This is a genomic window from Cupriavidus sp. UME77 (genome assembly GCF_014170355.1).
GTDB classification, from domain to species: Bacteria; Pseudomonadota; Gammaproteobacteria; order Burkholderiales; family Burkholderiaceae; genus Cupriavidus; species Cupriavidus basilensis.
In genome coordinates this window covers 1-54,634 of the sequence record NZ_LZZU01000047.1, presented here as the reverse complement: position 1 = coordinate 54,634, position 54,634 = coordinate 1, and the positions used below count along the sequence as shown (strand labels likewise).

The window sequence follows — 54,634 nt, the reverse complement described above, 5'->3', positions numbered from 1 at the left end:
GGCGTCAGGGGCCAGCCCGTTGACGCGGGCGACGATGCGCTCCAGGTAGGCGCGCTTGATGGTGGGGCCAACGTGGATGTCGCTGATCTGCACGATGGTGAAGTCGTGCAGCGAGTCAGGCAGGCCGGCGATGGGGACTTCCACCTCGACCACCTGCGCCAGCCGCCGCGCATTGAAGAATCCCATCAGGGTGACCAGCAGCGCCAGCACCGGCACCGCGGCGGCGGTGCCGGGCAGCATCCATGCCGGGTGCCAGCCGGCCATCGCGCTCACCAGCAGCACGACGTCGCGCGCCAGCGTCAGTATCAGCAAGGAAGAGAAGAAACCCATGGCTAGCATGCCCACCCAGGTCAGCGCATCGGACCACGGCTGGTCCAGGCGCCGCGCCAGCAGGCCTGCGGGGATCAGCGGCCACGACAGCGCCAGCCACGCTACGGCTAGCGCCTTGATGGCGAAGGAGACCGGCATGTCGGGTAACAGGCGCAACCCGATATAGCCGTGCAGCAGGCCAACCACGAGGGCGGCGACGAAAACGGTGGTGCGAGGGGGCATGCCACCTCCAGGGTGTGGGAGTCGGGGCCGGATGCTTCCAGCATTGATATTGTTTTAGCGCATTCCTGCGACGCCGCGATGCTGTGAGAGTGCGGCGGGCACCCTGAAATTGTCGTCTCTGCGCCGCTTTTTTGCTTTGGGCATCGATGCCGTACGTGAGGTCCCCGGCCGCTGGATTCAAGGGGCGCAAGCTGTGCCCGAAAGCACTTAAATCGCTTGCAAGAAAAATTGAATTGTTTGCATCACCTCCCTGGGTTTTACTTGCGTGACCAGTTGCGCACGCTTGCGGCAGCCGCCGCGGGTGCAGATGACTGCGGGAGGGCGGCAAACGAGGGCAGCTACTCCAGCTACCTCGAAGTCACCACCGCGCAGGAGAAGCTGTTCGATGCGCAGCTCGCCGCGATCCAGGGGCAGGTCGATGTGTTGAACGGCACGGCAGCCTTGTACAAGTCGCTGGGCGGTGGATGGCCGGCGGTGCCGGCCGAGGTCAGGGATGCCGGGCTGGGCGGCAACGCGCGCCCCGTGATGCGCTGAGCGGGCCGCTTGCGCCGCCCGCTCAGGCTCAGCGTGCCGACCAGTTAGCGCCGCGCACACCGAACGCCGTCACCACGCCGTAAGCGGTGATGCCCAGCGCCACGCCCAGGAAGTGCCCGTCCAGGCCCATGCCCGCGACGTTCGCCAGCAGCCAGCCGCCGCCGGCGGCCAGCGCGATGCGCGAGATGCCGGCCGCGATTGGCCAGCCCATGCGGCCCGCGCCCATCGACGCAAAATACAGCGCCATGCCCAGCCCGAAACCGCCGAAGGCCGGCGCGACCCAGGACAGCGCGCGCGCGGCGATGCTTGCCACTTCGGCATCCTTGGTGAAGAACCCGGCAAAGGCATCCGGCGCCAGTCCCACCACCGCACCCACCGCGCCGGCCACCGCCAGCGCCATCAGCGCGCCGGCCCAGGCCGTGCGGCGTGCGGTGGCCCAGTCGCCGGCGCCGACTGCTCGCCCCACCAGCGCGGTTAGCGCGGAGCCCACGCCGAACGCCAGCGGGATCATCAGGAACTCCAGCCGCGCCGAGATGCCGTACGCGGCCACCGCGGCGGTGCCATAGTGGCGCAACTGGGTGGTCACGAGGATCGTGGACAGGTTGGCCACCGAGGCCAGCGCGCAGGCCACCAGCCCCACCGACAGGATGCGTGTGAACAGCGCGCGCGACGGACGGATGCGCAGCATCGGCACGAACCCCGCGCCGCCCCGCAGCACCACCCAGGCCATGGCCAGCGCCGCCGCCCACGACACCGCCGCCAGCGACGCGCCAATGCCGGCCAGGCCCATGCCCACCGGCTCGGCCAGCGTCCAGGCCAGCACCGGGAAGACGATCCACATCAGCGAGAGGACCCGCGCTGCCAGCGCATGGCGGCCACCGCCGCGCAGCACCGATGCCAGCGTGTTGGCCAGCCAGGCCGGCACCGCGCCGGCGCCGAACAGCCAGATGGCATAGGTGGCGGCCGCGTCTGCCGCGGTCTGCCCCGCCACCGCACCCAGGACGGCGCGCGGGAAGCCGGCCATCGCCACGGCAAACGCCAGCCCCGCGGTGACCGCGATGATGAGCGCGTGAAGCACCAGCGATGAGGCCTCCTCGCGCTTGTTCGCGCCCAGCGCGCGGGCGATGGCCGCCACCACGCCACCGCCCATGGCGCCGGTGGACATCTGCTGCAGCAGCAAGGCAAACGGCAGCACTACCGCCCAGCCCGCCAGCGCCGCCGTGCCCTGGCGCGCCGCCAGCCAGGTCTCGATCAGTTGCGCGCCCGCCTGCAGGAAGGCGATCAGGCTGGTGGGCGCGGCCAGCACCAGGATGCGGCGCATCAGTTCGCGCATCAGCGGGTGCGCGGGAGTGGCAATGGGTGCGGCTGCTGCGGCGGCCGACGCCATCGCGGCTCCGGCCATGGGATTGGCTTGCGGCTCATTCATGGCTGGACTCCGTTTTGCCTGTCAGCGCTTCGTCTGCGGCCTGCAGGCCGGCAACGGCGCCAAAGCGCCGCCGCAGATAGCTGCCCGCGCCAGGGCCCGGCGCCACGCGCAGGTCGTCCAGCGTCAGCGGGCTGCCGTCCGGGCGGGCCAGCGCCGGCGTGGCGATCTCCGCGCCGGTGTGCTTGTCCTGCAGCAAGGTGAGCGGGCCGCGCTCGTCGGTCATCCAGCGGTCGGCCCAGGCCTTCAGCGCCACGAAAGCGGGGAAGAAGTCGCGGCCTTTCTCGGTGAGGTGGTAGGCATGCCGCGCACTGTCGGGCGCCGGCACGCGCTCCAGCATGCCGTGTTCCACCAGCGTCTTCAGACGTGCGCTGAGGATGTTGGGCGCGATGCCCAGGTGGCGCTGGAATTCGTCAAAGCGGGTGCTGCCGTAGAACGCCTCGCGCAGCAAAAGAATGGCCCAGCGCTCGCCCAGCACCGCCATCGAGCGGGCAATCGGGCAAGGCATGCTGGCAAAGTCGGTATGTCCCATGGTCTCCTCTCTCGCGGCTTGCAGGGCTGGCTCGGATTTTTACTTTCGTTTTGCAAGCCAGGGGTTTCGGCGCATCTTAACTTGCAATTTGAAAGCTTGCTGGCGCGCTGCAAGCGGCATGCGGGCACTACGGTGCGCACAAGGCGGTACCGCCCGGGGCGCTGAAGACATCCAGCGCCGGAATCCGCTCGCGCAGGAAGTCGATCAAGGTGCGCGTGGCCATCGACGGATGCAGGTTGGGCGTGGTGATGATGTAGAGCCGGCTGCCCAATCCCTCCGGTTTCCATTCGGTTAGCACCGGCACCAGGCGGCCTTCGCGCACATCGTCCCAGCCGGCATAGACGGGCAGCAGGCCCACGCCGTGGCCGTCGCGTACCGCGCGCATCAGGAAGGGGAAATGCTCGGACTGCAGGTGCGGGCTCAGTTCCACCTCCTCGCGCTGCTCGCCGCGGTCGAGCGTGAGCACGAAGCGCCGGGCGGGATAGGGCGGGCACAGGAACTGGCAGCGCGCCAGGTCGGCCGGGGTTTGCAGCGGGCCATGGCGGGCCAGGTAGCCGGGCGAGGCGCAGAGCTGCCAGTCGATGGCGCAGATGTCTCGCGCTACGAGGTCCAGCGGCGGCTGCGAAGTCACCTTGAGCGCCACGTCGATCTCCGCGGCGATCAGGTCCACCACGCGGTTGGCAAAGAACACCCGCAGCGAGATGCCGGGATGCCGCCCGGTGAATTCCAGCAGCAGCGGCGCGAGGAAGGTGTCGCCCAGCCCGGTCGGCACGCTCACGCGCACGTGGCCGCGCAGGGTGGTGCCCAGGCTGTCGATCTCCGCCTGGGCGGACGCCACTTCCTGCAGGATGCGCAGCCCGTGCTGGTAAAGCGCGCGGCCCGCTTCGGTCAGCTCCAGCCGGCGCGTGGTACGGCGCAGCAACTGCGCGCCAGCCTGGTGCTCCAGTTCGCGCAGCTGGCGGCTGACCTGCGAGCGCGTGACGCCGCGCCGCCGCCCCGCCTCGGACAAATTGCCGGCTTCGACGATGTCGACGAAGGCCTGGATCAGGTTGAGGTCCATCCGGGATTCCATAGAGAATTGTCGCGTATGGCGCAACATTGTGAGTCGCTGCGAGGGAATTGTCGATTTGGGGAGCCGAGGCTACAGTGACCATGCCCTGCCGGATCGCCAAGGTGGGGCCAGGCGGGCGCGACGCCGCCCTGAAACAAGCAGGAGACACCATGTTCAAGAACGATCTTTTCGCCGGTCAGCGCGTGCTGATCACCGGTGGCGGCACCGGGCTGGGCCTGATCATGGCCGAGCGCCTGGCGGGGCTGGGGGCGGAGCTGCACCTGTGCGGGCGCCGGCTGGCGGTGCTGGACGAGGCCGCCGAGATGCTGCGCCACCAGCATGGCACCAAGGTCGTGACGCACGCGGTGGACATCCGCGACGCGGCTGCCGTCGACGCCATGATCGAGACCATCTGGACCCGGCACGGCCCGCTTGATTGCCTGGTCAACAACGCCGCAGGCAACTTCATCAGCCGCACCGAGGATCTGTCGCCTAACGGCTTTCACGCCATCTCGGACATTGTCTTCCGCGGTACCTTCTACACCACGCAGGCCGTGGGCAAGCGCTGGATCCGCGACGGCCATCCCGGCTCGGTCCTGTCCATCGTCGTGACCTGGGTCTGGACCGGCTCGCCGTTCGTGGTGCCGTCCGCCATGTCCAAGGCGGGCGTGGACGCCATGACCAAGTCGCTGGCCGTGGAGTGGGGTCGCCACGGCATCCGCTGCAACGCCATCGCGCCGGGCGTGATCCCCACCGAAGGCGCGGGCTCGCGCCTGCGTCCGCAGGATGCGCAGCAAGACGCGATGAGCGGCCAGAACCCCACGGGCCGCATTGGCCAGCCGCAGGATATCGGCAACCTGGCCGCCTTCCTGCTGGCCCGCGACAACGCGTGGATCAACGGACAGACCATTGCGCTGGATGGTGGCGATTACCTTGCCAACGGCGCTTATTTCAAGCAGTACCTGGATTGGGGTGATGCCGAATGGCAAGCCGCGCGCGAGCGCATCGCGGCCACGAACGCCGCCGATCGTGCCGGGCGCACTGTCAACGCACCGACCCCGACCCGCTCTACCACCAAGCCTAGCCAGGCTGGAGACAACTGATGGCCGCTGACCTCTTGTTTGAAGACATCCACCGTACCGGCGCCGAACTGAGCGAGCGCGGCGCGCGCCTGGCCGGCGGCCTGCGCGCGCTTGGCCTGGGCGAAGGCGACGTGGTCGCGGTGCTGCTGCGCAATGACCCGGTCTTTGCCGATATCGTGCATGCCTGCCGCACGGCCGGCACTTACTACTGCCCGATCAACTGGCACTTCACCGCCGAAGAAATCCGCTTCCTGCTGACCGACAGCGGCGCCCGGGCCTTGATCGTCAGCGCCGACCTGCTGGACGGCGTGCGCGCCGTGGTGCCCGAAGGCGTACAGGTGCTGGCGGTGGCGGCGCCCGGCAAGGACAGCCCCGCGGGCGCGACCGGCTATGAAAGCTGGCTCGCCGCGCAGCAGCCCTACGACGGCCCGCGGGTCGCGCCGCGTGGCCACATGGCCTACACCTCCGGCACCACCGGCCGCCCCAAGGGCGTGCTGCGCGCCGCACCGCCGCTGGCCATGCTGGACGAGCAGCTCGCGCGCATGCGCTCGGTGGTGGCGCAGACCATGGGCATCGTGCAGGGCACGCGCGCGTTGATGGCCGCGCCGCTGTACCACAGCGCGCCGGGCGTGTTCATCCAGAATGCGCTGCAGCTTGGCGAGTGCCTGGTGCTGTGCGCGCGCTTCGATCCGGAGCAGGTGCTGGCGCTGGTGGAGAAGCACCGCATCGACGTGCTCTACCTGGTGCCGATCATGTATGTGCGCATGCTCAAGGTGCCGCCCGAAGTGCGCGCCCGTTATGACTTGTCCTCGCTGCGCTTTGTCGCCTCGACCGGAGCGCCGTGCGCGCCCGAGGTCAAGCGCGCCATGCTGAACTGGTTCGGCCCGGTGATCCATGAAACCTATGCTTCAAGCGAGGCCGGCATGATTACCGTGGCCACGCCGGCCGACGCCGTGGCCAAGCCCGGCACGGCGGGGCGCCCGGTTGACCAGGGCGAAGTGCGCATCCTGGATGAGCAGGGCGTTGCCTGCGCCCCCGGCGAGATCGGCCTGGTCTATGTGCGTCAGCCTGCCTACCCCGACTTCACCTATCGCAACAACGAGGCAGCCCGCCGCGCCATCGACCGCGACGGCCTGGTCAGCCTGGGCGACATGGGCTACCTGGACGCCGACGGCTATCTCTTCATCTGCGACCGCGCCTCCGACATGGTGATCTCCGGCGGTGTGAACATCTACCCGGCCGAGATCGAGCACGAGCTGGTGCGCTATCCCGGCGTGGCCGACTGCGTGGTGTTCGGCGTACCCGACGACGAATACGGCGAACGGCTGCTGGCCATGGTGCAACCGGTGGCGGGCGCCACCCTGGAAGAGGGCGCCATCATCGAATGGCTGCGCCAGCGCCTGTCCGGCTTCAAGGTGCCGCGCACCATCGTGGTGGAGGCGCTGCTGCCGCGCGACGATACCGGCAAGCTGGCCAAGCGCCGCCTGCGCGACAAGTACTGGGAAGGGCGCACGCGGCGGGTTTGAGCCGCACCGGACACCGAGTACCGAACACCAGACGTCAAAAAAACGCAAAGGAGACTACGCAATGCATAGCTGGAAAACCGGATGGCGCGCCTGGGCCGGCGCCGCCGTCTTCGCCTGTTCGCAACTGGCAGCTGCCGCCTATCCCGATCGCCCCATCAAGCTGGTGGTGCCCTACACGCCGGGCGGCTCCACCGACCAGTTCGGGCGCGGGCTGGCCGATGGCATGAGCCGCGTGCTCAAGCAGACGGTGGTGGTGGAGAACCGCCCTGGCGCTGCCACCATGATCGGCACGCAAAGCGTGGCGCGCGCACCCGCCGATGGCTACACCATGGTGCTGGCCACCAACGGCAGCATGGTGCTCAATCCGATGCTCTACAAGAAGATCGCCTACGATCCGCCGCGCGATTTCCGGATCTTCACCGTTGGCGCCGAGGTGCCGCTGGTGGTGGTGACCAACAGCCAGGTGCCGGCCACCAATATCCGCGAGTTCGCTGCCTACGCCAAGGCCAGCGGCGGCAAGCTCAACTACGCCTCGGTCGGCCTGGGCAACGCGCTGCAGCTCGCGACCGAAATGCTCAAGACCGAACTCGGGATCTCGGTCACCCATGTGCCGTACAACGGCAGCGCGCCGGCGCTCTCGGCGCTGCTCGCCAACGATGTGCAACTGATGGTGGATGTGGTCAGCACCTCGCTGCCCCACATCAAGGGTGGCAAGCTGCGCGCGCTGGCGGTGACCGGCCGCACCCGGCTGGAAGTGCTGCCCAACGTGCCGACCGTGGCCGAAAGCGGCTATCCCAACTTCCAGGCCGCAACCTGGTTCGGGCTCGCCGTGCCGGCGCAGACACCGCCGGACGTGGTGGAAAAGCTGCAGGCCGCGGCCGCGCAGGTCCTCAAGGATCCGCATTTCCGGGCGACCTTCAGCGCACTGGGACTGGTGATCCAGACGCCGCGCACCCAGGCCGAGATCGACCGTTACGTAGAGGCGGATCGCGAGCATTGGGGCAAGGTCATTCGCGCCAACAACATCAGCCTGGACTGAGCCAGGGGCCTCTGCCGCGCACTTTGTGCGCGGCACGCCTGGCGGCGATCGGCGTATAGTTCCATCACGCCGTGATGAATCCGGTCCTCGGGCTTGTCACGGCGTTTCTTCGCCCACGCCAGCCGCTCCATGAACGACGTCACACCAAATCGCAGCCAAGACCCCGAGCCGTCCGATCCTGACGACGTTTCCGGGCGGGCCTCCGACGATAACCGGCTGCGCGCGCTGCGCCGCCGCGCCCGCATGGCAGCGGGCCGCAAGTCGCGCCAGATGTGGCGTATCTCCCGCACCACGCTACGCTACGCCGTCTTCATGTGCGGCGCTGGCTGCGTGGCGCTGTTCTCCCTGATCTTCGCCTGGATTGCCGAGGTGGCCCTGCGCTGGAACGCGCACCTGACAGCGGCCACGCCCTGGCTGGCCTTTGTGCTGCTGCCGTTTGGGCTGGCCGCGCTGCGCTGGCTCACCATCCGCCTGGCGCCGCAGGCGCGCGGCAGCGGCATCCCGCAGGTGATCGCCGCATTCGGCCTGCCCCCGGCGGGGCCGGCGCAGACACTGCTGGTGTCGTTCCGCCAGTCCATGTGGAAAGTGCTGCTGACCACCGGCGGGCTGCTGGCGGGCGCCTCCATCGGCCGCGAAGGGCCATCGGTGCAGGTTGGCGCCGCGGCCATGCTCGCCTGGGGGCGCTGGTGCCACGAGAAGCTGCGCTTTCGCATCGGCTTTCATCCCAACGCGCTGATCGCCGCCGGCGCTGCCGGGGGCCTGGCCGCCGCCTTCAATACGCCACTGGCGGGCGTGGTGTTCGCCATTGAGGAACTCGGTCGCGGCACTGCCGTGCGCTGGGACCGGCTGGTGCTGTCAGGCGTGCTGACCGCAGGCTTTCTCTCGCTGGCGATGCTTGGCAACAATCCCTATTTCAGCGTCAAGACGCCGATCCTCGCGCTGCACGATGCCTGGGGGCCGGTACTGCTGTGCGCCCTGGTCAATGGCGCGCTGGGCGGCCTGTTTGCCAAGTTGCTGATCGGCGGCGTGCCCGCGCTGATGCCGGCCCGGCTACGCACCTGGCCATCGCAGCATCCCGTGCAGGTGGCGTTCGTGTGCGGCCTGGTGGCCGCGGCGATCGGCTGGTCCACCGGGGGCGCCACCTTCGGCACCGGCTACGAGCAGGCCGCCGGCCTGATCAACGGCGAGCCGCACGCCACGCTGTGGTTCGGCCTGGCCAAGCTGGCGGCGACCGTGGTTTCGTATTTCGCCGGCATTCCCGGTGGCATCTTTACGCCTTCGCTGGCCATCGGTGCCGGCATCGGCGCCAATGTGGCGGATTGGGTCGGCCACCTCTTCGGCGGCATGGCCGAGCCCCGCGTGCTGGCGCTGGTGTCGATGGCCGCCTTCCTGGCCGCCGCCACCCAGGCGCCCATTACCGCCAGCGTGATCGTGATGGAGATGACGCGCTCGCAGGACCTCACCTTGTTCCTGCTGGCCTCGTCGCTGTTGGCTTCGTTCCTGGCACGCCAGTTTTGCCCGCACCCGTTCTATCACCACGTGGGCCACGCCTTCCGGCGCGAGGCGATTGCCGCCACGCGGAAAGTGGCTCCCACCACATAAGCACAGGCTGTGGCCATGGTGCCCGGTGCTGCTTTGTCTTACCATGAGCGGCGCCCGGGCCATGCACCCGGCGCTGTGTACCGGCGGCACATGAGGATCCGCGCCGGCACGACGAACCGGGGAGCACAGATGGCCACAAAACGACCGCCGGGCAGTAACGGCGCACCACGTCCGCAGCCGCAGCCGCAGAACCCACGCAAGCCGCAGGGCAAGGAAAGCACCGCGTTGCGCGACCTCGGGCCGGACACCGTCTGGCACACGCGTGGCCTGCATGGCCATGCCCGCCAGCGCGCGCCGCTACCGTCGTCGGCGCGCTCGCCGCAGCGGCAGTTGCCGCCCAGCCGGGTGCCGCGCCTGCTGCTGTGGGGCTTGCTGCTGATGGTGCTGGCGGTGCTGGCCAGCGCGGTGATGAATATGACGCATTAACCCCCGGCAGTGTGCCTGCATGCCATCTTGTGGCGGGTGGCAGGAACCACGCGCGCAGGGGGCGCTCCAACCCGGAGCTTATCTCAGGAGTCTGGATGAAATACCCCCTCGCCGGGCTGGCCGTTGCCAGCCTGCTGCTGGTTTCACCTTGGGCCGGCGCCGCCCCCAAGGATGGCGTCGCCGACAAACTGGCGCCGATGCTGGGTAGCCTGGAGATCGGCAGCCCGCTGCCCACGCTGCCCGATTGCGCCGACAAGCGCACCCCCGACGGACGCGACGTGACCGCCTTGTGCGTCGAAGTGCGTGGCGATGGCGTGATGCGCCAGGTTGGTGTGCCGCGCGACAAGCGGCCTGCCTTCATGGACGGCCCGCACGTGGTGGCCTTTGTCGACGGCAATGCGCTGGTTGGCGTGATCGTGCCGACCGATGGCGTGCGCTCCGAGAAAGATGCGGTGGACAGCCTCACCGCGCGCTACGGCAAGCCCTTTCGTTCCGAGCAGGTGAAGATGAAGGACAAGGCCGGCCAGCCCGTCACCAGTGTGCATGCCGGCTGGATGAAGAAGCCGCTGACCGTGGAGCTCTACGCCATTCCGGAGGATCCCAATACCGGCACCATCGAACTGCTGCTGCCCCAGGCCCGCGTGCTGATGGCCAACCAGGACAACGCGATGGCACAACAGCTCAACCCCAAGGCGGCGTCCGCCCCGCAAGCGGCGCCCGGCGGCAAGGCCGCGGAGAAGAAGGGCAAGGAAGGCAACTGGTAGCGTTTGTGGCTTTGCGGCGCAGCGCGCCGCAAAGGCTCTCAAAGCCCTTCCATCACCTTGTCCAGCCCGCGTACCAGCCCGGTCAAGGCCTGCACCTTGCGGATCGCCAGCAGGGCGCCCGAGACATAGGGCTTGGAGCCGTCGCCGGACTCATGCTTCAGGTGCAGGCGCTGCCCGTCGGCGCCGAAGATCACCTCCACGCCCAACTGATAGCCCGGCAGGCGCACGGCGTGCACCTGGCTGCCGGACATCGTTGCGCCACGCGTCTCCTTCGGGCCCTTGACCTGGTCGATGGGCACCGCCTGCCTGGCCTCGCGGACCTGTCCCAGCCGATACGCCAGCTCGCGCACGGTGCCGGAGGGCACGTCGATCTTGCCGGCCTTGGCGTAGTCGATGATTTCCCAGTGCTCCAGGTGGCGCGCGGCCATCTCGGCGAACTTCTGCAGCAGCACCACGGTGATGGCAAAGTTGCCGCAGGCCAGCACGCCGCGCCCGGCCCGGCGCGCGGCGGCATCGATCTCGGCATAGTCCTCGTCGGATAGCCCGGAGGTGCCCACCACCACGTGCGCGCCCTTGGCCAGCGCTTGCAGGATGTTGCGCTTGGCAATGTCCGGCTTGGTGTATTCCACATAAACGTCGAAGGTGCCTTGCGCCAGCTCGTCGATGCTGGTCACCGCCACACCCGGCGTGCCTTTGTGCGCGGTCAGCGCCGCCAGGGCCTGGCCGGCCGCGCCGCGCGACAGCCCGGCCACCAGCGTCATGTCGTCCGCGTGCGCCACGCCCCGCGCCAGTTCGCCGCCGGCCCAGCCGGTCACGCCACCTACGGCGACTCGAATGCGATTGCTCATCGTCTTGCTCTCCTGATCTGGACTGGATGGTTTTCCGGGGTGCCCAACCGCGCCGGGCTGGCTGCCAGGTTGTGCAGCATAAGCCTTTTGCGCGCTTGCCGCTGGCTCAGCCCGCGGCGCGGCGCCGGTCGATCTTGCGCGCCAGCACGATCGAGGTGGTGGTGTGGTTGACGCCATCCAGCGCGCCGATTTCGTCCAGCAGCTTGTCCAGGCGGGCATGGGTGTCGCAGCGGATCACCGCCATGTAGTCCACCGGGCCGCTGACCGAGTTCAGCTCCTCGATTTCGGGAAAGCGCTGCAGCGCCCGCACCACCGCGGGCGCGCTCTTGGGCATCACCGACATGCCGCAGAACGCCAGGATGGCGTTGTCTTCCATTTCCTTGCCCAGCCGCACGCCGTAGCCGGCGATCACGCCATCGCGCTCCAGCCGCGCAAGGCGTGCCACCACGGTGGTGCGGGCAATGCCGAGCTTGCGCGCGAGATTGGCGGCATTCTCGCGCGCGTTGGCCTGCAGCAGGGAGAGCAAGTGGCGGTCGGTCTGGTCAAGTTCGGTCATGGGCGGGCTAGGACTGTGGGCGGGTCAAATGCAGGTGTTTCGTCGATTCGATCGTTGGCCTCGTCTAATCGTTCGATTGTGAGGCTTTTTCGTCAATCTTGTTCCTTCATTCTGCCTGTGCCCGCAACCATACTTCAGCTATGGGCTTGCTCCGCTGAATCACTTCCATGAGGGACATCATGACCTGCATTACGCCAACCGGCCATCTGGACCAAACTGGACAGAACACCCAAGCCAGTCCGCCCGCCACCCCGGTTCGTCAAGCCAGGCAGACGCCGATGCGCGTGGTCGTACTGGGCGCGGGCAAGATCGGCCGCACCATCGCCGTCATGCTGCATGACAGCGGCGACTACCGCGTGACCCTGGTCGACCGCGAGCCCACCCATCTCGAGGGCGTGCCGCAGGGCATCGCCGTGCGCGTCGGCGACCCGGACCAGGCCGAGGATTGCGCACGGCTGCTCGGCGGCGCGCAGGCCGTGCTCAATGCACTGCCATTCCATGCCGCGGTCGGCGTGGCCACGGTAGCGGCCAGCCTTGGCGTGCATTACTTCGACCTGACCGAAGACGTTGCCGCCACGCATGCCATCCGCCGCCTGGCCGAGGGCGCGCGCTCCGTGCTGATGCCGCAATGCGGGCTGGCGCCCGGCTTTATCGGCGTGGTCGGCAATGACCTCGCCCAGCGCTTCGTGCGCGGCGGCGGCGAACTGCTTGACCTGAAGATGCGCGTTGGCGCGCTGCCGCGCTACCCGAGCAATGCGCTCAAGTACAACCTGACCTGGAGCACCGAAGGCCTGATCAACGAATACTGCAACCCGTGCGAGGCCATCGTCGACGGCCGCCGCGTGGAAGTGCCGGCGCTGGAGGGGTTGGAGAGCTTTGCGCTGGACGGCATCGAGTACGAAGCCTTTAATACTTCAGGAGGGCTTGGCACCTTGCCCGAGACGCTGGCGGGCCGGGCGCGCGACGTGGACTACAAATCGATCCGCTATCCGGGGCACTGCGCGGTGATGAAGCTGCTGCTCAACGACCTGCGCCTGCGCGAGCGCCGCGACTGGATGCGCGAGATCTTCGAGAGCGCGATCCCCGCCACGCAGCAGGACGTGGTGATCGTGTTCGCCAACGCCACTGGCTATGCCGCCAGCGGTGGCAAAGGCGGGCGCGGGGCGCTGACACAGGCGTCGTTCTCGGCGCGCATCGGTGGCGCGGATACGGTTGCCGGCCATGTCAATGCGATCCAGCTCACCACGGCGGCCGGCATCTGCACCGCGCTGGACCTGGTTGCCAATGGCGAGTTGCCACAGGCCGGCTTCATTGCGCAAGAGGCGATGCCGCTGGACGTTTTCCTGGCCAACCGTTTTGGCCGACACTACACCCGTCATCCGCTTCAAGAGGCAACGGTATGAAAGCAAAGGAATTCGCGGCCTGCTGGCAGGCCATCGGGCTGACGCCGCCGTGGCGCGACGGCGAAGGCCCCACCGGCGCCTTGCCGGTGCGCTCGCCGATCGACGGCGAGGCATTCGGGCACCTGCCCGCCTGCAGCCTTGCCGAGGCCGATGCGCGTATCGAGCGCGCCCGTGTGACGCAAGCCAGCTGGGCGCTGGTGCCCGCGCCAGTGCGCGGCGAGGTGGTGCGGCGCTTTGGCGAAGTGCTGCGCGAACACAAGAAGCATCTCGGTGAACTGGTTTCGCTGGAGGCCGGCAAGATCCTGCAGGAAGGGCTAGGCGAGGTGCAGGAGATGATCGACATCTGCGACTTCGCCGTCGGCCTGTCGCGCCAGTTGCATGGCCTTACCATCGCCTCGGAGCGGCCCCAGCATGCGATGCGCGAGACCTGGCATCCCTATGGCCTGTGCGGCGTGATCTCGGCCTTCAACTTTCCCGTGGCGGTCTGGGCCTGGAATGCGGCGCTGGCGCTGGTGTGCGGCAATGGCGTGATCTGGAAACCGTCGGAGAAAACGCCCCTCACCGCGCTGGCCATGCAGAGCCTGCTTGACGGCGTGCTGGAGATTGCCGCGCCCCAGCACGTTGGCATCGCCACCGTGCTGTCGGGCGGCCCGGCGCTAGGCCAGCATCTGGTGGAACACGCCGCCGTGCGGCTGGTGAGCGCCACCGGCGCCACCCGCATGGGCCGCGCCGTGGGCATTGCTTGCGCCGAGCGGTTCAAGCGCGCCATCCTGGAACTCGGTGGCAACAACGCCGCGATCATCGCGCCCTCGGCCGATCTCGAACTCGCCGTGCGCGCCATGACTTTCTCGGCGGCGGGCACGGCCGGGCAGCGCTGCACGTCGCTGCGCCGCGCCTTCGTGCATGTCGACGTGCTGGAGGCCGTTACCACGCGCCTGATCCAGGTGTTCAGCCGCCTGCCGGTGGGCGATCCGCTGGCCGAGACAACGCTGGTCGGCCCGCTGATCGATGGCGCCGCGGGCGCCGCCATGGCCGCCGCGCTGCTGCGCTGCCGCGAGCATGGCAACACCGTGCACGGCGGCGAGCGCGTACTGGCCGAAAAGTATCCCAATGCCGAGTATGTGCGGCCCGCGCTGGTGCTGACCGATCGCCAGCACGAGATGATGCTGAGCGAAACCTTCGCGCCGATTCTCTACGTGATGCCGTACACCACGCTGGATGAAGCCATCGCGCTGAACAATGCGTCGGAGCATGGCTTGTCGTCCTGCATCTTCACCGAGTCGCTGCGCGAGGCGGAACGCTTCATGTCGGCAAGCGGCAGCGATTGCGGCATTGCCAATGTGAATATCGGCACCAGCGGGGCGGAGATTGGCGGTGCGTTCGGTGGTGAGAAGGCGACTGGCGGCGGGCGTGAATCGGGCTCGGACGCCTGGAAGGGGTATATGCGGCGCGCGACCAATACCGTGAACTATGGGGATACGCTGCCGTTGGCGCAGGGGGTGCGGTTTGAGGTTTGATGTCTGAGGCCTGCGGTCTTTACGTTCATCTAAACGTTGCGATTCGTAACAAGGGTTACAGCAGGTTGACCCTGTATTACTAAACCGCCCCGTATAACGTTCTTATGGCTAAACCAAGGCTAAACAAGCCACAAGGACGATGAGATGAGAACGTTGATGATGGGTCTCGCGATGGTTGGCGCCGCCATGCTTGGCGGTTGTGCGGTCTACCCGGCTTATCCCGGCTATGGCTATGGGGGCGGCGAGGTCGCAGTGGCGCCGGCGCCGGTCTACGCTGCGCCGCCGGTGGTGGTGGCCCCTGGGTTTTACGGTGGCTACTATGGCTATCGCGGCGGCTACTACGGCGGCCGCCGCTATCGCTACTGGCATTGAAGCGAGAGCGGTAGCACGGGATAGAACGCGGTAAACGCGTGTGCCAGCGCGTGTGTCAGGCCTGGCCGTTGAGCCCGGCCCAGCTCGGCGCCAGCGTCTGCGGCACGTCGATCAGGTCCAGCACGCGGCCAACCGTATGGTCGACCAGTTCCGCCACGCTCTGCGGCTTCTGGTAGAAGCCGGGTACCGGGGGAAAGATGATGCCGCCCATCTCGGTGACGGCGGTCATATTGCGCAGGTGCGCGAGGTTCAACGGCGTTTCGCGCACCATCAGCACCAGCTTGCGGCGCTCCTTGAGCGTGACATCCGCGGCGCGGGTGATGAGATTGTCGGACAGGCCATGCGCCACGGCCGCGAGCGTACGCATGGAGCAGGGCGCCACCACCATCGCATGGGCGGCAAACGAGCCGCTGGCAATGGTGGCGCCGATATCGCGCACGTTGTGGACCACCTGCGCAAAGGCTTCCACCTCGGCCTTGCTGATGTCGAGTTCGTGCTGCAGGTTCATCACGCCCGCCGCCGAGATCAGCAGATGGGCCTCAACCCCAGGCGCGGCGCCCAGTATCTGTACCAGGCGTACCCCGTAGACCGCGCCGGTGGCGCCGGTGATCGCGACGACGATGCGCCGCGGCTTGCCCTCACCCGCTGCACCCGCCGCTGCACCCGCTGCGGTCATGTCGCGCTCAGGCCTTGAGCAGCGATTGCAGTTCGCCGTTCTGGTACATCTCCATCATGATGTCCGAGCCGCCGATGAACTCGCCGTTCACGTAGAGCTGCGGAATGGTCGGCCAGTTGGCGTAGGTCTTGATGCCTTGGCGGATGCCGTCGTCTTCCAGCACATTGACCGTGGTCGGTGCGTCGACGCCGCAGGCCTTCAGGATCTGGATGGCACGGCCGGAGAAGCCGCACATCGGGAACTGGGCGGTGCCCTTCATGAACAGGACCACCGGGCTGCCCTTGACGATCTGGTCGATCTTTTGCTGCACGTCACTCATGATGTCTCTTTTCAGTTGCTCGCGGTGCAGGCACTGGCCGGCACCGCTATCGGGAAATCGGAAAGGGCGCGCGTGATGCGTGCGCCTTGATGCAATCAAGTATTTGATTTTACCGGAATCGGCTGCCGGCTTCAGGCGGCCGCCCCGGCCTGTGCTGGCAGGCGAGCCGCGCTGCAGCGTTCATGGCCGGCCAGGTCGCGCGCGGTAAAGATCTCGGCCATGCCGGCGGCGGCCAGCAGGTCGCGGGCAGCCTGGCCCTGGTCGTAGCCGTGCTCCATCAGCAGCCAGCCGCCCGCATGCAGGCGCGCGGCGGCCCCGGCCACGATTGCCCCCAGGTCCGACAATCCATCGCCATGATCGGTCAGCGCATCGATCGGCTCGAAGCGCAGGTCGCCCTGGCCCAGGTGCGGGTCTGCGGCGGCGATATAGGGCGGATTGCTCACGATCAGGTCGAAGCGCAGGCCAGCGGGCAGTGCGGCGTACCAGTCGGAGGCCAGAAAACGCACGTTGCCGGCGCCCAGGGCGCGCGCGTTGTCTTGCGCCACCTGTAGCGCGCCGGGCGAGATATCGGTCGCCCAGACCTCGGCGTCGGGCCGTTCGCAGGCTAGCGTGACGGCCAGCGCGCCGGAGCCGGTGCCCATGTCGAGCACCCGGGGCGCAGCCAGCGGCGCCAGCAGCTTCAAGGCCGCTTCCACGGCGATTTCGGTGTCCGGGCGCGGAATCAGCACATCCGGGGTCACGCGGAAGGCGCGCCCGAAGAATTCACGCTCACCCAGCAAGTAGGCCACCGGCTCGCCGCCCAGGCGGCGTCCGAGCAAGGCGGCCACGCCGTCGCGCTGGGCCGGGGCTAGCGTTTCGTCGTCGCGTGTGATCAGCTGGGTGCGGGTGAGCCCGGTGACATGGCTGATCAGCAGGCGCGCCTCCAGCGCGGGCAAGCCGGCTGCCGCAGCCGCGGCCAGGGCGTCGCGTACCGTGGCCGTCTCAGGCAATGAGACCGGCGTGCCGGCATTGGGGCTGGGGGAGGTGGCGGTGGACGTGGTGCTGGGCATGGAGAGGGCAAAAAAACAAAACCCCGTCGGGAGGTGCCCTGACGGGGTTTGCAGTGTAACGCGCTTGCCTGGGCGGCGGTGCCTGGGCGCGATGCGCCAGCCTCTTGCCGCCGTGGCGCGCGGATTACTTGTTGACGGCGTCCTTGGCCTTGTCAGCGCTGGCGTTGACAGCATCCTTGGCGGCGTCCTTAGCCTTTTCCATGGCGTTGCCGGCGTCGACCTTGGCCTTTTCGGCGGCAGCGGAAACGTCGGAAGCCGCGCTGCTGGCAGCGGCCTTGGCAGCATCGGCGGCATTGCTGGCGGCGGATGCGGCGTCGCTGGCGGCGGCCTTGGCGGATTCAGCGGCGCTTTGCATGGCGCTGTCGGCGCTCGGCGTGGCGGGGGCTTCTTCCTTCTTGCTGCAGGCAGCCATGGCGGCAGTGATCATCAACAGCGCGAGCAATTTCTTCATGATTTCGTCCTTTTGTCCGTTTTCGAGTGGCGACACGCCGACCTCTGTATGGCGGCTCAGTCGAAATCGATTATAGACAGCGAAAAATGGCACGCCAGTGCTGTTGCAAGCATTTACAACAGATACAAAGGTTTTCGTTCAGAAATCGCGATTTATGCAGTGCGATCAAAAAATCTGCCTAAATGACCGGTAATTCGTCGCAATAACCTGCTAATGCCCAGCGATTAATGCCCTTCGCCCAGCGCCGCCAGCTGGTCCGCCTGATGTTCCGCGGACAAGGCGGACAGGAGCTCGTCGAGATCGCCGTCCATGATCATGTCGATCTTGTAGAGCGTCAGGTTGATGCGGTGATCCGTCACGCGCCCCTGCGGGAAATTGTAGGTGCGGATACGATCACTTCTGTCGCCGGTGCCGATCAGGTTGCGCCGGGTGCTGGCTTCTTTCGCCTGGGCCGCGCGCAGCTTCGCGTCCATCAGCCGGGCCGCCAGGACCTTCATGGCCTTGTCCTTGTTGCGGTGCTGGCTGCGGTCGTCCTGGCACTCCACCACGATGCCGGTGGGCAGGTGGGTCAGGCGCACGGCCGAGTCGGTCTTGTTCACGTGCTGGCCACCGGCGCCGGAGGCGCGGAAGGTATCCACACGCAGGTCGGACGGATTGATTTCCACCTCGGTCACCTCATCGGCCTCGGGCATGACTGCCACCGTACAGGCCGAAGTGTGGATGCGTCCCTGGGCCTCGGTGGCTGGCACACGCTGCACGCGATGGCCGCCGGATTCGAACTTCAGCCGGGAAAAGGCCGCATCCCCGGCGATGCGGATGATCACTTCCTTGTAGCCGCCCAGGTCGGACGGCGATTCGCTCATCACCTCCACCTGCCACCGCTGGCGCTCGGCGTAGCGTGTGTACATCCGCAGCAAATTGGCGGCGAACAGCGCGCTTTCCTCGCCGCCGGCACCTGCGCGGATTTCCAGCAGCAGGTTGCGGTCGTCGTTGGGATCCTTGGGCAGCAGCAGTTTCTGCAGGCTGCCTTCCAGCGTTTCCAGCCGCTCGCGGGCCGCGGTGATCTCATCGGCCGCGAACTCCTTCATCTCGGGATCGTCCAGCAGCGCTTGCGCGGTGGACAGGTCTTCCTGTGCCTGGCAGTACTGCGCATATTGCTCGGCCACCGGCGTCAGTTCGGCGTGTTCGCGCGTGAGCTTGCGGTACTGGTCGATCTTGGCGGTGGCATCTTCGCGCGCAAGCAGGGCGTTGACTTCGTCGAGTCGCTCGGACAATTGGTCGAGCTTGGCAAGCATGCTGGCTTTCATGGGGGTCCGAAGGGGCGCGGTGAAACGGGTGGAGACGGATGTTGCTGCTGGATGCGTGCGGGCCTATGGCCTATGGCCTATGGCCTGAGGCAACGCAAAGCTGGCCGCGCGCAGGACACGCACGGCCGAGGCGAGCGCGGCTAGCGCTCGGAGTGGCTGCTGTGGCGGAACAAGCCCGGCACCAGGCGCAGCAAGGTCTCGCGGTCGTCGCCCTGGGTGTGGTTCAGGGCGTGGGTCGGGCCGTGCAGGAATTTGCGGGTGAGCGCGCCGGACAGGGCTTCGAGCACGGCTTGCGGGTCGTCGCCGCGCGCCAGCATGCGGCGCGCGCGCTCCAGCTCCGCCTGGCGCATGGCCTCGCCCTGCTCCTGCAGTTCGCGGATGACAGGCACCACGCTGCGGGTTTCCAGCCAGTGCATGAAATTCTGCACGCGGCTTTCGATGATGGCTTCCGCCTGGGCCACGGCGGCCTGGCGCATGGCATTGCCCTCGCGCACGATGGCGCCGAGGTCGTCCACGGTGTACAGGAAGACGTCGTCCAGGCGCGCGACTTCGGGCTCCACGTCGCGCGGCACGGCCAGGTCCACCATCATGATGGGGCGGTGGCGGCGCAGCTTGACGGCGCGTTCCACCGCGCCCAGCCCGATGATGGGCAGGGAGCTGGCGGTACACGACACCACGATGTCGAACTCATGCAGGCGCGCGCCCAGCTCCGACAGGCGGATGGCCTCGGTGGTCAGGCCCTGGCCGGCGAGTTGCTCGGCCAGCCGCTCGCCACGCTCCACGGTGCGGTTGGCCACCACGATCTGGCGCGGCATTTGCGCCGCGAAGTGCGTGGCGCACAGCTCGATCATCTCGCCCGCGCCGATGAACAGCACGCGCTGGGTCGAGACGCTTTCAAAAATCCGCTGGGCCAGGCGCACCGCGGCAGCGGCCATGGATACCGAGTGCGCGCCGATCTCGGTCTGGCCGCGGACTTCCTTGGCCACCGCGAACGTGCGCTGGAACAACTGGTTCAGGTAGGTGCCCAGCGCGCCAGCCTCACCGGCGGTGCGCACGGCATCCTTCAACTGGCCCAGGATCTGGGTTTCGCCCAGCACCATCGAGTCCAGCCCGCTGGCCACGCGGAAGGCATGTCGCACGGCTTCGGACTGCGGCAACGAGTACAGGTGGGGCGCGAGTTCGCCGGCCGGCACGTTATGGTGCTGCGCCAGCCAGCGCAGCGTGTGCTCGAAGCCTTCCGAACCCGACAGCAGCACATCGGTGGCGCAATAGATCTCGGTGCGGTTGCAAGTGGAAAGGATGGCGGCTTCGGTGCCATTCTTGCCGGCCAGGTGGGTGCGCAAGGCGCCCAGGGCGGGTTTGATCTGCTCAAGCGGAAACGCCACTCGCTCGCGCAGCGAGACGGGCGCCGTGGTGTGATTGATACCGATCGCGAGCAGTTGCATGGTGGGGAGCATGTCTCTCTGGCCGGGCTCCGGGCGGCGGCTTTGCAGGCTGCAGCGCGGGAGTCAGGTGCAATCCGGGCATGAATTCAAGCGCGGATTCCGGCGCAAAGCGCCGCCGAACCGGGCTACATTATAGCGCCCGGCGCGGATCTTGCCGGAGCGCGGCCGGGTTTACCGTATTGTTGCGGCCACGCGCGGCGACTGGCGGGACTCCCCGGGCAGCGCGCCATATTCAGGAATTTGGGAGAAAGTGATGTTGGGTACGCTGGTGGTAGGGGTGCTGGCTGGGCTGGCGGCGCGGTGGCTGCACCCCGTGGGCCGGGTCAGCCTGGTTGCGGCGGTAGTGTTCGGCGTACTGGGCGCGCTGGCCGCGTTTTACGGCGGCCGTGGGCTGCACTGGTTTGTCGACGGGCAGATGGCGGGCTGGTTCGCGGCCATCCTGGGCGCGGCCGTGCTGGTTGGCGTCGGGGGCGTGGCCAGGGGGAGGTGAGACCGGCTCAATGCCTCTCAACCTCGAACTAACCCTCGAACTAACGCCGAACCAGGCTTAAGGCAGGTTACCCGCGCTGCGCCAGAAACCGTCTCAAGACCCCGCTCGAATAATGGCTGGCCACGTCGGTCAGGAACGCCGCAAAATCCACGTGCGCGGTATCGTCGGCCCGATCCGACAGCGTGCGCATCACCGCATGCCGCACGCCATACTCATGGCAAACCTGCGCCACCGCGGCACCTTCCATTTCCACCGCCAGCACGCCGGGCAAGCGCTCGCGCAACTCGGCCGCGGCGGCGGGGGAGCCGATGAACTGGTCGCCGCTGGCGATCATCCCCACATGCAGCCTGGGCGCGCTGACCCCGAAGCGCGCCAGCACGCCGGCCGGGACGGAGGTCGGCAGATCATCCCGCAGGTAGCCTGCCACGGCCTCGCGCAGCGCGGCGGTCAGCGCCGGGTCGGTGGGGAATTCAGCGCGATCCAGCAGCGGCACCTCATGCCGGGCAAAAAACGGCCGCGCGTCCAGGTCGTGCTGCAGCGTGCGGTCCGCCACCACCACGTCCCCGACCCGCGTCTCGGCCCCGATGCCGCCGGCCAGGCCGGTGAAGACGATCTCATCCACGCCGAACTCGCGCACCAGGGTGACCGTGGTGGCCGCCGCCGCCACCTTACCCATGCGCGCGAGCACCAGCACGCAGCGCTGGCCGTAAAGATGGCCAACGTGATAGTCGCGCATGCCGATCGTCTGCACGGTGGCGCGGGCATCATCGTGGCGCATGGCGGCGATCAGGCCGTCGACTTCATCGTGGATGGCGGCGAGGATACCAAGGGTCATGGCGAGGCGTGGCTGGATTGGAGAAACGCACAGCATACCGGGCCGGGGCAAGGCGGCAAAGCAGCGCGGTTGCATGCTCCCGCTCACGCAAGGAAAGCTGCGCAGATGGCAGCGCCTTTGCTACAGTGCGCTGGCGTATCCATCACATGGGGCATCGATGCAGGCAACCACAACGCAGGGCTTTCAAGACCGGCGGGCAGCGCGCCAGGCGCTGGCAGACTGGCGTGAGCAGGGCGTGCTCGGCGCCGACGGCGTGGCCGCCGGCTGGCCAGGGACCGAGCCCGACGCGGCGCAGTGGCGGACCTGGCTCGATCGCACATTGGTGATGCTGGGCGCCGCGCTGCTTTGCGCTGGCGTGATCGTGTTCTTCGCCTTCAACTGGCAGGACCTGCACAAGTTTGCCAAGTTTGGCTTGCTGGCCGGCGCGCTGACGCTGCTGGCGGGATTCGCCTGGCTGCGCCCGCCCGCCGACATGGCGGGGCTGGCGGCGCTCTGCGGCGCCCAGGTGGTGGCCGGCGTGCTGCTGGCCGTGATCGGGCAGGTGTACCAGACCGGCGCAGACGCGTGGCAGCTGTTCGCCCTGTGGGCACTCCTGGCGATCCCGTGGGCGCTGGCCGCGCGCGCGGCGCCGCACTGGTGGGTGGTGATCGTGCTGGCCAATGTGGCGCTGCTGCGGTATCTCAGCGTGCGCCTTGGCGTGGGTGGCATGTTCGACCTGCTGTTTGGGGCGGCTGGCGAACGGGCCACCACGCTCTCGTTGCTGGAGGCCACGCTGGTGCAACTGGTGCTGTGGTTCGCGCTGCGCGCAGTGGCGCCGGCCTACGGCTTTCGCGGGCTGGCCGGCGCGCGCATCCTTGCCACGCTGGCGTGCGCCTACGCCGGCTGGCTCGGCCTCGCCAGCATCCTGCACAACCGCTTCGACCCCGCCATGTTCGGCGCGGCCATGCTCACGCTGGGCGGGCTGCTTGCGTGGTTCCGGCTGCGGGCATTCGATGTGGTGGCGCTCAGCCTGGCCAGCTTCTCGGTCATCGTGCTGCTGGTGACCGGGGTTGCCCGGCTGCTGCTGGAGGGCAGCCGGGACGCGTTCGGCGCCTTCCTGATCCTCGGGCTGCTGACCATTGGCCTGTCCGCCGCGGCGGCGGCCTGGCTGCTGCGCGCCTATCGACACCACGGGCAAGCCCAAAGCGGCGCGCCCAACGGAGAGCCGGCATGACCAGCGACCGTCACGTAGTGCAAAGGTTGTGGCAGGACCTGGCCGCGCGCGGCTTGGTGCAAGGGCAGCCGCAAGCCGCACAAGGGCGCACGCCGTGGGCCGTCAGGCTGCTGATGGGCCTCGCGGGCTGGCTCGGTGCGGTGTTCTTCCTCACCTTCCTGCTCGGCTCGGTCTTCGTGGCCGCGCGCGACAACGCCACGGCAATGGCGCTGTGCGGCGCCGCCATGATCGCGCTGGCCGCGGTGCTGTACCAGCGCCGCGCGGGCGCCACCGCGCTCGAGCAATTCGCGCTGGCCGTCAGCCTCAGCGGCCAGGGCCTGCTCGTGTATGGCGCGAGCCAGGCCTACGGCGGCGGCCGCCTGCTCGAGTCGGCCGCTTTCTGGGGCGCGCTCGCGCTGCTGGAAGCCGTGCTCTATATGCTGGTCAGCAACCGGCTCCATCGCTTCCTGGCCGCGCTGGGCGTATGGACCGGCGTGGCCCTGGCGCTCCACCTGGCCATGACGCCCGGCCTGCGCCATGTCTGGCAAGCCATGAGCTTCTCGCTAGGCTGGCTCGCGCCCTTCGCCATGACGCTGCTCACCGGCTTCGTGCTGGCGGAGGGGCGGCTCTGCGCCGCCGGGCTACACAACTGGATCGAGCCGGCCGCGGATGCCACGCTGCTGTTCGCACTGGGCGCGGCCTTGGTGGTGACGGGCCTCAGCCAGCCTCAGGCACTGCTGTTCGATGCCGACACCGGGCGCCACGCCGGCAACTACTGGATGGCCGGCGCGCTGTTTGGCGCGGTGCTCGCCGCGTTTGTCCTTGCCGAAGCAGGCCGGCTGCAGCTAAGCCCGGCGGTGCGGGGCACCGCGCTTGCCGGCGCGGTGCTGTTTGGCGCCTTGCTCGCCGGTGCGCCGGCGGTAGTCGCCGCCGCCCTTGCGCTCGGCCTGGCGCTGCGTCGCGGCTCGCTGCCCTGGCTGGGCCTGGCCGTCGCCGCGCTCGGCAGCGGCTTCATCTGGTACTACAGCGCGCTGCACTGGACGCTGCTGATCAAGTCCGCCACGCTCGCCGGCGCCGGCATCGCCGTGCTGCTGCTGCGCATGGCGCTGCGCCGCGATGGCGCAAGGAGACAAGCATGAAACGCTGGATACTATTGGCATGGGTGCTCACGCTCGGGCTGGCCGCCTTCGCCATCACGGGCAAGGAACGGCTGCTGGCGCATGGCGACACCGTCTACCTGCGCCTGGCGCCAGTCGATCCGCGCTCGCTCATGCAAGGCGACTACATGGCGCTGAACTTCGCCATCGCCGAGTCCATCCGCCAGGCAGGCAAGCTGCAAGGCATCGAGCCCGCCCGCGAGCAAGTTGCCGTGATCCGCCGCGATGCACGTGGCGAGGCTACCTTCGTGCGCCTGCACACGGGCGCGGCACTGGCCGCCGGCGAGCAACTGCTGCGCATCCAGAACGTGCCGGCCCGCTGGGGCGGCACGCAGGCGCAGGTGTCCACCGATGCGTACTTCTTCCAGGAAGGGCAGGGCGCGCGGTTCGAGAAGGCGCGCTATGGCGAGTTCCGCGTCGGGCCGGACGGGCAAGCGCTGCTGGTGGGGCTGCGGGGGGAGGATTTGGGGGCACTGTGAGAGGGGGGGCGCTGAGTGGCGGCTCAGCTTAGCAGGGCCATACGGCTAAAACCTTGAATACGTCTGCGTCGCCCATGCTCTGGTCGATGACAGCAATCGAGATTGTCGCGAGCATCGAGGAAATCCACAGCGTGTATGGGCCCTCTCAGTGGTGCAATGACCGGCGTAAGTCTATCGGGGAAGAGCCCCAAGCTTTGCTTGCGCGTCTTCGTATGGTCGGCAGTCGATGCCTCGTGAATGCGCAAATGCATCGCTGCCGACGCTATACTAGATAAGTCGCTGCAACCACAGCGACCGGGATTGGCGTCTCGAAAACGTGGGAAGACAGCCGCCGCAAGGCGGCTCTTTTGAACTCGTCAAGCGGAGGCGCACATGCCCCAGTCCTTGTTTGTCCGAATCGCCTGTACCTGGCATTCTGCTTACCCCAAAGTCCCCGTGCTTCCAAAGCGCATGCGCTCCCAACTCGGGAGGGCATCCAATGTGTAAGCACCCCCACTACAACATCAGCGCCGAGCAGACGGGCCGCGATATCTTCGTGACCGCGCACGCTGCATCCGAAAGCCCGCTTAGCCTCGCCGCCGAAAAGGCTGCCCAACTCAACGCGCTGCTGTCGGTCGCTATCGAGAACGCTGCCGGGGCACACTTGCCAACTTGACGGAGGAGACCCAGGGCCATCTGCTCTCGCTGGCGGCGGTACTTGCGAACGAAACCTTGGTGTTGAGCGAACTCGCGGTCTTGCGGGACTTGGAGGGGGCGCGCGATGGATGAACTTGTGGCGGGCTTGTACGAGCGGGATGCGTCAGCAGTCTCGTGAAATAAGAAGCCCCGCAGGCGTTTTGTCGCGCGGGGCTTCTGTTTGTTTGCATCAGAGTGGACTTTCACCCCGCTGCCGAGTCGTTTCGCCTATTTGCCGCGCTTCGCACGGAAGTAGCGGTCCCATCCTGCGGCACCTGGCAAAGCCAGGTCCCGATCGAGCCGACCCTCCCGGCACTCTGCGAAATCGCCGTCCCGCTCGTTCTAAACGGGTGCTCATGCCACGCACAAGCCTGCATCGCGCAAGCGGCGCAACAGGGCGCCGCGCTTGGCGTGGGAAGCCAGGAGCTGCTGCAGCGCACGCTCGAATGCTTCGCGGCTCGATGTGAGCGCATAACCGTCCGCCAGCTCCGCCAGCGCCTTCGTTGCCTCATCATAGGCCGACGCCGTGCCCCTCTGTACCTGCACATCAATGGCTGCCCAGCGCTTGTCCGCATCGTTCATCACCAGCCTCAGTTGCGCTTCGCGCTTTCGGCGGAGTGCGGCCTCCTGCCTGGTGTGTGCCTTTGCTTCGCGCTTCAGGCGCGCAACGGATGCCGCTTCGGCGAGTTCCCGCAGATGACCGAGGATGCGCCGCGCGGTGGAAGGCGGTGTTGAAACGTGCTGCGCTTTCAGCCAGGCGGCATGTCGCAACCGGACCTGGCGTTCCGCTTGATGTACCAGCCCTTGGGCTAGCAGTTTCAGCACCGCTGCCATTTCCTCGCGTGGCAATTCGCGCAGCCAAGCATCGATGCGATCATCCTGCGCGGCATCGCCCGGCGAAACGTCGGGGCTCGCCGCCGCAGCGGCGGCCAGCAGGTCGGGATCGATCTCCAGGAATTCGACTAGCGCTTCCTGCGGCGGCGACAGTGTCGCCAGGCCGGGGGGCACCTCCGGCTCCAGTGCGTCGTCCGAAAGGTCATGGGATCCCGCCAGCCAGCCAAGGTAAAGCGGGCGCAGGTCGCCACGCATCAGCTCGGCGCGCAGGGGGGCCAAGCGCCGCATCCAGCCGCTGCCGTCTTGCATGCCAAAGCGGTCATAGTCTTCGCCTTCGTTGAGTGACCACTCAATGATCCAGTGTTCTCCGTGTGTCTCGATGGTCGAGGCATGCCGGATGGCGAAAGGCTTCAGTTCCGCTTTGCCAAACGTGGATAGCGGCACGCGTAGCGCCAGCCTGCTGCTGCACCAGTTGGCGGTGTAGACGAAGACGTCGAAATATCGCCGCATCCAGTCAGCCGGATCTGCCTTCAGATCGCCCCACTCATAGTGATTGACGAAGCCCGCGGGGCTGATCTGGGCGCGCGTGGAGACGGCGCGCAGCTGCGCCATCTCGGCGCGGGTGAGCGGCCGGTCGATGGCCGCGAATTCGTAGTATTGGTATTCGCTCATGCTGGTTGGATAGATACAGGCGCCTGCATCGCTGATTTCGCGCTGCGACTCGATCAGTAATGGTACCGGCAGGCAACGATGCCAATCTGGTTCTCTGTTGTGCCATTGATGAAGCGCGTTGTCATCGATGTCCGTGACCAGAAACCTGTCCTATTGTCCGTCAAAGGGCGCTGATTTCCCGATGCGCCTTACGTTGCCCTTGATAGATGTATCCATTCGGATACGATGCGGGTTATGACCACACTTAACCGCACCGCTGAATTCAGCGCCTGGATCTCGACCCTCAGGGATCTGACGGCAAGGGCCAAGATCCTGGTGCGCCTCAAGCGAGCCGAACAAGGCAACTTTGGCGATTCGGAGCCAATTGGGGATGGCCTGTCGGAGATGAGGATCGACTTCGGCCCTGGCTACCGCATCTATTACGGCCGCGAAGGTGCTGTGGCTTACTTGCTTATTTCAGGCGGCGATAAGTCGACTCAGAAAGCCGACATCAAGTGAGCTAAGGAAATGTGGAAAACGATCAAGAAGGAGTCATCATGAACAAGATCGAAGTGGCACGCTTCGATGCCTCGGATTATCTCGACAGCGAAGAAATGATCTCTGAGTACCTCAATGCAGCTTTGGAAGAGGACGACACTGCAGTGCTGCTTGCCGCTATTGCGGACATTGCCAAGGCACGTGGTATGACCAGAATGGCTGCCGACTCTGGACTTGGCCGTGAGAGCCTTTACAAAGCACTCGCTCCGGGCGCAAAGCCTCGCTTCGACACCATCATGAAACTCCTGCACGCGCTCGGCGTGAAGCTCACAACAGTGCCCGACGCTCACGCATAACTAACCGACGCCACGGCCAAAAATAAAAACCCCCCGCCACCTCAAGGGGTGGCGGGGGGTTTTGTTGTCGGACGAAGTTCGCCGACGTTCGATACTCGGCTTAGACGTTAAACAAGAAGTTCATCACGTCGCCATCCTTCACCACATACTCCTTGCCTTCCGCGCGCATCTTGCCGGCTTCCTTCGCGCCTTGCTCACCCTTGTAGGTAATGAAGTCCTCATAGGCGATGGTCTGGGCGCGGATGAAGCCGCGTTCGAAGTCGGTGTGGATCACGCCGGCCGCTTGCGGCGCGGTGTCGCCCACGTGGATGGTCCAGGCGCGGACTTCCTTCACGCCGGCGGTGAAGTAGGTCTGCAGGCCGAGCAGGGTGAAGCCGGCGCGGATCACGCGGTCCAGGCCGGGTTCTTCCATGCCGAGGTCGGCCAGGAACACGGCCTTGTCTTCGTCGTCGAGGTCGGCGATTTCAGCTTCGATGGCGGCGCAGACGGCCACGACCGGCGACTTGGTCTTGGCGGCGTGGGCGCGCACGGCGTCCAGGTGCGGGTTGTTCTCGAAGCCGTCTTCACGCACGTTGGCCACGTACATGGTGGGCTTGGCGGTGATCAGGCACAGCGGCTTGATGGCGGCCCATTCTTCATCGGACAGGTCGAGCGTGCGCACCGCCTTGGCCTCGTTGAGCACGGCCTGGGCTTTTTCCAGCACGGCCACCAGGCGCAGCGCTTCCTTGTCGCCGGCGCGGGCGGGCTTGATGTAGCGGGCGTGGGCTTTTTCGACGGTGGAGAGGTCGGCCAGCGCCAGTTCCGTGTTGATCACCTCGATGTCGGACAGCGGATCGACCCGGCCGGCGACGTGGATCACGTTGTCGTCTTCGAAGCAGCGCACCACGTGGGTGATGGCGTCGGTTTCACGGATGTTGGCCAGGAACTGGTTGCCCAGGCCTTCACCCTTGGACGCGCCAGCCACCAGGCCGGCAATGTCGACGAATTCGACCACGGCCGGCAGGATGCGCTCGGGCTTGACGATCTCGGCCAGCTTGGCGAGCCTCGTATCCGGCACTTCCACCACGCCCACATTGGGCTCGATGGTGCAGAACGGATAGTTCTCGGCGGCGATGCCGGCCTTGGTCAGGGCGTTGAACAGCGTGGACTTGCCGACATTGGGCAGGCCGACGATGCCGCATTTGAGGCTCATGGTAAACCTTTAAAAATCAATGGGTTGCGGTTCACCCTGGGTGCGTCCGGCGCACTGGAATGGCGCGGCGATGGGGACGCAGAGGGGAGGGTTCAGCACGAGACAACACAGCCAAAGCGGGGCGTTGCTCACCGGTTTTGTGCTGGGGTGCCATCAGAAAGATGGCTATTGTAACCTCGCCGGACGCTGCGCTGAACCGGCTGGCCGCGCCTGCCGCCTGCTGGATTTGTGCGCCTCGCGGGCGTGCGCCCCTTTGCCGCAGGCGCCCGGGTGCCGCTTCATGCGCGCGAGGGCGCACCAAAGCCATCGTGCCGGGGTGGCTATAATCCACGCATGACTCGTCCATCTCCCTCCCGTTTCCAGGTTGCCGTGGTTGGCGGCGGCATCGTCGGCAAGGCTTGTGCGTTGTTGCTGGCCCAGCAGGGCATGCAGGTGGCGCTGATCGCGCCGCGATTGCCTGCCGGCGCGGCCGCGCCGGATCCTGGCCAGTGGGACAGCCGTATCTACGCCTTCTCGGCGAGCTCGCAAGCCTTGCTGGAGCGGTTGCGCGTGTGGGAGGCGCTGGACCCGGCGCGGATGCAGCCGGTGTGCGACATGCGCGTGTTTGGCGACGCGAGCGCGGCGCAGGCGGATGCCTCGGCTGCCGGCGATCTCCATTTCTCGGCCTACGCGGCCACCGTGGCGCAACTGGCGTGGATCATCGAATCCGGGCATGTGGAGCGCGTGCTCGATACCGCGCTGCGCTTCCAGCACCAGGTGCACTGGCATGACGATACGGCTGCGGCGTTCGCGCGCGACCATGATGGCGTGACGCTGACCCTGGCCGGCGGCGACAAGGTGCGCGCGGCTTGCGTGGTGGGCGCCGATGGCGCGCGCTCGTGGGTGCGCGAGCAATGCCACATTCCGGTCACCAAGCGGCACTATCGCCAGCTTGGCGTCGTGGCGAATTTCGAATGCGAGCTGCCGCACCAGGACACGGCCTGGCAGTGGTTCCTGGGCACGCGGCCCAAGCTGATGGCGGACGAGGAGCCGGCCAACGGCGAGATCCTGGCGTTGCTGCCGTTGCCGGGCCGGCGCGTGTCGATGGTGTGGTCGGCCGACGATGCCCATGCGAGTGAGCTGCTGGCGTTGTCGCCCGAGGCGTTGGCCGATACCGTGATGCAGGCTGCCAGCGGCGCCGTGGGACGCCAGTTTGGCGCGCTGCGCTGCATCACGCCCGCGCAGGGCTTCCCCCTGGTGCTGCAGCGCGCCGATCAGTTTGTGCAACCGCACGTGGCGCTGGTGGGCGACGCCGCCCACGTGGTGCACCCCTTGGCGGGGCAGGGCATGAACCTGGGTTTGCGCGATGTGGCGGAACTTGGCCGCGTGATGGCCGCCAAAGAGTCTTTCCGTGCAGAAGGCGACTTGCGCTTGCTGCGCCGCTACGAGCGCGCGCGCGCCACCGATTTGTTGTCGCTGACGGCGGCTACCGATGGCCTGCATCGGCTGTTTTCCCTGCCTGGCGGCGTGGCGCGCACGGTGCGCAATGCCGGCATGCGGGTCGTGGGCGGCCAGTCGCTGCTCAAGCGTTTTCTTATCGGCCGCGCGCTGGGCTGAGCGCCCGCCCCTTGAACCCTGAATCCCGAGCTCGCTCGCGCGAACCGAATCATCGAATTACTGGAGTCATCATGTTGCATTTCCTGCGCCGCCGTCCCGCCCTGTCCGCCACCATCGTTGGCGGCATTGCGGCTGCCGGCTTCGCGCTGCACGCCATGGCGGCGGGCGAGCCCGGCACCGACCGCATCAAGGAATCGGTGCAAAAGATGCTGGGCGGGCGCGCTGAAGTGAAGAGCGTGGCCAAGACTCCCGTGCCCGGCTTGTTCGAGGTCAACATCGGTGGCCAGGTGGTCTACACCGATGCCACTGGCCGTTACATCATCAATGGCGAGATGGTGGACTCCAAGACCGGCACTAACCTGACCGAGGAGCGGCTGGCCGATATCAATCGCATCAAGTGGTCGGACCTGCCGCTGGCGCGCGCGATCAAGTGGAGCAAGGGCGATGGCAGCCGCCAGGTGGCGGTGTTTTCCGACCCCAACTGTGGTTACTGCAAGCGCATCGAGCAGACGTTCCAGCAGATGGACAACATCACGGTCTACACCTTCCTGTACCCGGTGCTGTCGCCGGATTCGTCGGTGAAGGCCAAGCAGGTGTGGTGCGCGGCCGATCGCACCAAGGCCTGGCGCGACTGGATGATCAGCCACGTGGCGCTGACCGGCAACGGCAGCTGCAAGACCCCTGTGGATGACAACCTGGCGCTCGGCCAGAGCCTGAACATCACCGGCACCCCGGCCGTGTTCTTCATGGACGGCACCCGCATTCCCGGCGCCGCCGACGCCGCCACGCTCGAGCGCAAGCTCGCCAGCCTCAAGAAGTAAGCACGTCGCGCCGGCGGCCTTCCCGGCGCTGCTGTGCCGGAGCCGGCCGGTCGTCTTTGCTCAAGAATCAAGAACCGGAAGGAGACTCCATGACGTTCCAGGCATTGCTGCTGACCCAGGCCGACGGCGCGACCCAGGCCGCCGTTACCGCGCTCGACGAATCCAGCCTGCCCGCCGAGGGCGATGTGCTGGTGGCCATCGACTACTCCACCATCAATTTCAAGGACGGGCTGGCCATTACCGGCCGCTCGCCGGTGGTGCGCAAGTGGCCGATGGTGGCGGGCATCGACGGCGCCGGCACGGTGCTGGAATCCGCCCATGCACGCTGGAAGGCCGGTGACAAGGTCGTGCTCAACGGCTATGGCGTGGGCGAGACGCATTGGGGGTGCCTGGCGCAGCGCGCCCGCCTCAAGGGCGACTGGCTGGTGGCGCTGCCGGCTGCCTTCACCACGCAGCAGGCCATGGCCATCGGCACGGCCGGCTACACCGCCATGCTGTCGGTGCTGGCGCTGGAGCGCGCTGGCATCAAGCCGGGCGATGGCGAGGTGCTGGTGACCGGCGCCTCGGGCGGCGTGGGCTCGGTAGCCATCGCCATCCTGTCGAAGCTGGGCTATCGCGTGGTGGCCTCCACCGGCAAGACGGCCGAAGCGGATTTCCTCAAGGCACTGGGCGCGGCCGAAGTGATCGACCGGACGGAGCTGGGCAAGCCCGGTAAGCCGATGCAGAAGGAGCGCTGGGCTGCGGTGGTGGATTCGGTTGGCTCGCACACGCTGGTCAATGCCTGCGCGCAGGTGCGCTACGGCGGCGCGGTCACCGCGTGCGGGCTGGCGCAAGGGCTGGATTTCCCGGCTTCGGTGGCGCCCTTCATCTTGCGTGGCATCACGCTCTACGGCATCGATAGCGTGATGGCCCCGATGGCCCTGCGTGAGCGGGCCTGGCAGCGGCTGTCGCAGGACCTGGAGCCGGATCGCCTGCGCGCGATCACCCGCGAGATCGGCTTGTCGGAGGCGATCGAGGCCGGGCGCAAGATCGTCGACGGTGGCATGCGCGGGCGCGTGGTGGTGAACGTCAACGCCTGAGCCGGCGCGTAGTCCGGGGCGGGCATGGCGCTACAATCACGCTCATGAAGCCGATCCATTACGCCATTGCCCCGCTTCAACCGGAAGCGCACCTGTTCGCCGTCACCGTCACGGTAGACGCCCCCAATCCCGCCGGCCAGCAGTTCTACCTGCCGGCGTGGATTCCCGGCAGCTACATGATCCGTGACTTCGCACGCAATATCGTGCGCATCCGTGCGCAGGCCGGCGGCAAGGCGGTGGCGCTCACCAAGCTCGACAAGCAGAGCTGGCAGGCGGCCCCGGTGGACGGGCCGCTTACGCTCAGCTATGAGGTCTACGCCTGGGATTTGTCGGTGCGCGCCGCGCACCTGGACGCCACGCACGGCTTTTTCAACGGCAGCTCGGTCTTCCTTTGCGCCGAAGGGCAGGAAGACCAGCCCTGCACGGTCGATATCCATGCGCCCGCCGGCGAGGCTTATGCCGGATGGCGGGTCGCCACGGCCATGCGCGAGGCGCCCGGCCGCGGTGGCGCCAAGCGCTACGGCTTCGGCCGCTACCAGGTGGCCGACTACGACGAACTGGTCGATCACCCGGTTGAGATGGGCAACTTCACCATGGGCAGCTTCCGCGCCTGCGGCGCCCAGCACGACGTGGTGTTCACGGGCCGCGTGCCGCAGCTCGATCTCGAGCGTGTCTTGCGCGACCTCAAGCAGATCTGCGAAGCGCAGATCCGCCTGTTCGAGCCCAAGACAGAGGCCGCGCCGTTCCTCGACAGCAACCGCCGCTACGTGTTCATGACCATGGTCACGACGGACGGCTACGGCGGCCTGGAGCATCGCGCCAGCACCGCGCTGATGTGCGCGCGCGCTGACCTGCCGGCGCGCGGCAAGGCTGACGCCACCGAGGGCTACCGCACCTTCCTCGGCTTGTGCAGCCACGAGTATTTCCATACCTGGAACGTCAAGCGTATCAAGCCCGCGGCGTTCGTGCCCTACCGGCTGCGCGAGGAAACCTACACGCCGCTGCTGTGGCTGTTCGAGGGCTTCACCAGCTACTACGATGACCTGATGCTGGTGCGCAGCGGCCGCATCACCGAGAAGCAGTACGTGGAGTTGCTGGCCAAGACCTGGAACGGCGTGCTGCGCGGCAACGGCCGCACCAAGCAGAGCGTGGCCGATAGCTCGTTCGATGCCTGGACCAAGTACTACCGCCAGGACGAAAACGCGCCCAACGCCATCGTCAGCTATTACACCAAGGGCTCGCTCGTTGCCCTGGCACTGGATCTCACCATCCGCACCAAGACCCGCAACCGCCGCTCGCTCGACGACATCATGCGCGCGCTCTGGCAGCGCTACGGCAGCGGTTTCTATGCGCCAGGCGCGCAGCAGCGCGGCGTGACCGAGGCCGAGGTGCACGCCTTGTTCGACGAGGTCAGCGGCCTGCGCCTGGGCGCGCTGCTGCGCTCGCTCACCGAAGGCACCGGCGAGCTGCAACTCGCCGCGCTCCTCAAGCCCTTCGGCATCAAGGCGGTGCCGACCAAGCCAGAGCGCAACGCCGCGCTCGGCATCAAGACCAAGACCGAGGATGGCTGGGTGCGTGTGACCCAGGTGCTCGACGGCGGAGCGGCCCAGGCGGCCGGGATCTCGGCGGGCGACCTGCTGGCCGCGGTGGACGGCCTGCGTGTAGCTCCTGGCCAGCTCGACAAGCTGCTGGCGCGCTATCGCGATGGCGATAGCGCCGAGTGCCATGTGTTCCGCCGCGATGAGCTGCATGTGCTGCCGCTGACCTTCGCGCGCGAGCCGGCGGCGCAGTACACCGTGACGGCCGAAGGCGGCCGCCAGGCCATGCGTGCGCGCTGGCTGGGCCTGTAGGCCGATTAGCCCCCAACGCTGCCGATCGCCACCACATGCAATACGCGCACGACGCCCGCACCTTTGTTTATTCGCATTATGTGTATCGCGGGCTGCGCTCCGCGACCGGGGTGATTGGCGCCACGCTGATCGCCTTGCAGTTCGCGGACCTGCCCACCGCCATGGTGGTGTCGATGGGCGCGTTGTGCACCAGCCTGATGGACCTGCCCAGCCCGTTCAACCACAAGTTCAACGAGATGCTGGCCAGCGTGCTGCTGTGCACGGCGGTGACATTGGTGGTGGCCATGGCCACGCCGTTCCCTCGCGTGATGCCGCTGGTGCTGGTGCTGGTGACCTTCATGGCCGGCATGATGACGGTGTATGGCAACAAGACCTTGCCATTGCAGTTCTCGGCCTTGTTCGTCATGACGCTCACCATCAACGAGGACTTCGTGGTGCGGCGCGCGCTCGAGCATTCCTTGCTGTTCGGCGTCGGCGCGGTGGCCTATATGGCGTACGCGATGGCGGTGAGCTGGGCCACGCAGCGGCGCACCAAGCAGCAGGTGCTGGCCGAGTCGCTGTACGAGATGGCCGGGTACCTGGAGATCAAGGCGGGTTTCTACGACGCCGGCAATGACTACGAGGCGCTGTTCAACCAGCTGGTGCGCCAGCAGATCGTGGTGGCGGAGCGCCAGCAGGCCGCGCGCGACCTGGTGCTGCGCGGCAACCGCACTACGCATGACGGGCTGCTGGTACAGGTCCACATGCGCATGCTGGACCTGTACGAGTACATCCTCTCCACCAATACCGACTACCCGCTGCTGCGCCAGACCTTTGGCAGCACGCCGGTACTCGATCACTTGCGCCGGCTGGTGCAGTTGATGTGCAAGGACGTGGAGGGGATCGCCTACGACATCACCCGCGGCCGGCCCTCCTACGCTTCCGTGGATTACCGGGAAGAGCTGCGCGCCGTCGCGCACGAGATTGCGCAATTGCGCTACCACCACATCAACCCGGCGGCGATGACGGCGGCGGCGGAAACGCTCGACATGATCAAGGGCGCCATCGTGCTGGTGGAGCAGCTGCACGAGGCATCGCGCACGCCGGTGGAGCCCAGCAAGGTGCTGCCCGGGCCGGACATGACACCGTTCCTGACGCGCCAGCGCTACGAGCTCAAGGTGCTGCGCGACAACCTGAACTGGAAGTCGCCGGCGTTCCGCTTTGCGCTGCGCATCACCATGGCGGTGGGCGCGGGACTATGGATTGCGGAGCACCTGCCGTATGTGTCGCACAGCTATTGGATCCTGCTGACCATCATCGTCATCCTGAAGCCCAATTTCAGCATGACCAAGCAGCGCTACAACGACCGCCTGATCGGCACGCTGATCGGCTGCGTGATTGCGGTGGCCGTGCTCAAGGTCGTGCACCAGCCGCTGATCCTGCTGGGCGTGCTGTTCCTGGCGCTGGTGGCCAGCACGGCGTTCTCCACCATCAAGTACCGCTACACGGCTGTTGCCGCCTGCGTGCAGGTGCTGATCCAGATCAACCTGCTGGTGCCGGGCAGCTCCACGGTCGCGGGCGAGCGGCTGATCGATACCGTGATCGGTGGCGTGATCGCCACGGTGTTCAGCTTTGTGCTGCCCAGCTGGGAATACCGCGCGCTGCCCGCGCTGGTGGAAAACGTGCTGCAGGCCAACCGCCGCTACATTGCCGCCACGCGCGACCTGCTGCTGCGCGTGGCCAAGGATGATTTTGCCTACCGGGTGCAGCGCAAGCAGTTCATGGACAGCCTGTCCGCGCTGATCGGGTCGTTCCAGCGCATGCTCGACGAGCCTAAGAGCCGGCATCGCGCGGTGGACAACCTGAACCGCTTCATCGTGCAGAACTACCTGGTGGCGGCGCACGTGGCCGCGGCGCGCATCCAGGTGCGCGAGCACTACGGCGAGCTGGACCTGCCGGCCGCCGAAGCCGCCATCCGCCAGGCCACCGATGCCGCGGCCAACAGCCTGCAGCTGGCCAGCGAACGGCTGGCCGAGGACGATCGTGCCGGCGGGCGGGGCGCGGGTTTCATTCGCGCGGTGAAGGACCCGGCGAAGGGGAAGGCTCCGCTGAAAGCCACGGAGACGGCGGGGCTCGCGAACGATCGCGTTGGTGCCAGCGTGGCGGTCGCCGTTGGTGTTGGCGACGGTGCCGATGGTGCCGGTGGCGGCGATGTTGCGGCGGTGTCCGATACCCAGGCTGTGCGCGCCGCCGATGCTGCTATCGCCACGGAAGCGCTCACCGCGCCGCCCGCGGTCGAAGACGCCAGCGAGCGTCGCGCCCGCCTGGCCGATTCGGCCGACCGCCGCCGCGCCGATGTGCTGGTGCAGGCGGCCGCCTCGGGCGAGCTGGGCCGGGCTGCCAGCGAAGCCGGCAACATCGCCAGCACCGCGAGCTCCACAGGGCGCACCGCCAATGCCATCCTGGAGCGCCGCCTGCGCGCGCTGCGCGAGGACACCGCCAAGATCGCCCTGCGTACCGGCGCGATCGGCAGGGCCATGCGCGAGCGCTAGGAACCTACGAGGCCGTTTCCAAAAGATGCTGGCGTCGTTGCGCGGCCCTGGCCGATCCACTTGCAATGTCTGCGGCCGCGCGCCTGGCCAGAACCGCTTCGCTTCATTTTGAAACGGCCTCTAAGACACCAAGAAAACCGGGCCGCGCCAATCAGGTTTGCGTGCCCGCGCCCGGCGCTGGCTGCTCCTCGCGGGGCAGCGTCAGCATGCCGCTGTTGTAGCTGTATTCGTACACCTCGCCATAACGGCCCCATTCGATTGCCAGCGTCAGCACGCGCTCGGCCTCGTCCGGCTTGAGGAAGGCTTCGAGCTCGCGCAGCACGTGCTCCTCGCGGATCTCGCCGTCCTCGGACTGCTCCAGTTCGCGGCGGATATGCGCGGCCAGCGCCACGTGCTGCAGCAGCTGCTTGCCGAACAACACCTTGCGCTCGGGCGGCTCCGTCTCGTAGTACGCGCGGCCCAGGCCGGTGGCGCTGATGTCGCCGCGCTCGATGGTGGCCAGTTGCAGCAGGTGCAGCGCTTCGCAGGCCGGGAGCAGGTCATCGTCGGTGAGCCCGGCTTCCTCTGCCAGGTGCGGCAGGTCGGCCCTGCCAAAGAAGGGTGCTTCGCACAGCAGGTCGAGAATGGCCTCCATCTGGCTGATGTCGGCATCCGGCAAGCGGTAGCCGATATCGCGCGCGGCCGCCAGCGCGGTGACGCGCGGGCCCATCGCCGCGGGCGACGTCATCAGTGTGTAGACCTCGTCGATCAGCCCGCGCACCTGGGAGGAGTCGCGGTTGCGCGGGCGCGGGAACGGGATCTTCACCTCGGCGCGGATACGGCCCGGGTCGCTCGACAGGATCACGATGCGGTCGGCCATCATCACCGCCTCTTCGATATTGTGCGAGACGATCAGGATGCACTTGATATTGGTGCGGCCGTCTTCCCACAGGTCGAGCATTTCGTCGCGCAGGGTCTCGCCGGTCAGCACGTCGAGCGCGGAGAAGGCCTCGTCCATCAGCAGCAGGTCGGGCTCGGTCACCAGCGCACGGGCAATGCCCACGCGCTGGCGCATGCCGCCGGAGAGCTCGCGCGGCAGCGCGCTGTTGAAGCCGGACAGCCCGATCATGTCGATCGCCGCCTCGGCCCGGCGCGCGCGTTCTTCCTTGTGCACGCCCTGGGCTTCCAGCCCGAGCTCCACGTTTTGCTGCACGGTGAGCCAGGGAAACAGCGCGAACGACTGGAACACCATGGCGATGCCCTCGGCGGTGCCGCGCAGCGGCTGGCCGCGAAAGCGCACCTCGCCGCGATCGGCGCCGACCAGTCCGGCCATGATGCGCAGCAGGGTGGACTTGCCCGAGCCGGACTTGCCCAGCATGGCGACGATCTCGCCGCGCTTGAGGGTCAGGTCCACGCCTTCGAGCACGGCGCGGTCCGAGCGGTCCGCGGTGCGGAAGATTTTCGAGACGCCGCGCAGCTCGACTACGGATTCGGTTGCGTCTGCGGTGGGGCTTGCCATGATGGAGTTCCGTTCAGATTCAGGGCTTCAAATGGGTGGCGTATTGAGTGCGGGCGTAGGGCGGCTCAGAGACGCGTGCGTTCCTGCGCCAGCAGGTAGAGGCGGTTCCACAGCAGGCGGTTGAAGCCCACCACGAAGATCGCCATCACCCCGATGCCCAGCGCGATGCGGGGGAAGTCGCCCTTGGAGGTCATCTCCGCGATATAGCTGCCCAGCCCGGTGGCGACCAGCGTGCGGTCGCCCCAGGTGACGTACTCGGACACGATACTCGCATTCCACGAGCCGCCGGCCGCGGTCACCAGGCCGGTCAGCAGGCTGGGAAACACCGCCGGGACCAGAAAGCGCTTCCACAGCAGCCAGCCGCGCAGGCCAAAGTTGCGCGCGGCCAGCTTGAGTTCGGTGGGAATGCCGGACGCGCCGGCAATCACGTTGAACAGGATGTACCACTGCGTGCCGAAAATCATCAGCGGGCTGAGCCAGATCTCCGGGTTCAGCCCGAAGCGCACGATCAGCATCACCACCAGCGGGAACATCAGGTTGGCCGGGAAGGCGGCCAGGAACTGCGCCACCGGCTGGGCGACGCGCGCCACCTTGGGGTTCAGGCCGATGCGGATGCCAATCGGTACCCAGATCACTGCGGCTAGCGCGATCAGCACGATCACCCGCACCATGGTCAGCGTGCCCAGCCACAGCACATGGCCCACTTCAGCCCAGCCCACCTCGGTGCGCACGAAGTGCATCACGCGGTACAGCGCCAGCATGGCAATCACGATGATGATGACGTTGCTAGCGCGCTCGATCCACATTGCGCGCCGGCCATCGTTGGCCTTCGGCGCCACCGCCTTGCGCCCGGATCCCCAGGCCAGCGTGCGCTCGGCCAGCGCCGCCGTGCGGCCCAGCAGCACGCGCACCCATTCGGAGCGGCGCAGCAGGTTGAGCAGCCACGATTGCGGTTCGGTCTCCTGCGCCATGGTCTCGAAGCGGAAGCGGTCGGCCCAGGCAATCAACGGCCGGAACAGCAACTGGTCATAGAGGATGATGCCGATCAGCATGGCCAGGATGGCCCAGCCGATCGCCGCCAGGTTCTGCTGCTGGATCGCCAGCGAGATGTAGGAGCCGATACCCGGCAGCCGGATGTCGTTGCCAGACACCGAGATGGCTTCCGACGCCACCACGAAGAACCAGCCGCCGGACATCGACATCATCATGTTCCACAGCAGGCCCGGCATGGCGAAAGGCACTTCGAGGCGCCAGAACTTTTGCCACGGCGAGAGCCGGAACATGGCTGCCGCTTCCACCAGGTCGGTCGGGATGGTGCGGATCGACTGGTACAGGCTGAACGCCATGTTCCAGGCCTGCGAGGTGAAGATGGCGAAGATGGCAGCGCATTCCACCCCGACCAGGCTCCCGGGGAACAGCGCGATGAAGCCAGTCACGGTGATCGACAGGAAGCCCAGCACCGGGATCGACTGCAGGATGTCCAGCGCCGGTACCATCACTTTCTCGGCGGTGCGGTTCTTGGAGGCGAGCGCCGCGAAGGCGAAGGAGAACAGCAGCGAGGCGCCCAGCGCAATCATCATGCGGATGCTGGTGCGCATGAGGTAGTAGGGCAGGTAGGCGATGTCCAGGTGCACATCCAGCGGCTCGCCGGGCTGGTAGGGCACATTCATCTGGCGCGCGGCAAAGGCCACGAGCACGATCACCGCCAGGATGATGGGCAGCAGTGCCAGGTCGAAGCGGTTCGGCGGCGCGGTCAGCAGCTGGCTGGCGTAGCCACGGGAAGTGACCGAGCTGGCCTGGTCGTGTTCGGCTTGCTGCATTATCTTGGCAGTGGAAACGTTGGCTGCGGTTGCCGTATGGGCCGGGTGGGGCCGGGCGGTCCGGGGGCCTGGATGGATCGGATCGGTGGTGCCAGCCAGGACATAGGCGCCTTGCGCTGCGCTGGCTCAGGTTATGAACAGGGTTCTCGGGTTGTCAACGGGGAGCGCCTTGCGCGTCGTTGTGCTGCGGGCGTTACCTGCGTGGGCCTGCCCTTACTGGTAACGCTTTGCATGGCGGTCTAGTTTACCTGTTATGCGTGTCGTAACCGTTTCAACGGATGTTTCAGCGCTCGCGCGCGGCAAGGGGAAGCCAGATGGAAACATGGCACATCGTGGTCAAGGGGAGGGTGCAGGGCGTGGGCTACCGTGTGGCCTGCGCGGGGCAGGCCGGGGCGCTCGGCATCAATGGCTGGGTGCGCAACCGGCGCGATGGCTCGGTCGAGGTCATGGCCTATGGGCCGCCGGATCGGCTGGAGGCCCTTTGCAACTGGATGCGCCGCGGGCCGCCGGACGCGCAGGTCAACGCGCTAGTGGCGTTGCCCGGCGCGGGTGAGTTCGAGGATTTCGACTGCCTGCCGACCGCTTGAGACGCGCCCGGCAGGCAGGCGGCTGCCCGGCGGCTCAGGTGGCGCGCCAGTCCACCGGCGCGGCGCCGTGGCGTTGCAGCCAATCGTTGGCCAGCCGGAAGTGCCCGCAGCCCAGGAAACCCCGGTGTGCCGATAGCGGTGACGGATGCGGCGCTTCCAGCACGCAATGCGTGCCGGCCAGCAAGGGCTTCTTGGCTTGCGCGTGGCTGCCCCACAACAGGAAGACAAGGTGCGGGCGCGCGGCGGACAAGGCCTGGATCAGGCAGTCGGTCACCGCTTCCCAGCCGCGCTTGGCGTGGCTGGCGGCCTGGCCTTGCTCCACCGTCAGCACGGTGTTGAGCAGCAGCACGCCCTGGCGCGCCCAGCCTTCGAGATTGCCGGAGGCAGGCATGGCGCCGCCTTCGTACTCCGCGGCGATTTCCTTGAAGATGTTGCGCAGGCTGGGCGGCACGCGCACGCCGTCCGGCACCGAGAAGGCCAGGCCGTGCGCCTGCGCAATCTCGCTGCCGTTGACCACGCCGGTGCCGTGATACGGGTCCTGGCCAAGGATGACCACTTTGACGGTCTCGGGCGGCGTCAGGTGCAAGGCGTGGAACACGTCATGCGGAAAGACCGGCTTGCCGCTGGCGCGCTCGCCGTCGACAAAGGCGGCCAGCTCCTGCCAGCCGGCGGTGTTCATGCAGGGGGCCAGCAATGCGCGCCAGGCCGCAGGCAGCGCGGCGGTTTGCTCCGACAGGCTGGCGGCGGCCGGGGCAGGCACGGGGGCGTTTTCGGTCTCGGCTGCGGTAACGGCCGGGGCTGCGAACAGGTCGGCCTGTGCGCTGTTGTGCTTGGTCATGCTGGAGGAGTACCTGTTTTTTTGGAGGGGCGAGAGGGCGCAGGCGCGCCAGCTCAGGCGCGGCCGGCAGCGGCGGCGAGCCGATAGCCGCGCGCGGCCTTGCTCTGGTCGGACGGCTTGAGGGGCGCAACGTGCTGCAGGCGCAGCGCCAGCGCACGCAGCGCGGCTTCGGCCTGTGCTTGCGTGGGAGCGTGGCCGGTGGCGCCAGGCAGCCACTCAAGCTCCAGTTCCTGGATTGCCTCTTGCGCGGCGCTGGCCGGCGCTGAAATGGTTCCGACGTCGAGCGCGGCCTCGATGCGCACCCCGTCCTGCTCTACCAGCCAGGTGCGCCGCGCGAAATCGGTGCGGAATACCGGTGCCAGGGTTGCGGCCAGTGGCGCCAGCAGGGCGCGCGCCTCGGGCGGGAAGGCGTCCAGCTCGATGGCTTCGGCTGCCACCCTGGTTTCCCACTCGTGGCGGGCGGCCAGCCCGGCTTCGCTCTTGCCCGCGGTCTTCAGCGTCTGCAGCCATTGCTCGCCGCGGCGGCGCAGCCGCAGGGCGGCGCGTGAGCTGGCGAGGTCGCGCGCGGGCGTGTCAAGGTACACGTTAAGCAGCGTGTGCTCGCCGCGCGCCTGTCCTTGTGCATCCAGCCAGGCCGCCAGCGCCGGCATGGCACCGTCCGGCACCGCCAGCTTGAGTTCGATTTCCTGGGCCATTGTGGTTTTATGTTTCCGTTCAGGCGAACAGGCGGGCCAGCTCGACACCCGGGTCGGGCGCGCGCATGAAGGCCTCGCCCACCAGGAAGGCGTGCACATTGGCGTCACGCATGCGGTGCACGTCGTCCGGGCCGATGATGCCGGATTCGGTCACCACCAGGCGGTCGTCGGGGATGCGCGGCAGCAGGTCCAGCGTGTTGTCGAGCGATACCTCGAAGGTCCGCAGGTTGCGGTTGTTCACGCCCAGCAGGGGCGTTTTCAGGCGCAGCGCGGCGTCGAGCTCTTCGCCGCCGTGCACTTCCACCAGCACGTCCATGCCGAGCTCGTGCGCGCAGGCTTCCAGTTCGGCCATCAGGCCCGGGTCCAGCGCGGACACGATCAGCAGGATGGCGTCGGCGCCCCAGCAGCGCGCTTCATAGACCTGGTACAGGTCGATCATGAAGTCCTTGCGCAAGGCCGGCAGCGGGCAGGCGCCGCGGGCACGCTTGAGGAATTCGGCGTGGCCCTGGAAGAAGTTCACGTCCGTCAGGACGGAAAGGCAGGCCGCGCCATGCGTGGCGTAGCTCTCGGCAATGGCCTCCGGCACGAAGTTCGCGCGCAGCACGCCCTTGGAGGGCGACGCTTTCTTCACCTCGGCGATCACCCCGGCGTTGCCGGCGGCGATCTTCTCGCGCAGCGCGCGTTCAAAGCCGCGCGGCGCCAGGCCCGGCTCGGTGCGCAGGCTCTCGGCTTCGGCACGCAGGCTGGGCAGGTCGCGCTTCTTGCGCGCCGCGTTCACTTCGTCGGCCTTCACGGCCAGGATTTTCTGCAGGATATCGGACATGCGGTAATTCTCTCGCGGGGCTGGATGGCTCTGGCTTACTTGAACTGCTGCGTGGCGCGCACGAACTGGTCGAGCTTTTCGCGCGCCGCGCCGCTGGCGATGGCCTCTCGCGCGCGCTGGATGCCGTCCTCGATCGAGCTGGCCACATTGGCCGCGTACAGCGCCGTGCCGGCGTTGAGCGTGACGATCTCGCGCGGGGTGCCGGGCACATCGGTGAGCGCTTCCAGCAGCATTTCCTTGGACTCGGTGGCGTCGGCCACCTTCAAGCCGCGGTTGGAGATCATCTGCAGGCCGAAATCCTCGGGGTGGACTTCGTACTCGCGCACTTCGCCGTCCTTGAGTTCGCCCACCAGCGTGGCGGCGCCCAGCGAGACCTCATCCATGCCGTCCTTGCCGTAGACCACCAGCGCATGACGCGCGCCCAGGCGCTGCATCACGCGTACCTGGATGCCGACCAGGTCGGGGTGGAACACGCCCATCAGGATATTGGGCGCGTCGGCAGGGTTGGTCAGCGGGCCCAGGATATTGAAGATGGTGCGCACGCCCATTTCCTTGCGGATCGGGGCGACGTTCTTCATGGCCGGGTGATGGGTAGGGGCGAACATGAAGCCGATGCCGGTCTGCTCGATGCAGTGCCCGACCTGCTCCGGCGTCAGCATGATATTCACGCCCAGCGCCTCCAGCACATCGGCGCTGCCCGACTTGGAGCTCACGCCACGGTTGCCGTGCTTGGCAATGCGCGCGCCGGCAGCGGACGCCACGAACATCGACGCGGTGGAGATATTGAACGTATGCGAGCCGTCGCCGCCGGTGCCGACGATGTCGACGAAGTTCTCGCGGTCCTTGACAGGCACCTTGTTGGCGAACTCGCGCATCACCTGCGCCGCCGCCGAGATCTCGCCGATGGTCTCCTTCTTGACCCGCAGGCCGGTCAGGATGGCCGCGGCCATCACCGGCGACATCTGGCCCTGCATGATCTGCCGCATCAGGTGCAGCATCTCGTCATGGAAGATCTCGCGGTGTTCGATGCAGCGGGTGAGGGCTTCCTGGGGCGTGATGGACATGGCGGTCTCGGTCTTTGCGTTGGTGTGGGCCGCGCCAGGGACAGGCGCGTCAGGCGTATCGAGCAGTCTCATCGGGGCGCCTTGACGAAGTTGGCCAGCAGCGCATGGCCATGCTCTGACAGGATGGACTCGGGGTGGAACTGCACCCCCTCGATGGCGAGCGTCTTATGGCGCACGCCCATGATTTCGCCATCCGGTGTCCAGGCCGTCACTTCCAGGCAATCCGGCAAGGTCTCGCGCTCGATCGCCAGGGAATGATAGCGCGTCACGTCGAAGTGCTTGGGCAGGCCGGCGAACACGCCTTCCTGCGTGGTCTCGATGCGGCTGACCTTGCCGTGCATGACCTGCTTGGCGCGGATCACCTTGCCGCCGAAGGCTTCGCCAATGGCCTGGTGGCCCAGGCACACGCCCAGCATCGGGATGCGGCCGGCAAAGTGCTGCAGCACTGCCACGGAAATGCCGGCTTCACGCGGGCTGCACGGGCCGGGCGAGACGCAGATATGGTCGGGCTTGAGCGCCTCGATCTCTTCCAGCGTGATTTCGTCGTTGCGATAGGTGCGCACGTCGGCGCCGAGTTCGCCGAAATATTGGACGATGTTGTAAGTAAACGAATCGTAGTTGTCGATCATCAGCAGCATGGCGGTTCCCCTGTTCCCTATACCTTAGATATCCGAGTCCAGGCCGTCCTGGACCTGCTCGGCGGCGCGGATCACGGCACGCGCCTTGGCTTCGGTTTCCCTCCATTCGGCTTCGGGGTCCGAGTCCGCAACGATGCCGGCGGCGGCCTGCACATAGAGATTGCCGTCCTTGACGATGCCGGTACGGATCGCAATCGCCAGGTCCATCTCGCCGCCGAAGGACAGGTAGCCCACCGCGCCGCCGTAGATGCCGCGCTTGCGCGGCTCCAGTTCGTCGATGATCTCCATCGCGTGCACCTTGGGCGCGCCCGACAGCGTGCCGGCCGGGAAGGTGGCGCGCAGCACGTCGAGGTTGCTCATGCCGGGTTTGAGCGTGCCTTCCACCGAGCTGACGATGTGCTGCACGTGGGAGTATTTCTCGATCACCATCTGGTCGGTGACCTTGACCGAGCCGATCTCGGCGATGCGGCCGATGTCGTTGCGCGCCAGGTCGATCAGCATCACGTGCTCGGCGATTTCCTTGGGATCGTTGAGCAGCTCGGTAGCCAGTTGCGCGTCCTTCTCCGGCGTGTTGCCGCGCGGACGGGTGCCGGCCAGCGGGCGGATGGTGACGATGTGATCCTCGCGCTGGTCGCCGTTGCTGCCCACGCGGCGGGTTTCCTGGCGCACCAGGATCTCGGGCGAGGCCCCCACGATCTGGAAGTCGCCGAAGTTGTAGAAGTACATGTATGGCGACGGGTTCAGCGAGCGCAGCGCGCGGTACAGCGTCAGCGGGGAGTCGCGGTACGGCTTGACCAGGCGCTGGCCGATCTGTACCTGCATCATGTCGCCAGCCATGATGTATTCCTTGGCCTTGTGCACGGCGGCGAGGTAGTCGGCCTTCTCGAATTCGCGGTAGACGTCGGTTTGCACCGAGGGGCTGGTGATGGGCACGTCCACCGGCTGGCGCAGCTTCATGCGCAGCTCGCGCAGGCGCTGGCGGGCGCGGGCGTAGGCTTCCGGCGTGGTCGGGTCGGCGTAGACGATCAGGTAGAGCTTGCCGGACAGGTTGTCGATCACGGCCAGCTCTTCGCACAGCAGCAGCTGGATGTCGGGCAGGTTCAGGTCGTCCGGCTTTTGCGTGTTGGCGAGCTTCTTCTCGATATAGCGCACCGCGTCGTAGCCGAAGTAGCCGGCCAGGCCGCCGCAAAAGCGCGGCAGGCCGGGGCGCAGCGCCACCTTGAAGCGCTTCTCGAAGTCGGCGATGAAGTCGAGCGGGTTGCCTTCATGGGTTTCCACCACGCGGCCATCCGTGACCACTTCGGTGCGCATGCCCGAGGCGCGCAGCAGGGTACGGGCGTGCAGGCCGATGAACGAGTAGCGTCCGAAGCGCTCGCCGCCCACCACGGATTCGAGCAAGAAGGTGTTGACCCCGCGCGTTTGCGATTGCGCCAGCTTCAGGTACAGCGACAGCGGCGTTTCCAGGTCGGCGAAGGCTTCGGTGATCAGGGGGATACGGTTGTAGCCCTGCTCGGCCAGCGATTTGAATTCCAGTTCGGTCATGTCGATCCTCTTGTGCGGCGGCGCCTGTCATTTCAGTATGGCGCACGTCGCGATGTCGGCAACTTGGGGCTGGAAGGTCGTCAGACCCGCCCCGGAGAGACCATGGCGCGGACGAGTGCCCACGCACGGCCGGGGTGGGCGTGCAGCGCGTTCGGATGACACCGGCGCAAGAGCTGGATGTCGGGCGGCTGGAAAATCAGAGAAGGTCCGGCAACCTGCCGGTCTGGCCTGCCCCATCCTGGTGCGGATGCATCCCGGAGATGCGGGAAAGGGGCGGTCAGGAGACTCGCGAACGCACTTTACGCCTGTTGGGAGGCGCGCCAGCGACGCCAGGGCCAGGCCTGCCGATCACTGCCAGAAGAGATGCGTTTGCGGTTCAGAAACATGAAATCGTGTTCAGCGATTTATGGTTTGGATGTTGGGTGGTGCTTTGGCTTCGGCGGCCTTGCGGCCGCCGGGGTCATGCCCGTTGTGCCGCCAACAGCTCGGCAACGCGAACAATGGAATCGACTATACCATCGGCGTCAACGCCTTGTACAGGATTGCCGTGGTTGTAGCCGTAGGGCACAAGCAGCACTCCCATGCCCGCCGCGCGGGCTGCCTGCGCATCGTTTTCCGAGTCGCCGATCGCGGCCATTTCGGCCGGCTCCAGGCGGAATGCATCGGCCACCTTGAGCAGAGGCAGGGGATCCGGCTTGCGCAGGGCGAAGGCGTCGCCGCCGTAGACGAGCTCGAAGAACCGGCCCAGGCCGGTCTTGGCCAGCAGCGGCTCGGTGAAGCTATGCGGCTTGTTGGTCACGCAGGCCATCCGAAGGCCGGCTGCCTTCAGGGCCGCCAGGCCTTCGGCGACGCCGGGGTAGACCTGCGAGAACTGACCGTTGATGCGCAGGTATTCGCGGTCGTACAGCGCCAGCGCATCGGCAAACATGCCGTTGGCGTGGGCTGGCGAGAAGCGCGCATCCAGCACGCGCCGGATCAGGTTCTCCGAGCCCTTGCCGACGAAGCTGACGATCTCTTCCTTGCTCATCGGCGCGGTGTCGCCAAGCGGCGGATGCAGGTGGACCAGCGCCTTCAGCATGGCATTGACCGCCGCGTGGAAGTCGCCGGCGGTGTCCACCATGGTGCCGTCCAGGTCGACGATGACGCCGCGGATGCCGCGCCAGTCGGTGCGCTTCATCTGCGCCGAGCTCATTGGCCTGCCTTGCCGACCTTGGCCAGCTCGCTGCGCATGGCCGACAGCACGCCCTTGTAGCCGCCGTCGGCGTCCGGCTTGCCGAACACGGCGGAGCCGGCGACAAACGTGTCGGCCCCCGCAGCGGCGATCTCGGCGATGTTGTCGATCTTCACGCCACCGTCCACTTCCAGCAGGATGCGGCGTCCGGTGCGCTCGGCGTACGCGTCGATGCGCTTGCGGGCCGCGCGCAGCTTGTTGAGCGTCTCGGGAATGAAGGACTGGCCGCCGAAGCCGGGGTTGACCGACATCAGCAGGATCACGTCGATGCGGTCCATCACGTGGTCCAGGTGGTGCAGCGGCGTGGCCGGGTTGAACACCAGGCCGGCCTGGCAGCCGTGTTCGCGGATCAGCGCCAGGGAGCGGTCGATATGCTCGCTGGCTTCCGGGTGGAAGGTGATGATATTGGCGCCTGCCTTGGCGAAGTCCGGAATGATGCGGTCCACCGGGCGCACCATCAGGTGCACGTCGATCGGGGCAGTCACGTGGGGGCGGATCGCCTCGCACACCAGCGGGCCCACGGTCAGGTTCGGCACGTAATGGTTGTCCATCACGTCGAAATGGATCCAGTCGGCGCCGTCCGCGGTCACGCGCCGCACTTCCTCGCCCAGGCGGGCAAAGTCGGCGGACAGGATGGACGGGGCGATGCGGTAGGTGGGCGTGCTCATGGCGGGGCTCGAAAGGAGGGTGCTTCAAGGGGGAAGCCGGTATTTTACCCTCCCCGCGCGGGGCGCCGCTGCCACCGGACAGGCAGCTTGCGGCGGCTTAGCTTGCCGCCCCCGGAGCCATGCCGCACAATGCGGCTACCCTGATCCCGCCTCTTAAGTGTCGACAATGAGCGAATACGCGTTTTCCGTGGCCGTACGTACCCAGTACCTGGCCGACCAGTCCGACCCTGAGCGCGGGCGCCATGCCTTCGCCTACACCATCACGATCCACAATACCGGCGAGGTGGCTGCGCAGCTGATCTCCCGGCACTGGGTCATCATCGATAGCGACAACGGCACCCAGGAAGTGGCTGGCCTTGGCGTGGTCGGGCACCAGCCCCTGCTCAAGCCGGGCGAGCATTTTGAGTACACCAGCTGGGCCACCATCTCGACCCCGGTGGGCTCGATGAAGGGAGAGTATTTCTGCGTGGCCGAGGATGGCCATCGCTTCGAGGTGCCGATCCCCGAGTTTGCGCTGGTCCTGCCGCGCATGTTGCACTGAGACGTTGTACTGAACGCGGCGGAACCTATTGGCCCGAAGCGCTGTCCTGATCCTGTTGGGTGCGCGCCGTGCCTTGTCCCGCATTTCCTCCATGTCCCGCACGCGACGGATGATCGTCCGGCGCGCGGCTGGGGCGCGGGTTCTTCTTGGCCGTGCCCATGGTCCAGACCACGATGAAGATCAGCAGGAAGAGCGCCAGTCCGGCCTCGAGGGCGAAGAGCAGCATGGGATGGGCTTCGAAGAACTTGCTCATGACAGGGCTACGTGGAGGCGACGGTGGGCATTGTAGGCCATCGGCAGATGCGTCCGGCCGCGATACGCTGAGTTTTCACCCAATCAAGATGGCATACCTGCATTCCCTTTTCCGACTTCCTTTTTCGTCTTCCCGCATCCCATCGGGACAGGCAGATACCGCTGCCCGCGGCCGCCGGCTCGGCTGGCTCGGGCTTGCCGCCGCCACCACACTGCTGGCCGGCTGCATGAGCGGCCCGCCGCCCCGCATCGAAGGCCCGGGCACCCGGCCCGTGACGCCGCCGACCGGTTCCACCCAGAAGGGCGTGCTGCAAGCCGCTAGCTGGGGCGAGATCGGCGGCTGGAGCCAGGACGACATGCGTGCCGCCTGGCCGGCGCTGCAGGCCAGTTGCCAGGCCCTGAGGAAGCGCGCCGAGTGGAACCGCGTCTGCGCGCTCGGCCTGATGGTCGATGCCGGCGACCTGGGCGCGATGCGCGCCTACTTCGAGTCCAACTTCCAGCCCTTCCGCGTGGTCAACGGCGATGGCACCGATAGCGGGCTGATCACCGGCTACTACGAGCCGATCCTGCACGGCGCACGCACACGCCAGGGACAGTACCAGGTCCCCCTGTATCGCAAGCCGCCCCAATGGGGCAACCGGGCGCTGCCGGCGCGCGGCGAACTGCTGCAGAACCCGGCCCTGCGCGGCCAGGAACTGGTCTGGGTGGATGATCCCGTGGAAGCCGCGTTCCTGCAGATCCAGGGCTCCGGCCGGATCCGCCTGCAGGACGGCAGCGTCATGCGGGTGGGCTTCGGCGGCACCAACGACCAGCCGTTCCGCTCCTTCGGCAAGTGGCTGCTCGACCGCGGCGAGATCACGCCGGCGCAGGCCACCATGCAAGGCATCAAGGCCTGGGCGCGGGCCAACCCGGGGCGCGTGGATGAAATGCTCAACGTGAACCCGCGCTTCGTCTTCTTCCGCGAGCTGCCGCCTAATAACGATGGCCCGGTCGGCGCGCTGGGCGTGCCGCTGACTGCCGAGCGCTCCATCGCGGTCGATCCCGCCACCATCCCGCTGGGCGTGCCGGTCTTCCTCTCGACCACGCGGCCGCTGTCGTCCGAGCCGATCCAGCGCCTGATGTTCGCGCAGGATACGGGTTCCGCCATCAAGGGCGGGGTGCGGGCTGACTTCTTCTGGGGGGCTGGCGATGCAGCTGGCGAGACCGCCGGACGGATGAAGCAGGGTGGGCGCATGTGGGTGCTGATGCCGCGCAGCTAGGGCATGAAAGCAGGTGCCGTCCATTCCTGGCCGGCACTTGCTTGTTGCCTCTCTACCTTCAGCGCTTCAGCGCGGGCGCTGGTCGACGATGCGCCGCGCCTTGCCCACCGAGCGCTCCACGCCGCCGCTAGGCAGGATCTCGATGCCAACGGTCACGCCGATGAACGCCTTGATGTCGTAGGTCAATTGGGCGCTGGCCTGATGCGTGGCTGCCGGGTTGACGCCATGCGCGCATTCCACGCGCACGGTCAGCACATCGAGATGGCCATCCTTGGTCAGCACGCACTGGTAGTGCGGCGCCAGTTCGGCGTGCTTGAGGATTAGCTCCTCGATCTGCGAGGGGAACACATTGACGCCACGGATAATCATCATGTCGTCGGTGCGGCCGGTCACTTTCTCCATGCGGCGGAAGGCGCTGCGGGCGCTGCCGGGCAGCAGCCGCGTGAGATCCCGGGTCCGGTAACGGACGATCGGCAGGGCCTCCTTGGACAGCGACGTAAAGACCAGCTCGCCGAATTCGCCGTCGGGCAGCACCTCGCCGGTGACGGGATCGATCACCTCCGGGTAGAAATGATCCTCCCAGATGGTCGGGCCATCCTTGGTCTCTGCGCACTCGCTGGCCACGCCCGGCCCCATGACTTCCGACAGCCCGTAGATATCCACCGCCGAGATGCCCATGCGCTTCTCGATGGCCAGGCGCATCTCGGGCGTCCACGGTTCCGCGCCGAAGATGCCGACCTTGAGGGAACTGGAGGTCGGGTCGATGCCCTGGCGCTCGAACTCGTCGGCGATGGCCAGCATGTAGCTAGGCGTGACCATGATCACTTCCGGCTTGAAGTCCTGGATCAGCTGCACCTGCCGCTCGGTCTGGCCGCCACCGAACGGGATCGCGGTGAGCCCTGCCTTTTCCACGCCATAGTGCGCGCCGAGTCCGCCGGTAAAGAGCCCGTAGCCGTAGCTGATATGCACCTTGTCGCCGCGCCGCGCGCCGGCCGCGCGGATCGAGCGCGCCACCACCGTGGCCCAGGTGTCGATGTCTTTCAAGGTGTAGCCCACCACCGTGGGCTTGCCGGTCGTGCCCGACGAGGCATGGATGCGTGCCACGCGGTCCTGGGGCACGGCGAACATCCCGAATGGGTAGTTATCGCGCAAGTCCTGCTTGGTGGTGAACGGAAAGCGGGCGAGGTCGGCCAGCTTGCGGATCTGGTTCGGGTGGACGCCGGCGGCATCGAACTTGCGGCGGTAGACCGGCGAATTCTGATAGGCGTGGTTGAGCGACCATTGCAGGCGTTCCAGTTGCAACGCCTGCAATGCGTCGCGGCTGGCGGTCTCGATCGGCTCGAGCGGCAGATCTGTCAGGCGCGTCATGGTGTCTCCTGCGCGGGGCTTATGTTTGCTTGTCTTTGTATGTGTCCGGGCCAGGCATCACTGCGCGGCGCCCGGCGGGGCGACCACATGCCCCTTGATCTGCGCGGACTTGCCACGGAACATCGCCACTGGCTCGCCGGCGCGGTTGGTCACCCGGATATCGTAGATGCCATGCCGGCCCGACAGGACCTGCTCCGTGGCTTCTGCCGTCAGCACGTCACCGCCTTGCACGGGTTTGAGGAACTCGATGCTGCAGCCTGCCGCCACCGTATTGATATTGTGGCTGTTGCAAGCGAAGGCAAAGGCCGAGTCGGCCAGCGTGAACATCAGGCCGCCGTGGCAGATGCCGTGGCCGTTGAGGAATTCCCGGCGCACCGGCATGGACAAGCGCGCGTAGCCGGGCCGCACGGCCTCGACGATGATGCCCAGCCAGCGGCTGCAGGTATCGGCTTCGTACATGCTGGCGGCGGCGCTTTCCGCAAGGGCCTGGGGATTGTGTGTCAAGCTGGTCTCCTGATCGGGCTGTTGGCTGGGCTGCGCTGCGATATTGGCAATCCTATCGCCCTGTGAAGCGCGGTGCGCGTTTTTCCAGGAAGGCGTTCACACCCTCGGCATAGTCGGGCGACGCGCCCAGCTCACGCTGCAGGTCGCGTTCCAGGTCGAGCTGGGCATCGAGCCCCTGGCTCGCGCCGGCGTACATGGCTTGCTTGATGGCGGCCAGGGCGCGCGTCGGCTGGGCCGCCAGGTGCGTGGCCAGCGCCAGCGCCTGCTCGGGCAACAGCGGATCGTCCATTGCCTCCCAGATCAGGCCCCACTTCTCCGCCTCATCGGCGCTGAGCTTGTCGCCCGTCATGGCCAGGCCCATGGCGCGGGCCATGCCGATGCGCTTGGGCAGCAGCCAGGTGCCGCCAGAATCCGGCACCAGCCCGATCTTGACGAAGGCCTGGATGAAGCTGGCCGAGCGCGCCGCCAGCACCATGTCGCAAGCCAGCGCCAGGTTGGCCCCCGCGCCGGCCGCCGTGCCGTTGACGGCGGCAATCACCGGCAGCGGCAGTTTTTGCAGGCGCCGGACCAGCCGGTTGAACCACACATCGATCAACTCACCGAGGTCGGTCATGGCGCCGGGCGTGAAATCCAGGTCGGCCAGGTCCTGCCCCGCGCAGAAGCCGCGCCCGGCACCGGTCAGCAGCAGGGCGCGGGCGCCGCCGGCTTCCACATGGTCGAGTGCCTGCTGCAGCACGGCGTGCATTTCGCGGGTAAAGCTATTGAGCTTGTCGGGGCGATTCAGCGTGATGACCGCTACCTGGCCATGCCAGGCGAGCAGTATCGGGCCGGAAGTCAGGCTGGTCTGTGGGGGCGTAGCTGGCATCTTTCGTCTCCTGCCATGTCAGTGGAGGCAATGTCTGGCGGTGCGCGGTCACTCTTATATAGGAGGAGCCGGATCGCTGTTTAAATTAACCGACCAGTCGGTCGGCAAATGGTAGCACTAATTTCCGCACGCGAGTATCGTCTCGCAGGGTAACGAATCGATCCACTTTCCGCTTTCCGACTTCCCATCCAAGAGGAGAACACATGCCGTACGAGAACATTCTGGTGGAAACGCGCGGGCGCGTTGGCCTGGTGACGCTGAATCGACCCAAGGCCCTGAACGCGCTCAACGACGCGCTGATGGATGAGCTGGGCGCGGCGCTGCTCGCGTTCGACGCCGATGAAGCCATCGGCAGCATCGTGATCACCGGCAGCGAACGCGCGTTTGCCGCTGGCGCCGATATCGGCATGATGGCCAAGTACTCCTATATGGATGTGTACAAGGGCGACTACATCACGCGCAACTGGGAAACGATCCGCCGCATCCGCAAGCCGGTGATCGCGGCTGTGGCCGGCTACGCGCTCGGCGGCGGCTGCGAACTGGCGATGATGTGCGACATCATCATCGCCGCCGATACCGCGCGCTTCGGCCAGCCCGAGGTCAAGCTGGGCACGATGCCCGGCGCCGGCGGCACCCAACGCCTGCCGCGCGCGGTCTCCAAGGCCAAAGCCATGGACCTGTGCCTGACTTCGCGCATGATGGACGCGGCGGAAGCCGAGCGCGCCGGCCTCGTGTCGCGCGTGGTTGCCGCCGACAAACTGCTCGACGATGCGCTGGCCGCCGCCGAGACCATCGCCGGCTTCTCGCTGCCGGTGGTGATGATGATCAAGGAGTCGATCAACGCGGCTTACGAGACCAGCCTTTCCGAGGGTGTGCACCTGGAGCGCCGCTTGTTCCACTCCACCTTTGCGACGGAAGACCAGAAGGAAGGGATGGCCGCTTTTGTGGAGAAGAGGACGCCAGATTTCAAGCATCGCTAAAACTTGATAGGTGAATACCCGAGTAACTTCATCGGGTATTTACCTTCCGATGCGGGTTAAGCGGGTCGTATTTTCTTTATAGATCAATGGGTTGTTTCTGCACCTTCGGCGCGCCTCGCATACTCATGTGACAAAACGATTGCCAAGGTCCGGGGAGGCGCATATGATTCGCCCCCTCGCAACACGAAACACCACTGCAAAGCAGACGGGACAAGGGTTGCGGGGTCGGCAGGGGTGGTTGGCGGCGCGAACGGCGCAGCGAGCTGAAGGAAAAAACCTGTTGACGAAACGATGATCACGCTTCATAATCTCGTTTCTCTGCTGCAGCAAACGCAGCGACGCGGTAAGCAAAGCGAACCGTGGCAAGTTCTTTAACAAACAAACAACCGATAAGTGTGGGCGCTTGATAGCGGATGCGGAAGACTTCGGTCTTTTAGCTTACAAGTTATAAAGTGCTCGCACAGTAAAACATGTTGGTTATGTCCGGGGTGCAAATCGCGGATGTAACCAGTCAGTTTTCTGAGAGTGAGCGACCGCTCGAAAGAGCGAGATCCGCAAGGATCACACAGGTATTAAACTGAAGAGTTTGATCCTGGCTCAGATTGAACGCTGGCGGCATGCCTTACACATGCAAGTCGAACGGCAGCACGGGAGCAATCCTGGTGGCGAGTGGCGAACGGGTGAGTAATACATCGGAACGTGCCCTGTCGTGGGGGATAACTAGTCGAAAGATTAGCTAATACCGCATACG

General features: G+C 66.8%; 55 protein-coding genes, 1 rRNA gene and 1 pseudogene (1 of these 57 cut by a window edge). 27 read left to right on the top strand and 30 right to left on the bottom strand.

Annotated features, from left to right (window positions below; all coding sequences use genetic code 11):
• Window positions 1-552 carry the 5' end (the start) of a metallophosphoesterase gene (locus A9975_RS19015; RefSeq protein WP_183034165.1) on the bottom strand. The gene continues 582 nt to the left of window position 1, outside the view, so 552 of the gene's 1,134 nt are visible here — the first part of the coding sequence; its start codon is at window positions 550-552; its stop codon lies beyond the left edge, outside the window.
• 261 nt (window positions 553-813) lie between these two features.
• Between A9975_RS19015 and A9975_RS19010 the strand changes: the two genes are divergently transcribed.
• Window positions 814-1,086 carry a hypothetical protein gene (locus A9975_RS19010; protein ID WP_255503309.1) on the top strand — a complete coding sequence of 91 codons (273 nt, stop codon included), beginning with the start codon at window positions 814-816 and terminating at the stop codon, window positions 1,084-1,086.
• Window positions 1,087-1,114: 28 nt separating this feature from the next.
• Here A9975_RS19010 and A9975_RS19005 read toward each other — a convergent pair whose 3' ends face one another.
• The 3 genes from A9975_RS19005 to A9975_RS18995 form a co-directional block, all read right to left on the bottom strand.
• Window positions 1,115-2,473: an MATE family efflux transporter gene (locus A9975_RS19005; RefSeq protein WP_183034215.1), complete on the bottom strand. Its 1,359-nt coding sequence runs from the start codon at window positions 2,471-2,473 to the stop codon at window positions 1,115-1,117.
• 31 nt (window positions 2,474-2,504) lie between these two features.
• Window positions 2,505-3,041, bottom strand: coding sequence for a helix-turn-helix domain-containing protein (locus tag A9975_RS19000; protein WP_183034164.1), 537 nt, complete (start codon window positions 3,039-3,041; stop codon window positions 2,505-2,507).
• 127 nt (window positions 3,042-3,168) lie between these two features.
• Window positions 3,169-4,101 carry a LysR family transcriptional regulator gene (locus A9975_RS18995; protein ID WP_183034163.1) on the bottom strand — a complete coding sequence of 311 codons (933 nt, stop codon included), beginning with the start codon at window positions 4,099-4,101 and terminating at the stop codon, window positions 3,169-3,171.
• 161 nt (window positions 4,102-4,262) lie between these two features.
• On the opposite strand from A9975_RS18995, the gene A9975_RS18990 reads away from it, so the two are divergent.
• From A9975_RS18990 to A9975_RS18965, 6 genes are all read left to right on the top strand, one after another.
• Entirely contained in the window at window positions 4,263-5,195 is a 933-nt protein-coding gene (locus A9975_RS18990; protein ID WP_183034162.1) for an SDR family oxidoreductase, read from the top strand.
• Complete coding sequence (locus A9975_RS18985) at window positions 5,195-6,700, top strand: acyl-CoA synthetase (protein ID WP_183034161.1); 1,506 nt, start codon at window positions 5,195-5,197, stop codon at window positions 6,698-6,700. The genes A9975_RS18990 and A9975_RS18985 overlap by 1 nt, the downstream gene beginning before the upstream one ends.
• Window positions 6,701-6,761: 61 nt before the next feature.
• Window positions 6,762-7,739 carry a tripartite tricarboxylate transporter substrate binding protein gene (locus A9975_RS18980; RefSeq protein WP_150985677.1) on the top strand — a complete coding sequence of 326 codons (978 nt, stop codon included), beginning with the start codon at window positions 6,762-6,764 and terminating at the stop codon, window positions 7,737-7,739.
• Between the two features lie 129 nt (window positions 7,740-7,868).
• Window positions 7,869-9,341, top strand: a complete 1,473-nt coding sequence (locus A9975_RS18975) for a chloride channel protein (protein ID WP_183034160.1) — start codon at window positions 7,869-7,871, stop codon at window positions 9,339-9,341.
• A gap of 129 nt (window positions 9,342-9,470) precedes the next feature.
• Entirely contained in the window at window positions 9,471-9,767 is a 297-nt protein-coding gene (locus tag A9975_RS18970; protein WP_183034159.1) for a hypothetical protein, read from the top strand.
• A 95-nt stretch (window positions 9,768-9,862) separates the two neighbouring features.
• Window positions 9,863-10,531 (top strand): hypothetical protein, encoded by a 669-nt coding sequence (locus A9975_RS18965; protein WP_183034158.1) that lies wholly within the window; start codon window positions 9,863-9,865, stop codon window positions 10,529-10,531.
• 38 nt (window positions 10,532-10,569) lie between these two features.
• Here the strand turns inward: A9975_RS18965 and dapB are convergent, their stop codons facing one another.
• Both dapB and A9975_RS18955 read right to left on the bottom strand, forming a co-directional pair.
• On the bottom strand, window positions 10,570-11,379 hold the full coding sequence (gene dapB, locus A9975_RS18960) for a 4-hydroxy-tetrahydrodipicolinate reductase (RefSeq protein WP_183034157.1): 810 nt from the start codon (window positions 11,377-11,379) through the stop codon (window positions 10,570-10,572).
• A 106-nt stretch (window positions 11,380-11,485) separates the two neighbouring features.
• Window positions 11,486-11,935, bottom strand: a complete 450-nt coding sequence (locus tag A9975_RS18955) for an Lrp/AsnC family transcriptional regulator (RefSeq protein ID WP_183034156.1) — start codon at window positions 11,933-11,935, stop codon at window positions 11,486-11,488.
• A gap of 278 nt (window positions 11,936-12,213) precedes the next feature.
• Here A9975_RS18955 and A9975_RS18950 point away from each other — a divergent pair, with 278 nt between their 5' ends.
• The 3 genes from A9975_RS18950 to A9975_RS18940 all read left to right on the top strand — a co-directional run bounded on the left by A9975_RS18950 (window position 12,214) and on the right by A9975_RS18940 (window position 15,227).
• Entirely contained in the window at window positions 12,214-13,338 is a 1,125-nt protein-coding gene (locus tag A9975_RS18950) for a saccharopine dehydrogenase family protein (protein WP_183034155.1), read from the top strand.
• Entirely contained in the window at window positions 13,335-14,855 is a 1,521-nt protein-coding gene (locus A9975_RS18945; protein WP_183034154.1) for an aldehyde dehydrogenase family protein, read from the top strand. The genes A9975_RS18950 and A9975_RS18945 overlap by 4 nt, the downstream gene beginning before the upstream one ends.
• 144 nt (window positions 14,856-14,999) lie before the next feature.
• The gene (locus tag A9975_RS18940; protein ID WP_043350035.1) at window positions 15,000-15,227 is read left to right on the top strand and encodes a hypothetical protein; all 228 of its coding nucleotides are present in this window, start codon (window positions 15,000-15,002) and stop codon (window positions 15,225-15,227) included.
• Between the two features lie 55 nt (window positions 15,228-15,282).
• Here the strand turns inward: A9975_RS18940 and A9975_RS18935 are convergent, their stop codons facing one another.
• The 6 genes from A9975_RS18935 to hemA all read right to left on the bottom strand — a co-directional run bounded on the left by A9975_RS18935 (window position 15,283) and on the right by hemA (window position 20,474).
• Window positions 15,283-15,903 (bottom strand): UbiX family flavin prenyltransferase, encoded by a 621-nt coding sequence (locus A9975_RS18935; protein WP_183034153.1) that lies wholly within the window; start codon window positions 15,901-15,903, stop codon window positions 15,283-15,285.
• A 7-nt stretch (window positions 15,904-15,910) separates the two neighbouring features.
• Window positions 15,911-16,222 (bottom strand): Grx4 family monothiol glutaredoxin, encoded by a 312-nt coding sequence (grxD, locus tag A9975_RS18930; protein ID WP_174427645.1) that lies wholly within the window; start codon window positions 16,220-16,222, stop codon window positions 15,911-15,913.
• Window positions 16,223-16,353: 131 nt separating this feature from the next.
• Window positions 16,354-17,271, bottom strand: coding sequence for a peptide chain release factor N(5)-glutamine methyltransferase (prmC, locus tag A9975_RS18925; RefSeq protein ID WP_183034152.1), 918 nt, complete (start codon window positions 17,269-17,271; stop codon window positions 16,354-16,356).
• A gap of 124 nt (window positions 17,272-17,395) precedes the next feature.
• Entirely contained in the window at window positions 17,396-17,722 is a 327-nt protein-coding gene (locus A9975_RS18920) for a hypothetical protein (protein ID WP_150985667.1), read from the bottom strand.
• Window positions 17,723-17,946: 224 nt separating this feature from the next.
• Complete coding sequence (gene prfA / locus A9975_RS18915) at window positions 17,947-19,029, bottom strand: peptide chain release factor 1 (RefSeq protein WP_183034151.1); 1,083 nt, start codon at window positions 19,027-19,029, stop codon at window positions 17,947-17,949.
• Window positions 19,030-19,169: 140 nt separating this feature from the next.
• Window positions 19,170-20,474, bottom strand: coding sequence for a glutamyl-tRNA reductase (gene hemA, locus A9975_RS18910; RefSeq protein WP_183034214.1), 1,305 nt, complete (start codon window positions 20,472-20,474; stop codon window positions 19,170-19,172).
• 253 nt (window positions 20,475-20,727) lie between these two features.
• On the opposite strand from hemA, the gene A9975_RS18905 reads away from it, so the two are divergent.
• On the top strand, window positions 20,728-20,964 hold the full coding sequence (locus A9975_RS18905) for a hypothetical protein (RefSeq protein WP_183034150.1): 237 nt from the start codon (window positions 20,728-20,730) through the stop codon (window positions 20,962-20,964).
• Between the two features lie 67 nt (window positions 20,965-21,031).
• Here the strand turns inward: A9975_RS18905 and A9975_RS18900 are convergent, their stop codons facing one another.
• Entirely contained in the window at window positions 21,032-21,799 is a 768-nt protein-coding gene (locus A9975_RS18900; protein WP_183034149.1) for a 5'-methylthioadenosine/adenosylhomocysteine nucleosidase, read from the bottom strand.
• A 157-nt stretch (window positions 21,800-21,956) separates the two neighbouring features.
• Between A9975_RS18900 and A9975_RS18895 the strand changes: the two genes are divergently transcribed.
• From A9975_RS18895 to A9975_RS38570, 4 genes are all read left to right on the top strand, one after another.
• The gene (locus A9975_RS18895) at window positions 21,957-23,012 is read left to right on the top strand and encodes a DUF2157 domain-containing protein (protein WP_183034148.1); all 1,056 of its coding nucleotides are present in this window, start codon (window positions 21,957-21,959) and stop codon (window positions 23,010-23,012) included.
• On the top strand, window positions 23,009-24,130 hold the full coding sequence (locus A9975_RS18890; protein ID WP_183034147.1) for a DUF4401 domain-containing protein: 1,122 nt from the start codon (window positions 23,009-23,011) through the stop codon (window positions 24,128-24,130). Before A9975_RS18895 ends, A9975_RS18890 begins: the two co-directional genes overlap by 4 nt.
• Complete coding sequence (locus A9975_RS18885) at window positions 24,127-24,627, top strand: GDYXXLXY domain-containing protein (protein ID WP_183034146.1); 501 nt, start codon at window positions 24,127-24,129, stop codon at window positions 24,625-24,627. Before A9975_RS18890 ends, A9975_RS18885 begins: the two co-directional genes overlap by 4 nt.
• Window positions 24,628-25,105: 478 nt before the next feature.
• The gene (locus A9975_RS38570) at window positions 25,106-25,282 is read left to right on the top strand and encodes a hypothetical protein (protein WP_370564969.1); all 177 of its coding nucleotides are present in this window, start codon (window positions 25,106-25,108) and stop codon (window positions 25,280-25,282) included.
• Between the two features lie 374 nt (window positions 25,283-25,656).
• Here A9975_RS38570 and A9975_RS18875 read toward each other — a convergent pair whose 3' ends face one another.
• Window positions 25,657-26,808 (bottom strand): hypothetical protein, encoded by a 1,152-nt coding sequence (locus A9975_RS18875; RefSeq protein ID WP_183034145.1) that lies wholly within the window; start codon window positions 26,806-26,808, stop codon window positions 25,657-25,659.
• Window positions 26,809-26,861: 53 nt separating this feature from the next.
• Window positions 26,862-26,975, bottom strand: a pseudogene (locus tag A9975_RS38565) (type II toxin-antitoxin system YoeB family toxin); the annotation flags it as partial.
• 67 nt (window positions 26,976-27,042) lie between these two features.
• Here A9975_RS38565 and A9975_RS18865 point away from each other — a divergent pair.
• Together A9975_RS18865 and A9975_RS18860 are read left to right on the top strand one after the other, a co-directional pair.
• Window positions 27,043-27,306 (top strand): type II toxin-antitoxin system RelE/ParE family toxin, encoded by a 264-nt coding sequence (locus A9975_RS18865; RefSeq protein ID WP_183034143.1) that lies wholly within the window; start codon window positions 27,043-27,045, stop codon window positions 27,304-27,306.
• 38 nt (window positions 27,307-27,344) lie between these two features.
• Complete coding sequence (locus tag A9975_RS18860; RefSeq protein WP_183034142.1) at window positions 27,345-27,641, top strand: addiction module antidote protein; 297 nt, start codon at window positions 27,345-27,347, stop codon at window positions 27,639-27,641.
• Between the two features lie 100 nt (window positions 27,642-27,741).
• Here A9975_RS18860 and ychF read toward each other — a convergent pair whose 3' ends face one another.
• Window positions 27,742-28,833 carry a redox-regulated ATPase YchF gene (ychF, locus tag A9975_RS18855; RefSeq protein WP_183034141.1) on the bottom strand — a complete coding sequence of 364 codons (1,092 nt, stop codon included), beginning with the start codon at window positions 28,831-28,833 and terminating at the stop codon, window positions 27,742-27,744.
• Window positions 28,834-29,166: 333 nt separating this feature from the next.
• Here ychF and A9975_RS18850 point away from each other — a divergent pair, with 333 nt between their 5' ends.
• From A9975_RS18850 to A9975_RS18830, 5 genes are all read left to right on the top strand, one after another.
• Window positions 29,167-30,429, top strand: coding sequence for a UbiH/UbiF family hydroxylase (locus tag A9975_RS18850; protein ID WP_183034140.1), 1,263 nt, complete (start codon window positions 29,167-29,169; stop codon window positions 30,427-30,429).
• A 71-nt stretch (window positions 30,430-30,500) separates the two neighbouring features.
• On the top strand, window positions 30,501-31,250 hold the full coding sequence (locus A9975_RS18845) for a DsbC family protein (RefSeq protein WP_183034139.1): 750 nt from the start codon (window positions 30,501-30,503) through the stop codon (window positions 31,248-31,250).
• 89 nt (window positions 31,251-31,339) lie between these two features.
• A complete protein-coding gene (locus A9975_RS18840; protein ID WP_183034138.1) occupies window positions 31,340-32,329 on the top strand; it encodes an MDR family oxidoreductase in 990 nt (329 codons plus the stop codon).
• 44 nt (window positions 32,330-32,373) lie between these two features.
• A complete protein-coding gene (locus A9975_RS18835) occupies window positions 32,374-34,179 on the top strand; it encodes a M61 family metallopeptidase (protein ID WP_183034137.1) in 1,806 nt (601 codons plus the stop codon).
• Window positions 34,180-34,214: 35 nt separating this feature from the next.
• Entirely contained in the window at window positions 34,215-36,710 is a 2,496-nt protein-coding gene (locus A9975_RS18830) for an FUSC family protein (RefSeq protein WP_183034136.1), read from the top strand.
• Window positions 36,711-36,861: 151 nt separating this feature from the next.
• Here A9975_RS18830 and A9975_RS18825 read toward each other — a convergent pair whose 3' ends face one another.
• Both A9975_RS18825 and A9975_RS18820 read right to left on the bottom strand, forming a co-directional pair.
• Window positions 36,862-38,208 carry a nitrate/sulfonate/bicarbonate ABC transporter ATP-binding protein gene (locus tag A9975_RS18825; protein WP_174428367.1) on the bottom strand — a complete coding sequence of 449 codons (1,347 nt, stop codon included), beginning with the start codon at window positions 38,206-38,208 and terminating at the stop codon, window positions 36,862-36,864.
• Window positions 38,209-38,273: 65 nt separating this feature from the next.
• Complete coding sequence (locus A9975_RS18820; RefSeq protein ID WP_183034135.1) at window positions 38,274-40,028, bottom strand: ABC transporter permease subunit; 1,755 nt, start codon at window positions 40,026-40,028, stop codon at window positions 38,274-38,276.
• A 314-nt stretch (window positions 40,029-40,342) separates the two neighbouring features.
• Between A9975_RS18820 and A9975_RS18815 the strand changes: the two genes are divergently transcribed.
• The gene (locus A9975_RS18815) at window positions 40,343-40,615 is read left to right on the top strand and encodes an acylphosphatase (RefSeq protein ID WP_150985647.1); all 273 of its coding nucleotides are present in this window, start codon (window positions 40,343-40,345) and stop codon (window positions 40,613-40,615) included.
• A 34-nt stretch (window positions 40,616-40,649) separates the two neighbouring features.
• Here the strand turns inward: A9975_RS18815 and A9975_RS18810 are convergent, their stop codons facing one another.
• The 8 genes from A9975_RS18810 to rpe all read right to left on the bottom strand — a co-directional run bounded on the left by A9975_RS18810 (window position 40,650) and on the right by rpe (window position 48,114).
• Window positions 40,650-41,453 (bottom strand): uracil-DNA glycosylase, encoded by an 804-nt coding sequence (locus A9975_RS18810; RefSeq protein WP_183034134.1) that lies wholly within the window; start codon window positions 41,451-41,453, stop codon window positions 40,650-40,652.
• Window positions 41,454-41,506: 53 nt separating this feature from the next.
• A complete protein-coding gene (locus A9975_RS18805) occupies window positions 41,507-42,148 on the bottom strand; it encodes a CYTH domain-containing protein (RefSeq protein ID WP_183034133.1) in 642 nt (213 codons plus the stop codon).
• A 19-nt stretch (window positions 42,149-42,167) separates the two neighbouring features.
• Window positions 42,168-42,971 carry an indole-3-glycerol phosphate synthase TrpC gene (gene trpC / locus A9975_RS18800; protein ID WP_183034132.1) on the bottom strand — a complete coding sequence of 268 codons (804 nt, stop codon included), beginning with the start codon at window positions 42,969-42,971 and terminating at the stop codon, window positions 42,168-42,170.
• A gap of 35 nt (window positions 42,972-43,006) precedes the next feature.
• A complete protein-coding gene (trpD, locus tag A9975_RS18795) occupies window positions 43,007-44,035 on the bottom strand; it encodes an anthranilate phosphoribosyltransferase (RefSeq protein ID WP_006162588.1) in 1,029 nt (342 codons plus the stop codon).
• A 68-nt stretch (window positions 44,036-44,103) separates the two neighbouring features.
• Complete coding sequence (locus tag A9975_RS18790; protein WP_006162587.1) at window positions 44,104-44,673, bottom strand: aminodeoxychorismate/anthranilate synthase component II; 570 nt, start codon at window positions 44,671-44,673, stop codon at window positions 44,104-44,106.
• 24 nt (window positions 44,674-44,697) lie between these two features.
• The gene (gene trpE, locus A9975_RS18785; RefSeq protein ID WP_150985644.1) at window positions 44,698-46,215 is read right to left on the bottom strand and encodes an anthranilate synthase component I; all 1,518 of its coding nucleotides are present in this window, start codon (window positions 46,213-46,215) and stop codon (window positions 44,698-44,700) included.
• A gap of 460 nt (window positions 46,216-46,675) precedes the next feature.
• Window positions 46,676-47,407, bottom strand: a complete 732-nt coding sequence (gph, locus tag A9975_RS18780; RefSeq protein ID WP_183034131.1) for a phosphoglycolate phosphatase — start codon at window positions 47,405-47,407, stop codon at window positions 46,676-46,678.
• Window positions 47,404-48,114 (bottom strand): ribulose-phosphate 3-epimerase, encoded by a 711-nt coding sequence (gene rpe, locus A9975_RS18775; protein ID WP_183034130.1) that lies wholly within the window; start codon window positions 48,112-48,114, stop codon window positions 47,404-47,406. The genes gph and rpe overlap by 4 nt, the downstream gene beginning before the upstream one ends.
• 166 nt (window positions 48,115-48,280) lie before the next feature.
• Here rpe and apaG point away from each other — a divergent pair, with 166 nt between their 5' ends.
• Window positions 48,281-48,655: a Co2+/Mg2+ efflux protein ApaG gene (apaG, locus tag A9975_RS18770; protein WP_183034129.1), complete on the top strand. Its 375-nt coding sequence runs from the start codon at window positions 48,281-48,283 to the stop codon at window positions 48,653-48,655.
• A gap of 25 nt (window positions 48,656-48,680) precedes the next feature.
• Here the strand turns inward: apaG and A9975_RS18765 are convergent, their stop codons facing one another.
• Window positions 48,681-48,908: a hypothetical protein gene (locus tag A9975_RS18765; protein WP_043349921.1), complete on the bottom strand. Its 228-nt coding sequence runs from the start codon at window positions 48,906-48,908 to the stop codon at window positions 48,681-48,683.
• Window positions 48,909-48,996: 88 nt separating this feature from the next.
• Here A9975_RS18765 and A9975_RS18760 point away from each other — a divergent pair, with 88 nt between their 5' ends.
• Entirely contained in the window at window positions 48,997-50,166 is a 1,170-nt protein-coding gene (locus A9975_RS18760; RefSeq protein WP_183034128.1) for a murein transglycosylase A, read from the top strand.
• 66 nt (window positions 50,167-50,232) lie between these two features.
• Here the strand turns inward: A9975_RS18760 and paaK are convergent, their stop codons facing one another.
• From paaK to paaG, 3 genes are read right to left on the bottom strand one after another with little or no spacing between them, the layout of a single operon-like run.
• A complete protein-coding gene (paaK, locus tag A9975_RS18755) occupies window positions 50,233-51,534 on the bottom strand; it encodes a phenylacetate--CoA ligase PaaK (protein ID WP_183034127.1) in 1,302 nt (433 codons plus the stop codon).
• 57 nt (window positions 51,535-51,591) lie between these two features.
• On the bottom strand, window positions 51,592-52,038 hold the full coding sequence (gene paaI, locus A9975_RS18750; protein WP_183034126.1) for a hydroxyphenylacetyl-CoA thioesterase PaaI: 447 nt from the start codon (window positions 52,036-52,038) through the stop codon (window positions 51,592-51,594).
• Between the two features lie 52 nt (window positions 52,039-52,090).
• The gene (paaG, locus tag A9975_RS18745) at window positions 52,091-52,903 is read right to left on the bottom strand and encodes a 2-(1,2-epoxy-1,2-dihydrophenyl)acetyl-CoA isomerase PaaG (protein ID WP_255503307.1); all 813 of its coding nucleotides are present in this window, start codon (window positions 52,901-52,903) and stop codon (window positions 52,091-52,093) included.
• Window positions 52,904-53,106: 203 nt separating this feature from the next.
• Between paaG and A9975_RS18740 the strand changes: the two genes are divergently transcribed.
• On the top strand, window positions 53,107-53,883 hold the full coding sequence (locus tag A9975_RS18740; protein WP_183034125.1) for an enoyl-CoA hydratase: 777 nt from the start codon (window positions 53,107-53,109) through the stop codon (window positions 53,881-53,883).
• A gap of 574 nt (window positions 53,884-54,457) precedes the next feature.
• Window positions 54,458-54,634 (top strand): 16S ribosomal RNA (locus tag A9975_RS18735); the annotation flags it as partial.

Bases quoted from the DNA above. Each gene is read 5' to 3' on its own strand.
- A9975_RS19005 (WP_183034215.1), bottom strand. From the start codon at position 2,473: ATGGCGTCGGCCGCCGCAGCAGCCGCACCCATTGCCACTCCCGCGCAC.
- A9975_RS19000 (WP_183034164.1), bottom strand. From the start codon at position 3,041: ATGGGACATACCGACTTTGCCAGCATGCCTTGCCCGATTGCCCGCTCG.
- A9975_RS18995 (WP_183034163.1), bottom strand. From the start codon at position 4,101: ATGGACCTCAACCTGATCCAGGCCTTCGTCGACATCGTCGAAGCCGGC.
- A9975_RS18990 (WP_183034162.1), top strand. From the start codon at position 4,263: ATGTTCAAGAACGATCTTTTCGCCGGTCAGCGCGTGCTGATCACCGGT.
- A9975_RS18985 (WP_183034161.1), top strand. From the start codon at position 5,195: ATGGCCGCTGACCTCTTGTTTGAAGACATCCACCGTACCGGCGCCGAA.
- A9975_RS18980 (WP_150985677.1), top strand. From the start codon at position 6,762: ATGCATAGCTGGAAAACCGGATGGCGCGCCTGGGCCGGCGCCGCCGTC.
- A9975_RS18975 (WP_183034160.1), top strand. From the start codon at position 7,869: ATGAACGACGTCACACCAAATCGCAGCCAAGACCCCGAGCCGTCCGAT.
- A9975_RS18970 (WP_183034159.1), top strand. From the start codon at position 9,471: ATGGCCACAAAACGACCGCCGGGCAGTAACGGCGCACCACGTCCGCAG.
- A9975_RS18965 (WP_183034158.1), top strand. From the start codon at position 9,863: ATGAAATACCCCCTCGCCGGGCTGGCCGTTGCCAGCCTGCTGCTGGTT.
- dapB (WP_183034157.1), bottom strand. From the start codon at position 11,379: ATGAGCAATCGCATTCGAGTCGCCGTAGGTGGCGTGACCGGCTGGGCC.
- A9975_RS18955 (WP_183034156.1), bottom strand. From the start codon at position 11,935: ATGACCGAACTTGACCAGACCGACCGCCACTTGCTCTCCCTGCTGCAG.
- A9975_RS18950 (WP_183034155.1), top strand. From the start codon at position 12,214: ATGCGCGTGGTCGTACTGGGCGCGGGCAAGATCGGCCGCACCATCGCC.
- A9975_RS18945 (WP_183034154.1), top strand. From the start codon at position 13,335: ATGAAAGCAAAGGAATTCGCGGCCTGCTGGCAGGCCATCGGGCTGACG.
- A9975_RS18940 (WP_043350035.1), top strand. From the start codon at position 15,000: ATGAGAACGTTGATGATGGGTCTCGCGATGGTTGGCGCCGCCATGCTT.
- A9975_RS18935 (WP_183034153.1), bottom strand. From the start codon at position 15,903: ATGACCGCAGCGGGTGCAGCGGCGGGTGCAGCGGGTGAGGGCAAGCCG.
- grxD (WP_174427645.1), bottom strand. From the start codon at position 16,222: ATGAGTGACGTGCAGCAAAAGATCGACCAGATCGTCAAGGGCAGCCCG.
- prmC (WP_183034152.1), bottom strand. From the start codon at position 17,271: ATGCCCAGCACCACGTCCACCGCCACCTCCCCCAGCCCCAATGCCGGC.
- A9975_RS18920 (WP_150985667.1), bottom strand. From the start codon at position 17,722: ATGAAGAAATTGCTCGCGCTGTTGATGATCACTGCCGCCATGGCTGCC.
- prfA (WP_183034151.1), bottom strand. From the start codon at position 19,029: ATGAAAGCCAGCATGCTTGCCAAGCTCGACCAATTGTCCGAGCGACTC.
- hemA (WP_183034214.1), bottom strand. From the start codon at position 20,474: ATGCAACTGCTCGCGATCGGTATCAATCACACCACGGCGCCCGTCTCG.
- A9975_RS18905 (WP_183034150.1), top strand. From the start codon at position 20,728: ATGTTGGGTACGCTGGTGGTAGGGGTGCTGGCTGGGCTGGCGGCGCGG.
- A9975_RS18900 (WP_183034149.1), bottom strand. From the start codon at position 21,799: ATGACCCTTGGTATCCTCGCCGCCATCCACGATGAAGTCGACGGCCTG.
- A9975_RS18895 (WP_183034148.1), top strand. From the start codon at position 21,957: ATGCAGGCAACCACAACGCAGGGCTTTCAAGACCGGCGGGCAGCGCGC.
- A9975_RS18890 (WP_183034147.1), top strand. From the start codon at position 23,009: ATGACCAGCGACCGTCACGTAGTGCAAAGGTTGTGGCAGGACCTGGCC.
- A9975_RS18885 (WP_183034146.1), top strand. From the start codon at position 24,127: ATGAAACGCTGGATACTATTGGCATGGGTGCTCACGCTCGGGCTGGCC.
- A9975_RS38570 (WP_370564969.1), top strand. From the start codon at position 25,106: ATGTGTAAGCACCCCCACTACAACATCAGCGCCGAGCAGACGGGCCGC.
- A9975_RS18875 (WP_183034145.1), bottom strand. From the start codon at position 26,808: ATGAGCGAATACCAATACTACGAATTCGCGGCCATCGACCGGCCGCTC.
- A9975_RS18865 (WP_183034143.1), top strand. From the start codon at position 27,043: ATGACCACACTTAACCGCACCGCTGAATTCAGCGCCTGGATCTCGACC.
- A9975_RS18860 (WP_183034142.1), top strand. From the start codon at position 27,345: ATGAACAAGATCGAAGTGGCACGCTTCGATGCCTCGGATTATCTCGAC.
- ychF (WP_183034141.1), bottom strand. From the start codon at position 28,833: ATGAGCCTCAAATGCGGCATCGTCGGCCTGCCCAATGTCGGCAAGTCC.
- A9975_RS18850 (WP_183034140.1), top strand. From the start codon at position 29,167: ATGACTCGTCCATCTCCCTCCCGTTTCCAGGTTGCCGTGGTTGGCGGC.
- A9975_RS18845 (WP_183034139.1), top strand. From the start codon at position 30,501: ATGTTGCATTTCCTGCGCCGCCGTCCCGCCCTGTCCGCCACCATCGTT.
- A9975_RS18840 (WP_183034138.1), top strand. From the start codon at position 31,340: ATGACGTTCCAGGCATTGCTGCTGACCCAGGCCGACGGCGCGACCCAG.
- A9975_RS18835 (WP_183034137.1), top strand. From the start codon at position 32,374: ATGAAGCCGATCCATTACGCCATTGCCCCGCTTCAACCGGAAGCGCAC.
- A9975_RS18830 (WP_183034136.1), top strand. From the start codon at position 34,215: ATGCAATACGCGCACGACGCCCGCACCTTTGTTTATTCGCATTATGTG.
- A9975_RS18825 (WP_174428367.1), bottom strand. From the start codon at position 38,208: ATGGCAAGCCCCACCGCAGACGCAACCGAATCCGTAGTCGAGCTGCGC.
- A9975_RS18820 (WP_183034135.1), bottom strand. From the start codon at position 40,028: ATGCAGCAAGCCGAACACGACCAGGCCAGCTCGGTCACTTCCCGTGGC.
- A9975_RS18815 (WP_150985647.1), top strand. From the start codon at position 40,343: ATGGAAACATGGCACATCGTGGTCAAGGGGAGGGTGCAGGGCGTGGGC.
- A9975_RS18810 (WP_183034134.1), bottom strand. From the start codon at position 41,453: ATGACCAAGCACAACAGCGCACAGGCCGACCTGTTCGCAGCCCCGGCC.
- A9975_RS18805 (WP_183034133.1), bottom strand. From the start codon at position 42,148: ATGGCCCAGGAAATCGAACTCAAGCTGGCGGTGCCGGACGGTGCCATG.
- trpC (WP_183034132.1), bottom strand. From the start codon at position 42,971: ATGTCCGATATCCTGCAGAAAATCCTGGCCGTGAAGGCCGACGAAGTG.
- trpD (WP_006162588.1), bottom strand. From the start codon at position 44,035: ATGTCCATCACGCCCCAGGAAGCCCTCACCCGCTGCATCGAACACCGC.
- A9975_RS18790 (WP_006162587.1), bottom strand. From the start codon at position 44,673: ATGCTGCTGATGATCGACAACTACGATTCGTTTACTTACAACATCGTC.
- trpE (WP_150985644.1), bottom strand. From the start codon at position 46,215: ATGACCGAACTGGAATTCAAATCGCTGGCCGAGCAGGGCTACAACCGT.
- gph (WP_183034131.1), bottom strand. From the start codon at position 47,407: ATGAGCTCGGCGCAGATGAAGCGCACCGACTGGCGCGGCATCCGCGGC.
- rpe (WP_183034130.1), bottom strand. From the start codon at position 48,114: ATGAGCACGCCCACCTACCGCATCGCCCCGTCCATCCTGTCCGCCGAC.
- apaG (WP_183034129.1), top strand. From the start codon at position 48,281: ATGAGCGAATACGCGTTTTCCGTGGCCGTACGTACCCAGTACCTGGCC.
- A9975_RS18765 (WP_043349921.1), bottom strand. From the start codon at position 48,908: ATGAGCAAGTTCTTCGAAGCCCATCCCATGCTGCTCTTCGCCCTCGAG.
- A9975_RS18760 (WP_183034128.1), top strand. From the start codon at position 48,997: ATGGCATACCTGCATTCCCTTTTCCGACTTCCTTTTTCGTCTTCCCGC.
- paaK (WP_183034127.1), bottom strand. From the start codon at position 51,534: ATGACGCGCCTGACAGATCTGCCGCTCGAGCCGATCGAGACCGCCAGC.
- paaG (WP_255503307.1), bottom strand. From the start codon at position 52,903: ATGCCAGCTACGCCCCCACAGACCAGCCTGACTTCCGGCCCGATACTG.
- A9975_RS18740 (WP_183034125.1), top strand. From the start codon at position 53,107: ATGCCGTACGAGAACATTCTGGTGGAAACGCGCGGGCGCGTTGGCCTG.